Origin of the sequence: Flavobacterium aestivum (genome assembly GCF_026870175.2) — a bacterium.
In the GTDB taxonomy this organism is placed as follows: Bacteria; Bacteroidota; Bacteroidia; order Flavobacteriales; family Flavobacteriaceae; genus Flavobacterium; species Flavobacterium aestivum.
Genome location: NZ_CP113977.2, coordinates 576,226 through 633,896, shown reverse-complemented (window position 1 = coordinate 633,896; position 57,671 = coordinate 576,226). Strand labels below are relative to the sequence as shown.

Genomic DNA, 57,671 nt, shown 5'->3' with positions numbered 1-57,671 from the left:
AACGCTCCTCATCTGATTGAGCGTACATAAATTGAGCGATTCCCTCTAATCCGTTCACTTCAGCCCAACAAGCCATCGATAAATAGGTTTGAGAGGATTCAGCTTCTATACGGATTTGTTTGTTTAACGCAGTTTCAATGTTTTTTGATAGCATAATCTTTAGTTTTCAGTAAAGTTAAAAAAAAATTACTCACGAAAATCTTTTTTTAGGATAAAAGCTATTCTGAAATTATACTACTTTATGAGACATTTGGAGTCATAAAGCTGATTTTGTGTTAAAAAGGAAGATCAAATCCGTCAGTAAATTTGCGCATAATATATTGTTTGGCATAAACATCATAATACCCAAAAATATAGTAGTTTTTGAATCGGATGGTACTTTCTAAATTTATCTCGGAATGCTCGTTTTTAAAACGAGAAATAAAATCTATAGCAAGTGGTTCTTGCTCTTTTTTGGTTTGTTGTAGTTTTTTATCAAATACACTTTCAAAATAAACAGTTGTTGGACCTACATTGTTTAGCAAATCATAGGCAATGTCAGTAAAATTCGCTTCGACTGCAGCACTTATTCTTGTGGAAAGGTCAACATAATTGGTTTGGGGGTCACTTGTGCCTCCTAATGTAATCAAAATGCTTTTAGGCGTCTTATAAACTGTTAATCCTGTATTCAGAAACAATAAACGTTGCAGAAACTTAGCGGTATTTTTTATTTCTTTTGATCTTTGACCATCAATTTGAATTAATAAAGGAGAACTCTTGAAGGAAATAGTATCTGTTTTTGGAACCTGAATGGTTTTGATTATTTCATTCGATTTATAGTCTTTTATTTCAAATAATAACTCATCCTCATTAGTGTTGAATTGGTATATTTTATTTTCATGGTAAAAAGAATTAGCCAATCCTACTGCTCTTTTTGGTGTGGGTTGTGTAAATTTTTTTTCTTGGATTTCAAAGGTGTTTAAGTCAATATCGAATGCCTGAGTTTCATTAAAATTATGATCTAGAGTGAGTAATATGCGATTTCTCAAGACATACATTTTTGTTTTTTGTGTGCCTTTGAATAACGGATTGAACTGATTAGGCTCTATTTTTTCGACAGGACAAACTTCAAGAATTTGAGTTAGAGTTAATGGTTTAGCATTTCTGTTTTGGAATTTAAAAGAAGAGAAATCCAATGTTTTTTCTTCTTTTTTGCCGTTTTTGAAAATATAAAGAACCAGTTTTTGTTCTTCATCTTTTCTTGTTAGTATATAAAAATTATTGCTCTCTTGAAATGTGGTTACAATTGACTCATTTGATAATGGTAAATCGTAATTAAGAGTTGTAGAAATTTTTGTGTTTAAATCATATTGAACGGCTATAATTTTTTTTAAATCTTCGGAAGACCAATAAAGGGTTGGGTTTCCATCGTCATTAAAACTATATCCTACCAACAGCTTGTATGTTAAATCAGGTCGTACTTGTGTATGTTGTGCGGATAGGAATAAGGCACTATTGTATTTTAGAATCGTGAGATTTTCTTTGTCTGTAGCAAATACAAATACATCATGGGTAATGGTATTTTCGGCATTTACAATTTGTCTGTATTCTTTTGATTTTTTTAGTTCTAAAGGATAACTAGTCAATAGCGTTTGGCTTAAGAGTAGGGAACTATGGATTAGAATCAAAAAAGTGATTAATTTTCTCATGATTTTATGCTTATGGACTAAGTAAATTGGGTTATAATGAACCCAAAAATACGATTTCCATTTTATATCAATTGTGTTTATTGATTCATTATTTCCTGAAAATAATCTACCATTTGTCCTACATGCATGGCATCCATCAATCCGTGATGTACATGAATTGACATTGGCATGGTTCTTTTGCCATCTTCGGAAACCATCATCTTACCAAAAGAAATTTTAGGACAACTATCAGGAAAGGTCATATTACGAGCGTGTGAGAGCGAGGTGAAATTTAGCCAGGGAATTGCCGAAAAATGAATGAGGTTATCGTCTTTAAATTCTCTGGTAAATAAACCCGTTGTGTTTTGAATGCGCTCGATTTCGACTATTGCGTTGTGTTCAAAAACAGTATAATCGGGATGGTATTCTATTAATGAAAATCCAAAAGTACCATCGGAACGGCTTATCGTTGCAGATCCGTCAATCTGGTCGTATATGTAAATATGGGTATTCTCTATGCGGTATTTGAAATTTGTAATAGCATTGACCGCTACCAGAGTTTTGTGAAAATAATAAATGAAAAAAGTAGTGCCAAGAGTTTTGGAAGTTTCATACGCTTTGGTGCAATCGATATTAACTGTTACTCCAAAGAAAGGTTCTTGCATTTGTTTGAAGAAAAGGAAATGTTCTTTTCGATTCCAATTGTCTAAGTCTAAAAGCTTTTTCATAGTATTAGTATTTTTTGTCGTCAAAATGCTACTGTAACGGAAACTTTTTTGGTGAAGAGCGCTAAGAATAAAAACCTAGCTAAAATACTAAATAAAAAGCATTTTAGCTAGGTCAGTTTGTTTTTAAAATGGGTTTTTATAGTTACAATAGCGTTAAAATTTCAGTTATTTTTTCAAATGCCCTGAAATTTTTGTGCTCAACTTTATGGTCTATCTTTTCATGTGCCCATGTGGTGTGAAAAGGGATGTGAACGGCATGTCCGCCAATGGCCAAAACGGGTAGTACATCCGATTTTAAGGAATTGCCAATCATAAAAAACTCCTCAGGTTGTATCTCTAAACGTTTGATCAAATCTGAATAATCAACTTCTTGTTTGTCTGACATTACTTCGATATGGTGAAAATAGTGCCCTAAACCTGAATTGTGTAATTTTCTGCGTTGGTCCAGTAAATCTCCTTTGGTGGCAACCACCAATTTATATTTTCCATATAATGATTCCAATGTTTCTTCGACTCCATCTAATAATACGATTGGTTTTTCGAGTAATTCTTTCCCGTATTGAATGATTTTCTCAATAATTTCAACAGGAATCGTATTGTTTGAGATTGTCATCGCCGCTTCTATCATTGAAAGGATATAGCCCTTGATACCATAACCATACAATTTGAGATTGTCTATTTCTACTTTGAAAAGCTCTTGTGAAATTCCTTGATGGGAAAGATAATCTTCCATCAAACCACAGAATTTTTTTTCGGTTTCATCAAAATAGGTTTCGTTGATCCATAAGGTATCATCAGCATCGAAGGCAATTACTTTTAGATTCATAGGGTATTCTTTATTCAATATTAAAAAAAACTAAGGCAATAAAAGCACAAAATATATGAATCATTGAAATAAAAATAATGCTGACCATCATTTTATTGTATTTTGTGTTGTTTAATAATGGGATCTTTAATGAAGTGTTTTTTAGCCAGGAATTAATATCAATTAGCCCTTCTAAATATCCGAAAACAAATGTAGCGGTTAATATAAAAGCTTTTTGATCGAAGGATTTGTGCATTGAGAATGCTATGAATATTATAATCCAGACTTTAAAAACAATTCTAAAAGTAAATTTTATTAAGTCTAATATATGTTCATTTCCAAATAGATTCAATAAAATGAAAAACAAGATTACACTTGAAAAAATGGTATGAATCTCCCATAAGATCTCAGACAATACAGGGTGCGAATTGAAAATTGTTTGCCAGATTGCTAAAGCAAAAAACCAGGATAAAAATGTTATTATAGATAATTTCTTAAACATTTTTATCCCAATTTAAATTAATTTATTGTTTCTCCATTCCCAACGCCATCTGCATCAGGATTTACGAAAACCAATTTTCCTTCGGCATTGGTAGTCATCAAGATCATTCCTTGACTTTCTACACCACGAAGGCTTCTTGGCGCTAGATTTATAAGAACTGTTACTCGTTTTCCAATAATGTCTTCGGGTTTAAAACTCTCAGCAATTCCGGAAACTATGGTACGAACATCAATTCCGGTATCTACTTTCAAAATCAAAAGTTTGTTGGCTTTTGGCATTTTTTCGGCTTCCAGAATAGTTCCTACACGGATATCCATTTTAGCAAAATCTTCAAACTGGATTAAGTCTTTCTGCGGTTCAGCTACTTTATTTTCGGCTTTGTTGGCAGATTTAGTAGCTTCTAGCTTGTCTATTTGTTTTTGAATTTCCTCGTCTTCAATTTTAGCGAAAAGTAATTCTGCTTCTCCGATTTGGTGACCAGCAGGAAGCAAATCAGAATTATCGGTTATAGTTTTCCAATTAATTGGTGTTTCTATCTTTAAGATTCGAGATAATTTTGCAGCTGTAAATGGTAAGAAAGGCTCACAAAGCGAACTTAAAGCAGCAGCAATTTGCAAGGCAACATACATTTGAGTTTGTACACGGTCTGGATCAGTTTTAACCATTTTCCAAGGCTCTTCGTCTGCCAAATATTTGTTTCCAAGTCTGGCTACATTCATCATCTCGCCCAAAGCTTCTCTGAATCGGTATCTTTCTAATGAACTAGAGATTACGGCTGGATACGCTTTTAATTCTGTCAAGGTTTGTTCATCAACTTCAGATAATTCATTTGGTTGAGGTACAATTCCATTGTAGTATTTATTGGTCAACACCACTACACGATTAATGAAGTTTCCATAAATCGCAACCAATTCATTGTTGTTTCTTGCCTGAAAATCTTTCCAGGTAAAATCATTGTCTTTGGTTTCGGGTGCGTTTGATGTTAAGGCATAACGTAAAACATCTTGTTGGTTCGGGAATTCTTCCAAGTATTCGTGCAACCAAACCGCCCAGTTTTTAGAAGTAGATAATTTGTTTCCTTCTAAATTCAAGAACTCATTTGCAGGAACATTATCTGGTAAAATGTAACTTCCTTCGGCTTTTAGCATAGCTGGGAAAATCACACAGTGAAAAACGATATTGTCTTTCCCAATGAAGTGTACCAACTTTGTATCTTGATCTTTCCAGTATGGTTCCCACTCTTTTCCTTCGCGTTGTGCCCACTCTTTGGTAGACGAGATGTAACCAATTGGTGCATCAAACCACACATATAATTTTTTTCCTTCGGCTCCTTCTACCGGAACATCAATTCCCCAATCAAGATCACGGGTTACTGCACGTGGCTCTAGTCCGCCATCGATCCAAGATTTTACTTGTCCGTAAACATTCGGTTTCCAGTCGTTTTTGTGACCAACAAGAATCCATTCATTCAGGAATTCCGAATAACGATCCAAAGGTAAAAACCAGTGTTTAGTTGATTTCAGAACAGGAGTTTCTCCCGTAATGGTCGATTTTGGGTTAATTAAATCGGTTGCATTTAGCGTAGAACCACATTTTTCGCATTGGTCTCCATAAGCTTCTTCATTACCACATTTTGGACAAGTTCCGATTACAAAACGGTCTGCCAAAAATTGATTGGCTTTGGCATCATATAATTGCTCTGTTATTTCTTCAATAAAATCACCTTTGTCGTACAGTTTTCTAAAAAATTCCGAAGCGGTGTCATGATGAATTTTTGCCGAAGTTCTTGAGTAATTGTCAAATGAAATACCAAAATCAGAGAATGATTTACTGATGATTCCATCATATTTGTCAATTACTTCTTGTGGCGTAATGCCTTCTTTTTTGGCTTTCATCGAAATTGCAACGCCATGTTCATCGCTTCCGCAAACAAATAAAACGTCTTTTCCCTGCAAACGCAAATAACGAGAATAAATGTCTGAAGGCACGTAAACCCCCGCCAAATGCCCAATATGTATAGGTCCATTCGTATATGGCAATGCCGCTGTAATGGTATATCTTTTTGGATTCTGTATCATATGTAGATATTAATTTTTTTATTGATTATATATAATTCGCCTAATAAAACTGGATTTGACAACCAAATTTTCGTTAGGCTTATTTTATAATTCAACTTTATTGAGTGCAAAAATAAGCAATAGAATTGAGAGTTTTGTAGTTTTATTAGGAGCTAATCTCGCTATTTGTTACAAATATATTCATGGAACTCCGTTGTCAATTAAAACCAGATGAAGTAATCTTTTGTACGAAAGACTGGCACAAAAAGTTTTCTGTTTTTTATATGGGCTTGAATATTCATTCCATTATGTCATTTCTATAATGGCTTCATATTTATGTTATTAAATTTGTTTTAAAGATAAAGTTCGCCACGCATTGTAATAATAGATGAGCCGCCAACCAAGATGTCATTTTCTCTATTCATAACTTCAATCAGCGAAGGCTGGTTTAATTTTACACCTTGTAGAATTTTATATTCCTTATTTGGTTGTGTATATTTCTTTTTCGTCAAGAAACCAATTAAAGGTCCTGCAGCCGTTCCTGTAGCGGGGTCTTCATTTATACCAATTATTGGGTTGAAAAATCGTGCTTCGGCTATATTTCCTTCATTTTGGTTGGAAATAGTAAAACAATAAAATCCTTCAAATTGATATTCTTTTGAAATTTCAATCAAAAGTTTGTTGTCAGGAACACAATCATTAAGTATTTGGCTGTTTTTAATGGGAACCATAGTGTGAGCAACTTCTGTTTTTACAATCGTAGGGACAAAATCATTACTGTCTAAATCCTCAATTTTTAAACCAAGTGCTACTGCAATTTTATAAGTTGGTATTTCTACTCCTATGGAAGCTGCTTTTTGATGCATCTGAACTATAGGATATTGAGTGGCAGGGTCAAAGCTTACCGTTAATTTTATGGGAGAATGTTTCATTATCACAAAACGATTGTTCTCATCTTGTTCATCAAATATTGGCATTTTTTTTAATAAAGCTCCACAAACTGCTCCTAACAAATTATGTCCCGCACCCTCTATTTCAATACCAGTTGGTGTAAATGAACGTACCATTAATGTTTTTTGGGCTTTGGAGTAATAAACAAAAGAAGTCTCAGAATAGCCAAATTCTTTTGCAATATTTTGATATTCATCTAACCCTAAAATACCATTTGTAAAAACGACTGATAATGGGTTTCCTTTGTAGCTTGTATTCGAGAATACATCTAAAACGTAATATTCTAATGTTATTCTTTTTTCCATTTAGCGTATTTTTTAATGATTTGTTGAGCAGAATAAAGTTAGTACTTGTAAGTGGACCAAAGGTACATAATGTAAATATTATTTTCTTACAGTATTTGTTTTTGTTCAACTCTTAAAATTTATTGCTTTTATCCTTTTGGGATTCAATTTAAATATAAAACTTATGGAATTCGGTAGAAATTGGTTCTAATTCTAAAAGTGCCAATAATCTATTCTTGCTATTTTTTATATTTGCAGCGCAATAAAAGAAGAGTATAAATTATGGCAAAAGGACCTGAAAAAAACACTAAAAATAAGGCTTTACATACCAAATTGCTAAATCGAAAAAAAGCTAAACTTCAAGAAGAGAAAAAAGCACAAGCATTGCGTTTGAAAGCTTTAGTTGCAAAAATGAACGAGAAAAAGAATAATGACGGATTTGATGTCAGATAAATCACTTTTGTGTTTCTTTTGTGCTTTAATTTAGTTGAAATTTGCATCAAAGAATTTAAATATAAAACTTATGGAATTCGGTAGAATAATAGTTTCAGAAACGGCAATGAATAGTGAGAATCTTCAAGATGTGATTCATTCTAATATTTCGGTAATCAATTTAATGCGTGAGGAAGGTGTGAACGACGATTTGATTCATGAAGATGCCTTGATGAGTTATTACTTAGATTATTATTACTCTCAATATGTTACTGGAAATTTTGCGCAATTTGTACATCAATCCGGTTGGGATAAAGAGTTGAATGAATTGATAGAAGAAGGTTTGGCATTAATTGGTGCCGAAAAACATTTGGAATTATTTCAACAACAAAGCAAAAAAGTAAAATTAATGAGCAGTGTAAAGCTCAATAAATTCTTGAAAGGGAAGTTAGAAGGTGTAAATCCCATAAGAGATTTGCTGAATAATGACACTTTCTTTGAAATCGAAGAAAACCTAATTACTTTAAACGCTAATTTTCTGAAATCACATCCTGACTTCGAAGTACTTTCTGTAGACGATATGTTTACTACTTTAGAAGAATTTGTGGGTCACGAGATTAAAAGAGAATAATTAAGGTTATTTCCCGAAGAGGCAAAGCATAAAATTTTTGTGAATCTCTGTGTCTTTTTTGTCTCTTCGTGAAATTAGTTAGTTCTTAACAAACTTAAATTTTTTCTTGCCAGAATTGGTGACAATATTAATAAAGTAAACTCCAGCTGGCAAAGAGGTGATATCCCAAGTAGATACAGAACTCGTTTCTTTTATTTTCTGACCAGCCATATTGTGAAATACTGCTTTTTGGATTACGATTCCGTTTGGTATTTCAAGGGAAAGTGTATTGGTTACAGAATCTTGAGATAATCGGATCGCATTCAAATCAAAGCTTTTTTGTCCCAAAGCAACTGTGCTATTTTTCGAAATAATATTTTTATTAGGATCGAAAGCCAGATTTGTAATGGTAAAAGGAACATTTTCGGTAAAATTTTCTCCATTAACCGTATTGTTTAAAACCAAATCCAATTGTTGTCCGCCTGCACCAAAAACGCGGATCGGTACCGGCATCTCAAAAAAGGAAACCGACGGATCTGATTGCGTTTGATTGATAATAAATTTAACTTTCCCACCTTCTATGTTCTGAGCCGAAATGGTATAAGTAGGGTAGCCTTGGTTGTACACCCAATCATTAAAAAACTCAGTTAGACTACTGCCATAAACGGCCTCCAAATGCGCTTGTAAGTCGGGAGTTTTGGCATATTTATAGGCTAGGTTAGCATCTTTTAAATAATTTTTGACACCCTGAAAAAATAAAGCATCTCCCATTTTGAAACGGAGCATATTCAAGACCATGGCGCCTTTATGATAGGTTAGTCGAGCGTCAAAAATTCTGTTTATATCGGCCAGTTCAGCATCAGTCAGATATATTGCTCCATTAGGTTGAGAGGTGATGTTATTGATCATTCTTGTTTTTTCGTTTACAAAAGCATTTTGACCATTAAAATTCTCTATTACCAAAGCGGAAACATAAGTAGCAAAACCTTCGTTAAGCCAAATGTCTTTCCAGCTGCCACAAGTAATTTTGTCGCCAAACCATTGGTGCGCCATTTCGTGAGCAATTAGACCTCGATCAAAATTATTCATGAAAGATACAGTCGTGTGTTCCATGCCACCACTCCAGCCAAATTGGGCATGACCATACTTTTCGGTATGAAAAGGATAAATTTCAAAAAGGCTTTCATATAAATTTAGAATCAGTGGTGTTTGATCCAGTTGAGTTTGTACAGATGCTAAAGTTTCTGGATAAATGTAATTGATAATTGGGTATTGGTTAGGAGCAGTACCTCCGGTTTGGTTGTACACACTATAATTGGTTACCGCTATGGCAATCAAATAGGCGGGAATGGGATAGCCATGATGAAAATGGGTAGTTTTACTGGCTCCATTAATGACAGGTGCTGCGGGTTCAATACCATTTGCGACACTTACATATTGGGCTGGAGCTGTAATATAAATATCAATGGCGTCTACTTTGTCATTCAAATCTTGTTTGCAAGGCCACCAATCCTTTGCTCCATAAGGTTCAGACAAGGTGTATAAAATGGGTGAACCGTCATGTATAGATGTGGTAAAAGCATCATCTCCATTTGCGGGAGGACCAGAATAAGAGATTACAACGGTTGTAGATGCTCCGGAATTCAGAACGGTTGGTAACGTAATGACCAATTCGTTATTGGCGTTTTGTGTAAATGGCAATGCCAATCCATTTTGAGTGACATAATTCACGGTTAATTGATTGGTTAAATCAAAAGTGACAGTAGAAAGATTAGATAATGCTGTAAAAGTGGTGGTCACAATTCCAGAAATAAAATAATTTGCTGGATTTACCGTAAACTGCAGTTTATGATAAGTGATATCATAGTTCTGGGTATTTGGATTAGTAACCAAATTCTTTTTTTTGGCTGCAATTTTCATCTCGGAGGCAGCAATATTGTGCAATTGTAAATTGCTATTTTGAGCATAACCAGCAATCGTCAAAAATAAAAATACAAGCAGATGTGTTTTTTTCATTGTATATTTTTAAGATATCATATCAAATATAAGGAATGATTTTTCATAAATCGTTGAATAACTGTGAATTTGAATGTTTTTAATAAAATTGATGCGGTTCCAAGATTATTAGATTCCCTAAAGTTTAGTTTATTGGTTATGTTTGATTTTTATTCATTTGTATTTTATTGTGAATCAATATATTAACTTTGTTTTGGGCTAATTTGGACAAAAAAATAAATATCTTTATATACAAGTTAATAAAGGTTTTTATGGGAATTTTTCTCATTTCAAAGGCTAAGAAGTTCGGTTTACTTCGGAGTTGGTTGTCTTTATAAAAGATGATACAGTAAAACTAGCAGTCACTAAATCGCTATGATTGTATAAACACTGATATGATCGAAAAATTGCGATACGATATTAAAATAAAAAATAGTATATCCATATGAAAAAAAATACTCTTCTATTAAGGTTGTCAAGGTTGTTTGTAGTCTTGTTTTTAGGATTTTCTATTCAGTCTTATCAGCTTAATGCAAAAAACAGAATCGCTATAACTAAAGATGTTTCTGAGCACTCGATTCTTATAAAACAATCGAGAAAAGCGGACAAAAATCTAATTAAAGGTCTTTGGGGCAGAACGGAAGGAGTAGGCGAAATAAATATTTCAGAAGTTAGAGATAACGGATTATTAAAAGCTACATTTTGTAATCCTAAATCGATCAATATTGAAAAAGCAGTTTGGACTAATTCTTCGGATGTATTAAGAATCTATATTCTTTTAAGAGAAGATAATTATCCAGGCTCTAGTTTTTCTTTAAATTATATAGCAGAGAAAGATTTACTTTTAGGAGTATACTTTGATGCTTTAACCAATATATCTTATACAGTCTCTTTTAAAAGAGTGAAATAATATTTTAACTATTTGAAAGAAAGAGAGAACTTAATGAAATTTACAATGGTATTGAATAAAAAAAAGCCACCTGATTTTTCAGATGGCTTTTGAAATTTATATTTAATAATGCTAAAGTTTGAAGGTAACTCCAAATTTTGCACCATTTGTTGCTGTACCTGCGCCTAACTCTAGGTTAATACCAAATTTATTGGTAAAGAAATAGCGACCACCTACCTGAAGTCCAAAACCTACAGTATCGTAGTCTGGGTGATAGTCATGGTTGTCATAATTCCAAATATAAGCTGTAAGATTGGAACCTGCATAGAAGTCAAATTTACTTGGAATGTGCATTATCCTATTGAAATGATAATTTCCATTAATACCAATTCCTATCGCAGTGTTATTATTGTAATTAGAGTTGTTATAATAGTACGGATCATCATTTGTTAGAAGAGCGATTTGACCTCCAAGTGTAACATCTTTAGCGATTCCGTAATCAAGACCAAAATAGACAGGAACAATACCCCAGTCTGTAACTCCTACACCTGCGTTTAATTGTACTCCACCTTTTTCAAGCGGACTTTGAGCAAATACACCAGTCGATATAAAGCCTAAAGCGACTAGTAAAATAAGTTTTTTCATTTCTTTTTTATTTATATTACTATACAAACGTACGTTTTTTTAAATAATTGTTTGTTAAGTTTTAAAAGTTTTTAATTGCATGAATATCATTTCTTTGCTTTTTGAAAATAATTTTGGGGTTTTAGAATTAGTGATATATATACTACAAAATCAAAAAAAAGTATACAAAACAAACTTTGTCTAGTTGTTATCAAACATTTCCTTAAATTTGCTTCCATTATTTAGTTATAAAAATCAAACTATGTTACAAATCGCATTTATTAGAGAGAATCAGGAGAAAGTAATCAATGCTTTGGCAAAAAAAAATATGGATGCCAAATCTATTGTTGAAGAAGTGGTACAATTAGACGAAAAACGTCGTGCTACACAAGTAGAGTTAGATACTGTTTTATCCGAATCTAATAAATTATCCAAAGATATTGGTGATTTGATGAAAGCTGGCGAAAAATCAAAAGCTACAATTCTAAAAGAAAAAACAGTTCTGTTAAAAGAAAAAAGTAAAGTTCTTGCCGAAAATGCAGTTGTTTTGGCCAATGAATTAACAGAAAAACTATACATGTTGCCTAATCTTCCTGCAGATATTGTTCCTGTTGGAAAAACGCCTGAGGAAAATCTAAACGTTTTTCAGGAAGGAGATATTCCTGTATTGCACGAAGGAGCACAACCACACTGGGAATTGGTAAAAAAGTACGATATTATTGATTTCGAATTAGGAAATAAAATAACAGGTGCAGGATTTCCTGTTTATAAAGGGAAAGGAGCTAAATTACAAAGAGCGTTAATTTCTTATTTTTTAGATAAAAATACCGATGCGGGGTACAAAGAATACCAAGTGCCTCATTTGGTAAACGAAGCATCAGCATACGGAACTGGACAATTGCCAGATAAAGAAGGACAAATGTACCATGACGCAACAGATAATTTGTATTTGATTCCAACGGCTGAGGTTCCAGTAACTAACATTTTTAGAGATGTTATTTTATCTGAAAACGAATTGCCTGTTTTGTGTACAGGTTACACACCTTGTTTCCGTCGTGAAGCAGGTTCTTATGGAGCGCATGTACGTGGTTTAAATCGTTTGCATCAATTTGATAAAGTAGAAATCGTTCGTGTAGAGCATCCTGATAATTCGTATCAAGCACTAGACGGAATGGTTGAACATGTAAAAAGTATTCTTCAAGAATTGAAATTACCGTATAGAGTTTTACGTCTTTGTGGAGGAGATATGGGTTTTGCTTCGGCTTTAACATATGATTTTGAAGTGTATTCAACAGCTCAAGAGCGTTGGTTGGAAATTTCATCAGTGTCTAATTTTGAGACTTTTCAAGCCAATCGTTTGAAATTGCGTTTCAAAGACAAAGAAGGGAAAAACCAATTGGCACATACTCTTAACGGAAGTTCATTAGCCTTGCCAAGAGTTCTTGCTGGAATTTTAGAAAACTACCAGACTCCGGAAGGAATCGTAATTCCAGAGGTTTTACGCCCTTATTGTGGGTTTGATATCATAGACTAATTTATGAGCAATATCAAAAAAAGGTATCCATTTGGATACCTTTTTTTGATGTTAGAAGATGTAAAATCTATTTCTTATGTGTGTTCAGGTTACCAATGTTAAGAACAGCCTTACCGTTGGTTTTCTCCCAAAGATTTTGATACCCAATAGGAGTAGCACCAGTACGCGTTATATGATCAATTTTGGTTTTGTAATTGTTGATTTCAGTTTCAGATAATTCAGTTGGTGTAAGTACAACCACAAGAGAGTTGAATGATTTTTGAGCATCTAAACCACTAGGGATTCTTATTTTATCAACATAACGGCTGTCATTGTAAATGGCAAGACTTTCAGGATCCTTAATTTGAGAAGCGGGAATAAGTCCCATTAGATAAAGTTCAATATCAGCAAGATTATTGCTAACACTTTTCAAGATACCATTTACGTTATCCCAATGTCCGGAATAAGTTTGTGGGACAACCCAATTGGCCCATCGGTGTGTCATTTCGTGAATAATTGGTCCTTGGTCAATGTTGTTTTTATATAAAAAATAAACACCCTGCAACTTTCCTGCTGAACCATAACTAGCAGTATTGTCAAAGAGTTTAAGACCAATACCTTTTGTATCATTCTTTACATGAACATATTCGCCTGTAGGCATATTGGCAGGATAGTTGGCATTATTCATAACGAATATGACAAAATCAAAATCATCTTTCAAAACAGTATATAATTCTGTTTTACAGAGAGTTTTTATTTTTTCGGTAGTTTCGGCGGTATTGACGCCGTGAGAATTCCAATAATCAAAATCAGTTGCTGATACTTTTATAGAAGCAAAAGTGTTTGTGTTTTCAATAACCAAATTACTAGTAGGTGGTGTTTCAATAGGTTCTTGTTCATCTTCGGTGTCTTTCGAACAGCTGGAAAGAAACAATATGCTGCCGATTGTCATCAATGAAATGGTCTTACGAATAATGGGATTGGTTGTGCGCATAGGTTTTTATTAAATTTAAAAAGGGCGCAATGTAATTAATTTTATACTTGTGGGAACAACAAAATTAAGACCTTTGAAAAAAATTGGTTTTCAAACCTCAAATGAAGTATTTTTGTAAAGAGTAAAGAAAAAAGTAAAGCTGGGTTGATGACTTAAATCTACTGGTAATCTTTAGGTAAAAAAAGGATCGGCTTATAAATGTACCATCATGAAAAAACAACTTCTGTATATAATCTTGCTTTTTTCGACATCAATGTTCGCCCAAAACGATCAGTTGGCTCAGTATTATTATGATAAAGGCGATTTTGATAAAGCATTAGTCAGTTATCAAGAGTTATTAGACGGATTGCCTTCAAATCCTTTTTATTTTCAGCGAAAAATAGATTGCCTCCAACAATTGCAACAGTTTGAACCTGCTGAAAAAGCCATTCAGGAACGATTGGATAAATACAAACAAGCCACGCTTTTGGTTGATTTAGGGTATAATTTTCAGTTACAGAAAAATGATACCAAAGCCAAGAAATATTATGATGAGGCAATTGAGAAAATCAAAAAAAATCCAAACGAGGTTTATGGAGTAGCCAATTCTTTTGAGAAGAAAGTATTGCTTGAATATGCTTTAAAATCCTATCAGGTCGCCGGAGCCTTGGTGCCTACTTTTAATTATCAAATGGCATTGCTCTATGGACAATTGGGTAATACTGATAAGATGGTTGTGACTTTTCTGGATGAAGCTATGGCAAATCCTCAAAACGCAATGTTGATTCAAAGTCAATTGGGTCGGTATATGTCGAATGATGGAGATTCAAAATTCAATGATAGTTTGCGAAAAGAACTGATTCTTCGAGTTCAAAAAAGCCAGGACATTTTTTGGAATCACTTTTTGAGTTGGTTTTATTTACAGCAAAAAGAGTTTGGAAAAGCATTTATTCAAGAAAAAGCCATTTATAAAAGAAATCCGGAATCTCTCTCAAACATTATCAACTTAGGACAAATGGCTATTGAAGAAGATGATTATGAAGAAGCCAAAGCAATTCTTGATTTTGTATTAGAGAATACTACGGATACTCAGCTTATTATACAGGCAAATACCTATTTGATGAAAATGAAAATAGAGAAGGCGCCAGAAAAAGATTTTGTAGCCATCAACACGCAGTTTGATGTTTTGTTAAAACAATATGGTATAACTCCAATTACACTATCTTTGCAGTTGATGCAGGCAGACTTTGTGAGTTTTAAAATGAAAAATTCTGTTGAGGGAAAAGCGATAGTAAAGCGGGCTTTGGAGTTGCAATTAAATGTATACGATCAGGCGAAATGTAAAATGGAATTGGCAGATATTTTGCTTTCGGAAGAAAAATTCAATCAAGCTTTATTGTATTATTCACAAATACAGGAAAACTTAAGTAATGATGTTATTGCACACGAAGCAAGTTTGAAATCAGCAAAAACAAGTTATTTTAAAACTGATTTTGTATGGGCTTTAAAACAGTTCAAAGAGCTTAAATCTGCCAGTACGCAGTTAATTGCTAATGATGCTTTAGAGTATTTTTTGTTAATCAATGACAATACTGTTGCTGATTCGACTCAAACAGCTTTAAAGGAATTTGCTAAGGGAGATTATCTTTTGTATCAAAATAGAAATCAGGAGGCGATAGCCCAATTTCAATCTATACTGAAAAGCTTCAAAGGGCAGGAAATCGAAGCAGTAACCTTGTTGCGTTTGGGGAGAGTGTATGAGAAAATAGGCGATTATACTTTGGCTTTAAGCCAATATCAAGAAATAATTGCTAATCATAGTGATGGAATTTACATAGATGAAGCCTTGTATTTTTCGGCAGACATCTACAACAAGCAATTACAACAGCCTGATAAAGCCAAGGCATTGTATGAGAAAATCATTTTCAGCCATCAGGATAGTATCTATTTTGTAGATGCGAGGAGAAAGTTCAGGGAATTGCGAGGAGATACTAATTTATAAAACAGATTACTGGATTATTTAGATTGTTGGATTTTTCAATAAAGTCTAGCAATCCAGATAATCTAAAAGTCTAACAATCTAAAAAAAATGATTATATACAACGTTACCATAAACATACATGAAAGTGTTCATGACCAGTGGATGATTTGGATGCAACACAAACACATTCCAGAAATGTTAGCTTGCGGAAAATTTACTTCGGCTCGATTAGTGCGGGTTTTGATTGAAGAAGAAATGGGTGGAGTTACTTATTCGGTTCAATATACTACAGACAGTAAGGAAACATTAGAAAAATATTACCAAGAAGATGCTCCTAGATTAAGAGAAGAGGGCGTGAAATTGTTTGGTGACAAAATGCTGGCTTTTAGAACAGAGCTGGAAGTGATAAGTGAACATTAATAGATTATTCGATTTTTAGATGGTTCGGTATTTCGAAAAATCTAACAGTTTAATATTCGGAAAATCTAAAAAGATAAAATGGAAAAAGTAAAAGCAAAAAAACACCTCGGACAGCATTTTTTAAAGGACGAGAGCATTGCAAAGGACATTGCTGATACCTTGAATTTGGTTGGATATGAGGATGTGTTAGAGATAGGTCCGGGTATGGGTGTTTTGACTAAGTATATGTTGGATAAACCCATCAATACTTATGTTATAGAAATTGATGACGAATCGGTAACGTATCTGGATGCGAATTATCCAAAACTTAAAGACAGAATCATCTCAAAGGATTTCTTAAAATACGATATTAATGAGGTTTTTGCTGGGAAGCAATTTGCCATAATTGGTAATTTCCCATACAATATTTCTACACAAATAGTTTTTAAAGCATTGGAATACCGTAATCAAATTCCGGAATTTGCCGGGATGTTCCAAAAAGAGGTGGCAGAACGCATTTGTGAAAAAAAGGGAACCAAGGCTTATGGGATTCTATCAGTTTTAGTACAAGCGTTTTATGATGCTGAGTATTTGTTTACTGTAGACGAAAATGTATTCAATCCGCCACCCAAAGTAAAATCGGGAGTATTGCGTTTGCGCAGGAAAGAAGATTTTAGTTTGCCTTGTGGAGAGAAATTGTTTTTTAACGTTGTGAAAACGGCTTTTCAACAGCGCAGAAAGACTTTGAGGAACAGCTTGAAAAGCTTAAATTTGTCGGATAATTTGAAAGAGGACGAGCTTTTAAATCTTCGTCCAGAACAATTAGACTACACAGAATTTATTGCATTGACCCAAAAAATAGAAGCCGATGGAGTTTAAAATCAGCAAAGAATTAATAAAAGAATTAGAGCAACTCATTCAAAATAAAAACGACCAACAATTGGAAGTTTTATTGAATGATATGCACCATGCTGATATTGCCGAAGTTCTGGATGAATTGGATTTTGATGAAGCTACTTATATATTTAAAGTATTAGATAGCGAAAAAACAGCCGAAATTCTTTTAGAGTTAGAAGATGATTTACGGGAGAATATATTAAACAGGCTTTCGCCAAAAGAGATTGCCGAAGAGCTCGATGAACTTGAGACCAATGATGCTGCGGATATTATCGGGGAACTTTCTAAAGAGAAAAAAGCCGAGGTAATATCAGAGCTTCAGGACGTTGAGCACGCCAAAGATATTGTAGATTTGCTTCGTTATCCTGAGGATACTGCTGGGGGAATCATGCACAAAGAGTTGGTAAAAGTCAATGAGAATTGGAATGTTCTTACTTGTGTAAAAGAAATGCGTATTCAGGCCGAAAATATCTCTAGAGTCCATTCTATTTATGTGGTAGATGATGAAGATAGATTGAAAGGGAGATTATCACTCAAAGACTTATTGACTACATCTACCAGAACCAATATTAGTGATGTATACATTCGAAAGCTGAATTCCGTAACAGTAGACACAGAAGATGTTGAGGTGGCAAGAATCATGCAAAAATATGATCTTGAAGCCATACCAGTAACAGATGAGTTGGGGAGATTGGTAGGTAGAATCACCATTGACGATATTGTGGATGTAATCAAAGAAGAAGCCGAAAAGGATTATCAACTAGCAGCGGGTATTACTAATGATGTTGAGTCTAGCGATACTGTTTTGGAGTTAATGAAGGCAAGATTACCTTGGCTTTTGATTGGTATGATAATTGAAATTATTGCTTCAAAGGTTCTGGAAGGGAATCAAACTTCGGTTCAGCAATATTATACTTTAATGATTTTTGTTCCTTTGCTTTCAGCAACTGCAGGGAATATTGGTGTTCAAGCATCAGCGATTGTGGTGCAAGGTTTGGCAAACGGAACTTTAAAACAATATAGCAGTCAATACTTGACTAAGGAACTTTCGGTTGCATTGATATCTGGAACAATAATATCATTGTTTTTATTTTTGTACCATTCTTTAATGTATCAACAGTATTTGGTTGGATTTGCTATTTCTATTTCTATGCTCGTAGTAATAGTTTTTGCGGCTACATTAGGAACATTGGTTCCGTTGTTTTTGCATAAAAACAAAATAGATCCTGCTATTGCAACAGGTCCTTTCATCACTACTACAAATGATGTTTTTGGAATTATGATTTATTTTGGAATAGCCAGATTAATATTAGGATATTAGCTATCGATAGTTTAGGAATTTAACAATTATCCCGAATTTATTTATATTAAAAAATAATAAATTCGGGATAATTCTTGTACTTTGTAGTCAAAGTTTTTTACAATATCAGGTAAACCATTTTTATTAATCCGGAATGCCTTTTTTTGGGATTAACTTACTTATTAATCGCTCAAAGTATAAAATAAACTAAATGAAAGTACATATTATTGGTGGTGGAAACTTAGGGGTTTCTATCGCTTTGGGAATTGCAAAATTCTCTCCAAACAATCAAGTTACCATAACCAGAAGAAATACAGCGAGTATACTGTATTTAGAAAAATTAGGAGTTACAGTTTCTTCAAATAATACACATCAGATACAAGAAGCCGATGTGATTATTCTAACCATAAAACCCTATCAGGTAGATACCGTTTTGGCTGAAATCCTTCCTGTTATTTCCAATAAAATAATTGCTTCGGCTGTAAGTGGTCTAGCGATTGAAGTTCTTCAGGAAAAGACAAAATTTGAGCACCATGCGGTTCGTATTATGCCTAATATCGCGGCACAGTTTGGAGAATCTGCAACTTGTATCTCTTTTAATGAGAAAGACAAAGAACAAGGGCAGAGCTTAGTCACTCTTTTTCACGATTTAGGAACAGCAGTTGTAATAGACGAAAAATTAATGGATGCCGCTACTGTTCTCGGTGCTTGCGGAACGGCTTATGCATTGCGATATATTCGTGCTTCTATGCAGGCTGGAATCGAGATTGGTTTTGATTCACAGACAGCTTTGGCCATAGCCGCACAAACTGTAAAAGGTGCAGCCCAAATGCTACTCGAAGAGAGAGTACATCCGGAACAACTTATAGATAGAGTAACTACACCACAAGGATGTACCATTGTTGGGCTTAACGAAATGGAACACAATGGTTTTAGTTCTTCGTTAATCAAAGGGATAAAGACTTCTTTGAAGCAAATTAAGGGGTAAAATCATTTATTCTGCCGGTTTTACTAAAGCTCATGTGGGCGTGCCACCATAAAGGAAAGGGGCCAACTCACCTACTGTTGAGTCGGCCCCTTTCCTTTATGCTGTCAGGCTATCCGCGCTACTTCGGTAGCTAGCTGCTATCCTTCACGCAGCATCTCACAAGATCTTTTTGGATAACTAGAAAATTAGTTTTTATAAGAACCAGAGTAAGGAAGGCTATACAATAGTTTTTTGCTTTGTTTTGAAAATGAAGTGTTTAAAAAACACTCACTTCTTTTTTAATTAAAAACAAGATATTGACTACAAACTGTTTGCTGTTTTCAAATTAAATAGCATATTTTTGGCCCTCAATTTAGGATGAAAAATCTGTAACATTTGAATTTGTAAAGAATTTTATGAAAAAAAGTTTTATTCAATCAGTAAAAAAAGTAGCTCTATATGCTGGTAAAATACTACTGCTGTTTGTTGGGTTTATTTTAATCTATTTAGCTGCTAGTTATTGTCTTTCCAGAATAACTGTTGAAAAAGAAGAGGATTCCAAAGAGGAGATTGCTATTTATATCATGACAAATGGGGTGCATACTGATATTGTTATGCCAACCTGCAATGAAGTGGTAGATTGGAGCAAAGAAGTAAAATATACAAATACAATTGCCAAAGATTCTACCTGTCAATATATCGCAATGGGTTGGGGTGATAAGGGGTTTTATTTAGAAACTCCAGATTGGGCTGACTTGAAGGCTTCAGTTGCATTCAACGCAGCATTCGGATTAAGTTCAACTGCAATTCATGCAACTTATTATTCTAAAATTGTCGAAGATGAATCGTGCAAAAAGATTATGGTTAGTAAAAATCAATATTCAAGATTAAAAGAGTATGTTATCAATAGTTTTAAAAAGGATGAAAACGGGCATTTTATAAACATACAAACCAATGCAAATTATGGTAAAAAAGATGCTTTTTATGAAGCAAACGGTAGCTATAGTTTGTTTCACACTTGCAATACTTGGGCAAATAGTGCTTTAAAAACAAGTGGACAAAAATGTTGTCTTTGGACACCATTTGATACAGGTATATTCTTAAAATATAGTAATAAATAAAAATTAAAAATGGTACAAAAAACATCAAATGCATTTATAGCTGCTTCATGGATAGCGCTAGGGACTGGGGTTGTAGGGTATTTAGTAGGTCTAGCAAGAGCTGAAATGTTGTTAAATGAAAAAGGATATTACTTTACAGTTCTAATGTTTGGACTGTTTGCAGTAGTGTCATTGCAAAAAAGTGTAAGGGATCGATTAGAAGGATATCCTGTAACAGATATTTATTATGGTATTTGCTGGTTTGGAACTATTCTTTCTATCGTTTTATTAACAGTAGGACTTGTTAATGCTACTATTCTTCCAAGTGAAAAGGGATATTATGCTTTTGCCTTTTTATTGGGTATTTTTGGCGCAATTGCTGTTCAAAAAAATACTAGAGACAGTCTTAACCAAAATTCATAATTTTAAATTCTCCAAGATTTTTGGATAGGGTTTACAACATATCAAAAACACTAAAAAAACGTTGCTTATACAAGCAACGTTTTTTTTATTATTAAGTCCCATTCTGAAATAATTATATCAAAAACAGCATGTTTAGTGGATAATTGTAATCAGGTTTTCTTTATCCTTGGTTTGTAAATGAGCTTGGAAATAACCTGAATTGTTTTTTTCTGTAAGGTCAACAGATAAAATCCCGAATGATTTTAAAAGCTGTAAACTTTTGTTTTTAGCTATTATAAAGCGCCAATCTTGCGGTTTCAGTTTGTCTAAATGTACCTGTAAATAACCTATTTTGGAAGAGGAAGAAGCCGAAGGAAGCTGCTTCGGAGGATTGGCTTCCAGTACCAAAGCATTATTTCTGATAGAAGTTTTGGTTGGAGCCAAAGGGAAATTTACAAATACTTCATGATTGTCGATTGCTTTTTGTGATTTTAAGTACGAGTAGACTTTTTTGGAGTCCTCTGTCTGCATCGAAAAGTAAAAAGAGGGTTCACGACTAGTATGTACAACAACTTTCTTTATAGGGTTAAAATCATCATCATAATCATAACTGATAGCCGAATCTTTCTTCTCGACTATTTCATTCAACAACAATTCAGTTCTAGTTGGATTGTGAGCTAAAATAGAATCTAAATTAAAACCAATTAATTTATTGATTTGGACTGAATGTTGCTTAAGACTATTTTGATTCCGAATCATTTCAAAATTAAAACCCAAAGACAAAAGAGCATTGGGATTTTGGGAAAATGAAGCAGTTTTTATAGACTTAGGTTTCCATTTGAGTTGCCCTTCAATGCATATTTCCTGATCTTGTAATTTAAGGTTTAGAATGGCATCGTTTTGTAGTAAGCTATTTCTCTTAATCCAAACTGTGGCTGCATTTGGGGTGTCAATCGTATTTTTTATTTCTTTAGAATCTAAAAATTGATGTTTTAGAAATAAATCTTCTGCTACTTGAATAGTTACTTGTTGTTGTTTTGGTATGTTACAACATAAGATTTGATTGGAATACCGAACAATAAAAAGCCCTAATTCATTAGATTGATATCCGGTAAAAGAATCATTAAGTTTTGTTTTGGTAAAATGAGAATCGATTGTTGCTTTCTCAAAATCGGTTTCATTTATAATTTTTGCAACAGCAAACCATTGATTAACGGGTTGGTTCTCGATATGGAAAAAGGCCATGTAATCCGGTACCTCAATCCCAAAATTGGAAAGGCTTAATTTCTTTTTCGTTCCAAAATTTGAAATGCATGATTGCCATTGTGATGGAGTTTTGAGATAGGAAAAAATAAAATAATTTCGAATGTTTTTCACATCCACCATCACTATTCCATCGGCATTTTTTGGAATGGATTTTTCATCATAATTTTTATGATATCCAAACCAATAGAGCATTGTGATGCTTCCTAGGGCAATAAGAAGCAGAATAATTTTAAACAAATAACCTTTTTTGCCCTTCATGAATTACTCTGTAATGGTTGTTTCTTTTTTGCTTTCAGCATATAGTTCATTAAGAACATCAAAGAAATATTGCAAGCTATTGGCATGCTCTCCTTTGATAGTGTACGCAGATTCTGAAACAATATTACCATTTTTGAATTTGCATTCCATTGTAACTTCGCCTGCGTTTTTCAAAGCAATATCATAATAGTTGCCTTTAGAGTCTTTGTCTAATTCTGTTTTAGTTGCTGCGATTATTTTTTGAATATCTACCCAAGCTGCTGAATTGTTTTTTGAAATAGATTTCTTGAAATTAGCTTGTAAAGGCATAACCTTTTGCTGAATCAGGTTTTCTATATTTTCATTAGAAGTTGTTATCATAACAACACCATTTTTTAGCCCAATATATAGGTTTTCAAGGAGATTGTCTTTTTCAAAATGAATGGTGTAATACCCATTGGAGAATTTATAATCGGTAGCTGTAAACTTACTTTTGTTTAAAGGAAGTTGGAGTAGTTTGTTAACAAATGACTCATTTTTGGTATTCAAAAGGAATGTAAAGTCAGGTTGTATTTCATCTTTAGTGCCTTTAACTTCCAATTGCTCATAGTTTTCATTGTAGTCTATAGAAACGTACTCACGTTTTACTTTTTTTAGATCATGAAGCACAAAAAGGGCATTTCCAGGAATTAGATCCGCAATAGCTTTTTCGTCCAAAAGTAGAGCAATACCGTCAATTAAAACATCAGCTTCATTACCAATAGCTTCTTTAGAATAAGATTGATAAACGGAATTTAAAGTGTTTTTTAGAATCTGATATTCGTAGTTCATAATGGCTTGAGTATCCATTGCAATAGAATAATACCCCAAAACATTATTACCTACATAATTCATTAGGTTTTTATTTATTTTTGAATCAAAGATTTCTTGGTAAGATTTTTTAGTTTCCTCATTTTTAGGTGCCATTACTTGACTGAATCTAATTCTATCTTTTTCAAAATAACCATTTAGGTGGTAATTACTATTCAAAACCCCGTTTTTGTAAATTCCCAAAAATGCATTACTAACCCCTGAAAAACTTGAATATAATTGGTTTGTTAATGCATCTAGATCGGCATAAACAAAAAAGTCAGATTTAGGGTCGTTGTCTTTAAAAATGGTAGTATTAACTGCGGTTGTTTCTGTTTTAGAGTCGAAAGTTTCTTTAAAAATCAAATCAACAACGGCATTAATTTTTAACCTTTCGATAGAATCTGTTTTTTTATACTTGAGTTCTTCCAGTTTTCTATTGGTTTCCTCTAATTCAGCATTTGCTTTCTCTTGAGCAGCATAAATTTCATCTTCAGTAGGTTCTATAATTTTAGGCTCTTCTTTTATTTTTTTAATTTTCTTACCTTTTTTGGTTTTACCTTTTTTGGCTTTGCTGCTTTTTTCCGGATTCAATACAGGTTTTGCTACCGGTTCAGCAGCTATGGTATAGTCTGTAGCTACAGAATCTACAAAAACCGAAGTAGTGTCAATACTCGTTAAGTCAGAATATGGTTCTGTATCGTTGTATTTAGAAGGCTTTACGTAAGAGGAATTAATCAAAACAGCAAATTTTTCATTCCATGCTAAATGATGGTTTTTAGAAGTTGTTGCTCTACTATATGTTCCTTGTTTTTTTATCTTAATGCTATCACCGTATTTGCCTTGAATTAATTTTTCGAATAAAGTGGCATTGTTCAAAGGAATCAATATTACATAGTTCATCACCGTGTCTTTGTTGATGTAGTATTGATATTGCTTACTAGTAAGATCAATTCCGGTCTGGCTTAAATCTTTTGGTAAAAATTTTAATTCTTTTTCTAATAGAGTTTGCATCCAAGGGTACTCCTGAATGGTTTTTAGAGCCACTTTATCATTTAGGTTTTTGCCATTAAAACACAGACCAAATGGTGCATTTGCTGGAACTTTGGTTGCTAAATCCTGGGCATATATTGTTGCAGAAAAGCAAATAGCAAGTAATAATAAATAGTTTTTCATTTTATTTTAATTGAGTGTAATTGTATTTTCTATTTTTTCGCTTCCATTAATAACATTAATTACAGAACCGTTTAGTTTGATGGCTTTATTGTTTTTGGATGCAATTGCATTTTTATTAGAAAACGATTTTATAGTCGATTCAAATTTGTAAACCGAAGTGTATTTTGCGTTTTCAAATATTTCTTTATCGGCCTTTTTTAATTTATCATAAAGTGCTTTTACGGGCACTTTTTGGCTACGTACAAATTTCTTGTTGTCGAAGGTGAAATAATCCGTGGTGATAGCGGGGTCTATTTTTTTGCTGTTTTTTAGTTTTAAGAAAACGGCATTGAGATTGGTGATTTTTTGAAAATCCAAATCAACCACAAAAATAAAATTCGTTAAGTCTATATTCGTTTTTACATTCGAAATTCCTGTGGTGCTTTTTGCTAAAGCTTCTAGCCTTGATGCCTCATTTTTAATTTCTTCTTTAGAAGGAATGTCATAACCATTGACTTTATCCATTTTTAAAACCGAGTTAATTTTGGTTTTGCTTTGGCTAAAATTAATGACAAAATTAAAATGACCCGAACCATCATCTTTCATTTTTACTTCTTCGACCACTTCAAAGCAGCTTTGAAAGAGAAAGACAAAACAGAGTAAGGGAATAAAATAAATTTTTTTCATTGTAGGTTTTGCTACAAGATTTTAATAATAATATTTGTAGTCAATTTGCGTCACAAAGGAAAGAATAATTTTTCTTTTTTGGATTTCTTTAGTACGTTTTTTATCTTATTTATTAGCCTTTAATCGTTTTTGTTGGAGCTTTAACGGTAAGCTTTAACCAAAAATAACCCAATATTCCGGAGGTCAAGGAAGCTATTAATATGGCAATTTTAGAATAGGTTATGACTTCTTCCCCGTCTTTACTAAAGGCTAATAAAGTGATGAAAATAGACATGGTAAACCCTATTCCTCCTAGCATTCCTGCACCAAGTATGTTTTTCCATTTTAGATCTTTAGGCAATGAGCAAATTCCTAAACTTACTGCAAAGAATGAAAACAACCAGATTCCTAATGGTTTTCCCACTATGAGTCCAATAAGAATACCTACTGAATTAGCATGACTCAAGCCTTCGTGCCAATTTGCATCTATGGCAATACATGTATTGGCAATAGCAAATAAAGGAAGGATAAAGAAAGCTACGGGTTGGTGTAGAAAATGTTGTAGTCTATAGGATGCAGTTTTTTTTCCGCCATCTCCAAACGGAATAACAAATGCAAGTAGCACACCGGTTATGGTAGCATGCACACCGGAATTCAACATAAAGTACCACATGACGGCACCACCAATTAGGTAAGAAACTAGATTGTGTACTTTGCGTCTGTTTAGGATAAATAAGCATGCCATTATAGCTAAAGCCATTAATAAATTATCAAAAGCAATGGTTTTAGTGTAGAATATGGCTATTACCAGTATAGCGCCCAAATCGTCAATAACGGCCAGAGCAGTCAGGAATATTTTTAGGGACACCGGAACTCTATTGCCTAATAGAGATAAAACTCCAATGGCAAAAGCAATATCGGTAGCCATAGGGATTCCGGCTCCGTTTTGAGTAGTCGTTCCATAATTTAGCGCGAGAAAAAGTCCAGCGGGTAGAATCATTCCGCCCAAAGCTCCAAAAATGGGAAGGATCGCATTTTTGATATTGGCTAACTCACCATGGTATATTTCGCGTTCTAACTCTAAACCGATAAGTAAAAAGAAGATGGTCATTAATCCATCGTTGATCCAATGTGTGATGGAATGATGTCCTATTTGGGTATTCCAAAAAGCAATATATTCTGTTTGAATAAATGAATTAGCTAGTAATAAAGAAATTACTGTTACAAAAAGGAGCAATAGCCCACCTGCTTTTTCGCTTTGAAAAAAAGCAGTAAATGTTTTTGTTAATCTCATTTCTGTGGTTCGATTTTAATTGGAAAATGCTAATTTAAGTATTGTAGGTTAATTATTCTAGGTTAAAACCATAAACCGTGTTTTTTTATTTAATTTTGAGTCTAAAATCAAGAACATTTTTATGGATATCAAGATCCTTCATATTGACAGTAATCATCCCTTACTTTGGCAGCAATTACAACAAGCTGGTTTTATAAATCATGCTGATTTTACATCTTCTAAACAAGAGATTGAAGCAAAAATTCAGGATTATCAAGGAGTGGTTATTCGAAGCCGATTCAAAATTGATAAAGAGTTTTTGGACAAGGCCGTCAATTTACAATTCATAGCTCGAGTAGGTGCAGGTCTTGAAAGTATAGATTGTGAATATGCAACCTCAAAAAATATTGCACTAATAGCCGCACCCGAAGGGAATTGTAATGCAGTCGCAGAGCATACTTTAGGAATGATTCTTTCTCTTTTTAATAAATTGAATATGGCAGATAGCGAAATTCGATCTGGTGAGTGGAACAGAGAAAAAAATCGCGGATATGAACTAGATGGCAAAATCGTTGGGATTATTGGTTATGGAAATATGGGAAAAGCATTTTCCAAAAAACTCCGTGGTTTTGATGTAGAAGTATTGTGTTACGATATAAAAGATAATGTAGGAGATGCAAATGCGAGACAGGTTTCACTTGAAGTACTGCAAAAAAAGACAGATGTCTTGAGCTTACATATTCCGTGGACGCCAGAAACAGACAAAATGGTGGATTCGGATTTTATCAATGCTTTCGCAAAAGACATTTGGATTATCAATACCTCAAGAGGGAAAAACATAGTAACAGCTGATTTGGTTGCCGCCATGGAATCAGGTAAAGTTCTTGGCGCTGGTCTAGATGTTTTAGAATATGAAAAATTATCTTTCGAAACATTATTCAAAGATAAAGGCACCCCAGAAGCTTTTCAATATTTATTAGATGGTAGAAAAGTGATTCTTACTCCTCACATAGCAGGGTGGACTTATGAAAGCCATGAACGCTTGGCCCAAGTGATTGTTGATAAAATCAAAGCATTATACGGGAAAAATTGATTTTGTGAGATTTTAATGGTCTAAAAATAGTGATTTGTATTATTTTTTCTAATTTAGCGACCACTATTAACGAACTAAATTAATTAAAAATTATGGAGAATTCAAAACAAGAAACTTGGAACACACCAAATATGCAAATGCCAAAAGAAAACAAAAAAGTTTTAGCTGGTGTTTTGGCAATCGTATTAGGAGGATTTGGAGTGCACAAATTTATTTTGGGATATACACAAGAAGGAATAATTCAGCTTATTTTAGGAGTGGTTACTTGCGGAATTGGCGGTATAATTGGCCTAATAGAAGGAATTATTTATTTGACTAAAACCGATGAAGATTTTTACCAAACGTATCAGGTAGGAAAGAAAGCTTGGTTTTAAAAAATAGATCAAATAACAATCCCGTCTCGTCTTTTTGGCGAGACGGGATTTTTTATGGCATATTTAATTTTTAAATAAGATGTTTCTATTAATATTTATATATTGACAAAATTATGGAGTATCCGAAAATCCAAAATAGAGTAGGAAATAAATCTTTAACCAAATTATTATAATGGATTCACAAAAAGTTGACATGTTCATGATGATGAACGCTAAGTATTTTGAAGCACATCATTTAGGTACCATTCGAGAAAAATTATTAAGTTTAGACGAAAGCCAATGGCAAAGATTACAGTTAACGCAATTTAAAGATCCAACTACGGCATTGTTAATTTCGATTTTTGCAGGAGCATATGGGATTGATCGTTTTTATATTGGTGATACCGGAATGGGTGTTGGAAAGTTACTTACCTGTGGTGGTTTTATGGTTTGGACAATAGTAGATTGGTTTTTGATTCAAGGAGCTACAAGAGAGAAAAACGCAGCTGCTTTTAATAATGCATTTTTTTAAAATATGTTTAAGAACAAGCTTTATATACTGATTTTATTTGCTTGTTTTTTAGGGTATAGTTGGTTATTCTTTTTGGAATTTGCACCCATAAAAAATTCAGGTTTGGATTTGACGGTGTGTATTTTTAAAAGAGTAACCGGTTTGCCATGTCCATCTTGTGGTACGACCAGAGCAGTTTCTTTTCTGTTTAATGGAGAAATTGTAAAGTCGTTGTTTCTAAATCCTTTTGGAATCCTGGTGGCTGGAATCATGATTGTTTCACCGGTATGGATCATTCGGGATCTTATTACCAAGAAAAAATCTTTTTATGATTTTTATCTTAAAGTCGAAAAGTTAATTCAAAAAATAGAAATTTTCATTCCGTTGATTATATTGGTAATTCTCAACTGGATATGGAATATATACAAACAGCTATGATTGCAACGCAAAAATTTAATTATAAGCCTTACGAAAGTGAGTTGGAAAGAGCGTCCAATAGTTATTTGATGTCGCTCGTGGTAGTTTTATGCGGATTGCCTTTACCCATATTGAATTTATTGGCATCCGTTTTCTTTTATTTGGGAAACAGAAAAAGTACTGTTTTTGTAAAATGGCATTGTACACAGGCTTTGCTGGCTCAATTGGGGATGTTTTTCTTTAATACCGTGGGATTTTGGTGGACTGTGTCTATTATTTTTGATGGTGGAGAGGTGACAAACAGATACATCGCATACATAATTACCATTGTGGGGTTCAATGTAGTTGAATTTTTTTTTACGCTTTACTTGGCCACACAAACCAGAAAAGGAAATCATATAGAAATGTATTTCTTTTCGGATATTACTAATTTAATCTGTAAGACCAATTATGAAAGCACTATTTAAAGGATTATCAATAGTAGTCACTTTTTTTGGGATTTGGTTTTTGTTGTCTCAAATTGATTTTATCACATTTTTTAAAATCGAAAAAGCCAAAAGCGCTACCGAGAAAGGGGTTGGTGATATGATTTGGGACCAAATAAAAACTACCGAAGATATAGTGGTAAATGATTCGATTACGAAATCGTTAGACAAATTATTAAAACCATTGTGTAAAGAAAACGGAATTGAACGCGATAGCTTGAAGATACATATTATCAAGAAAGACGAAGTTAATGCTTTTGCACTGCCTGATGGACATTTGGTAGTGTATTCGGGATTAATCGAGGAGTCGAAGAACGAACAAGCTTTGATAGGGGTTTTAGGGCATGAAATCGCTCATATCGAGAACAATCACGTGATGAAAAAGTTGTCAAAAGAGATTGGGTTTTCCGTATTGATGCAGATAACCACAGGTAATAATAATAATAACGGTGTTATTCGTGAAATTATGCATACGCTATCCTCATCGGCGTATGACCGCACTCTTGAGAAAGAAGCAGATATCGCCAGTGTTGAATATATGCTGAAGGCTAAAGTGGACCCTGCGCCATTAGCCGATTTTCTGTATAATATGTCTTTTGATAATAAATTGGAAAGTGCATTGTCTTGGGTGAATTCTCATCCCGAATCAGAAGAAAGAGCCAAATACATTCTTGAATATATAAAAGGAAAAAAGATAAGTAAGAAGCATTTGTTAACACTAACAGAATGGGATGCTTTTAAGAAGGCGGTAAAAGAATACAAGGATTAAATGTCGTTGTATATGTCTAGTCCTGAAAATTGATACATATTCTAAAAACAAGAAAGAGACCACATAGGTCTCTTTTTTTGTTCTTATATTTTTATAAAAGGTTATTCCCTTTTAGTAATTTCTCTAAATATTCGACTTTGTCTTTCTCGGCTTGAAGAAGTCTTTCATACAATTTTTTATTCTCGTCAACTGACTCCATTAGTTTGTCTAATGGATTAAAAGTACAATGATTTCCAAAATTAACCTGACTATTTTTTGTGTCATTGAAACTATTAAAATAATTTATTACACCTTCTTCAGAGAAATTTTTAATTGCTTCTACAGTTACTCCCAGAGCTTTTGCAATCTCTGCAAGTTTTTCATCATCTATGGTTTCGCTATTCTCCATAGCAGATATTGCCTGTTGATTAGTTCCTAAAGCCTGTGCTAAAGCTTCTTGCTTCATGTCTCGAAGTTCGCGAATACGGCTAATTTTTCGCCCTATATGATTTGGTTTTGTTAGTGTGCTCATAGAGTCAAAGATAATAATTAGGAATAAAAAAAAGCAATATGTAAAAAACATATTTGATTCTGTACGATACATTCAAAAATGATTTTATAAGAAATATCATCTTCTTTACTTGCACGTAGTAAACAAAAATACAATTTTTCGGATAAGTATCAACCAAAAAATCAAATTATGAAAACTACGAACAATACGGCATTATTGTCCAAAAATGCTTTAGTACAAGCAGTAAACTGTTTTTGGAGTAAGAATGTGAGCTATTCAAAACCCATTTCAAGAACCAGCTTCTGTGCAAGAAGTGACAACATTGTTTGTCTAAAGGTTTTACAAGTATAAGATTTTCAGGTTTTTATTTTTTTTAAAATTAAGATTAAAGACTGATGTTGAATAAAAAATACGTATTTTCGTTCTTTTTTAATAAAAAAAGTAGCTTAATACTGTTTATATTGCTAAGAACAATGACAAGAAATAATGAAGAGATTTAATGAATGATTGAATCATTTATAGACTTAATGAAACATGGGACTAACAAAAAACCGATTCAGCCCAGCAAAATGCGAAATGAAAAGGTGAAATAAGTATAAGAATGAGAATTAAAAATGCAATTAAGGCTATTTTTGTTTTTAGTATTGCTATACTGATGGTAAATTGCGAAGCCGAAAAGTTAGAAATGGATGAGCAAGGATATCAGGAAAAAACAATTTCATCAGCCAAAAGATGGTTTAAGGAATATGAATCTAATGGTAGCAATTATGATTTATTTCAAGATTTAGAATATGACTGGAGTGAAGCGAGCATTACAAAATCAGTAGACGGAACACAGACGATTATTGTACCAGTTATTGAATCAAAGAAAAATCCTGATGAAATCTGGTCGCAGGAATTGTATATTTACAAATTAGGAGAACGTAATTATAAAGCTCTTTTGTTTGAAATATATCCAGACAAGAATGCTCCATCCAATAGCCAATCTATCGATGGAGGAAATTTTAACGGATATATGAGTACTTGGGATTTAAAGACGGGATTTATAAAAGCTGCTAAATTTGTAGATAATCAGGTAGTAGAAAATGGAATTGCACAAACCAAAGTTACTGGTAAAGCACCACCTATTCTTCCTTGTCAAGATGGGGATTGCAATACAGATGGCGGTGGCGGAAATCCAATACCGTTAAGACCAGTTGTTATCACCACTCCCGGCACTGGAACTCCGGTAGTCTATATGCCTCGCAATCCAGTAACCGGAGGAACAACTCCAGGGGGTTATACTTCACCCGTTGGAGGCAATGGAGGCGGTGGTTCAGCTCCCACTCCAAAACCAGTTGATCCTTGTAATAAAATGAAAGACATAACAGATGTTACAAAAGCAGGTAATATGAAACCAAGTATAGATTGGTTAAAAGCAAAAGTAATGGCTGCCGTGAATGATAAAGAGTTTGGAGTAGAAGTAAAAAAAACTATGAATCCTGATGAGACTTTTAAATATGAATACATACAGATAGTATCGTCTGACGAATTTTCATTTTCATTATCAACAGGTTCTACTTATATTGGTGGGGCACATTCTCATCCAAAAAAGGGTTACGCCATGTTTTCTTATGGAGATGTAAAACTTCTAAATGATGCCTATAATGAGGCAAGCCCTAGCAGAAAAGAAGATGTTTTTTTAATGGTGATTGCTAAAAATAATGCAGGACAAGTAAATACTTACGCTATTAGAGTGGATGACATTGCTACATTAAGCAGTAAAGTAAATATGGTCTGGAATGATCCTAAATATAATAGTCCGACAGACGATGAGAAAATTAAAAAAATTCATGATGACCAAGCAGCTCTATATGATAAAAGTAATGGAGCACTAGAAGAGAGTTTTCTACAGCAATTTGGCTCTTTTGGGATAACCATTTACAAAGCAGATGACGCCCTTACCAAATGGAATAAACTAGAAATTAATAAAGCGACAAATAAAGCAACCCTTGTACCATGTACATAAACAACAAATAATTATGAAAAACTATATTAATATTGCAGTATTTTTTATTCTTCTAAACAGCTGTATGGCACAAAGTCCAGTGCTTGATATTACGGATATATCAATGTTTAACACTGTTAAGGGGGCTTACTACAAAGACACCAAAAATGTGTTAAGCGGCTATGATGGTACTTATTTATATACCAATGGTACTACTTCATTTAAAATAAAATTGCAAAAAAACATCATGACTTCAAGAAATGGCCAATTCTACGAAGATTTGGTTGCTGGAGAATACCAATTGATCGAAAATGGAGTTGAAAAGGTGAATACATTAAGCCAATTAACTCCAACTAGCAACATAAATCATATAAGTGGAAAAAGGGTTTTAACTGGAACTACGTTGGGGTGTGACGACTGTAGAGCTGATGAAAAACGATTAAGGCTTGGTTTTTCAGATATCACACCCCAGAATGTCGGAGAAATTGATATTAGAAAAACAACCGTAGATGGTAGAGATGCAATCATAGTAAGTATTTGGTATACAGGACCTGTCGCTGTTAAAGAAGGTGCTCCAAAGCCCAAAGGAGGAATTATTAGGGCTGGCACATATACTATGATAAAACTAAAAAAATAAATCAAGCAACAAAAATCCCCAAGTTATAATGATTTGGGGATTTTTTTACCAAAAAGCGAGCTTATAAAAACCATGAAAGAAATACTATTTTTAGGATTTGTGTTTTTGAAGAGAAAAATTGAATACTATATTAATTTTGCAGTATTTTTTATTCTTTTAAATAGCTGTATGGCACAAAGCCCAGTACTTGATATTACGGACATATCAATGTTTAACACTATTAAGGGTGCTTATTACAAAGACACCAAGAATGTGTTAAACGGCTATGATGGTACTTATGTATGTACTAATGACAGTATATCATTTAAAATAAAATTACAAAAAAACATCATGACTTCCAGAAATGGTCAATTCTACGAAGATTTGGTTGCGGGAGAATACCAATGGATCGAAAATGGAGTTGAAAAAGTGAATACATTAAGCCAATTAACTCCAACTAGCAACATAAATCATATAAGTGGAGGACTAGTTTTAACCGGAACTACATTGGGTTGTAGCAGTTGTAGGGCTGATGAAAAACGATTAAGGCTTGGCTTTAGAGATACTACACCCCACAACATAGGAGAAATCGATATTAGAAAAACAACCGTAGATGGAAGAGATGCAATCATAGCAAAAATTTGGTATGCTGGGTGTTTTGCTTTTAGAGAAGGCGATCCAAAGCCTCAAGATGGTATTATTAGGGCTGGCACCTATACTATGATAAAACTAAAAAAATAAATCAAGCAACAAAAATCCCCAAGCTATTATAACTTGGGGATTTTTTATGATTATGGTAATATCTTAATCTTCTTTTTCGTTGAGCTTGCGTTCCAATTCAGCTTGAAATTCTTCCATTACCGGTTTCATCGTGCTTTCAGGGATATCAGCAATTCGGATGTACATTAAACCATCGATGGCATTATTGAATAATGGGTCTACATTGAAAGCAATTACTCTTGCATTTTGCTTGATATATTTTTTAATTAAAACAGGTAAACGCAAGTTTCCAGGTTCTAATTCGTCGATAATTTTGTCGAATTTATTCAAATCAGCTTCGGCTTCATCCAGAATAAAGTCTTTATCGGCGTCTTTAAGTTTTACTTTATATGCTTTTTTCGGATGTACGTATTGTGCAATATACGGATCGTAATAATTGGATTTCATGAATTCAATCATTAACGATTTTGAGAAGTCAGAAAACTGATTACTAATGCTCACTCCACCAATTAAGTATTTATGCTCCGGATAACGCAAAGTGGTATGAATAATCCCTTTCCAAAGCAAGAATAAAGGCATTGGTTTTTGTTGGTACTCTTTAACGATAAAGGCACGTCCCATTTCTATTGAGCTCAGCATCATGTCGTTTAATTCCGGTTCAAATCGAAATAAGTCATTTAGATAAAACCCTTCAAATCCATATTTTGTATAAATTTGAGAACCCAATCCCATACGATAAGCACCAGCTATTTTCTTCGTTTCATCATCCCATAAAAACATGTGATGGTAATATTGGTCATATCTGTCAATATCTATAGACTCATTAGTCCCTTCTCCCACTTCTCTAAAAGTGATTTCTCTCAAACGGCCAATTTCGTGTAAAATATGCGGTATTGATTTGGCATCTGTAAAAAACACTTCGTAATTTTTACTTTGCAGTAAGCGGCAATCTGTTTTACGTAGATTCTTTACTTCGGCTTCAATTTTATTTTGATCGCTTGCAGTAACTATCTCCTTAGGACTTTTAGGTATTTTAAGGGAAGGTGTTTGTAAAAGCTTGGATTCTTTTTCAAACGGATTGGCCAGCATATAGGTCTTTTTTCTTAAGAACTCCGTGTATTCCTCAATAGATTCGTGTTCGTTTTGTTCAGCTACCGAAATTGGTTTCCCAACGCGCACCTTGATAATACGATCTTTTTGAGTTAATAACTCTGATGGTAATTTGGCGGTTCTTAGTGTGTCATTTATTTTAGATAAGAAATAAAACAAGCGACTGTTTTTAGCATGAAAATAAATAGGAACTACAGGAACCTGTGCTTTTCTAATTACTTTTATGGCACCTTCTTCCCAGGCTTTATCAACTACTAATTTTCCGTCTTTATAGGTAGAAACTTCACCAGCAGGGAACATTCCTAATGGTTTTCCGTCTCTAAGATGACGAAGTGTTTCCTTTATCCCTACCACGCTAGACTTGGCGTCTTTGTGGTTTTCAAAAGGATTTACCGGCATAATATAAGGTTTCATCGGGTCTATACGATGCAGTAAAAAATTCGCTATGATTTTAAAATTTGGCTCTTTTTCAAGCATTAATTTCAATAACAGAATCCCGTCAATCCCCCCAAGTGGGTGATTTGAAATAGTAATATAGGCACCGTCTTTTGGTAAACGTTTGAAATCTTCTTCAGGAATCTCAAACTTAATTTGAAATTCGTCTAATATGGCATTTAGGAATGGCAATTCCTTCAAATGTTTATTCCTGTCGTATATTTTGTTTAATGTCGAAATCTTTAAAACTTTCATCAACAACCAACCGGAAAAAGTACCGAAAACGCCATACTTGTCCGTGTTTATTGTCTTTGCAACTTCTTTTGCGGTAACTAAACCCATTTATTTTTATTTTTTGAGCAAGAGACAAAGATAGCAAAATACTCCATTTTTTATGGTTTTTTTTGGATCAATCTTTCTACTTTTTACTACTTTTGGATTCCACAGAAAAAATAATCTTTCGAAGTTTTGATAAAAATAGGATTTTGAGGAATCTAATTGAGGTCAAAATTCACTTCGAATATAATACAAAAACAATATAATGAAAATAATCTCATACAACGTAAACGGAATTCGTGCTGCCATCACAAAAGGATTTATTGAATGGTTACAACATGCCAGTCCAGATGTAATTTGTTTGCAGGAAATCAAAGCAACAGAAGAGCAAATTCCTGTTTCCGACATTACTGCAGCGGGATATCCTTACCAATATTATTATCCTGCAACCAAAAAAGGATATAGTGGTGTTGCAATTCTTTCAAAAATAAAACCAAATAATATAGTATACGGAACTGGAATTGAGCACATGGATTTTGAAGGTAGAAATCTTCGTGCTGATTTTGATGATTGTTCTGTAATGAGTTTGTACTTACCGTCGGGAACCAATGGCGATAGACTAAGCCACAAGTTTATGTATATGGATGATTTTCAAAATTACATAGACGAATTAAAAAAAGACATTCCGAATCTAATTATTTGTGGAGACTATAATATTTGTCACGAGGCCATTGATATTCACGATCCAATTCGAAACAAAAACACGTCGGGCTTTTTGCCGGAAGAAAGAGCATGGTTGGATAAATTCATGAAATCCGGATTTGTAGATAGTTTTCGCCACTTCAACAGTGAGCCACACCAGTATTCGTGGTGGAGTTATCGTGCAGGAGCTCGTGGGAATAACAAAGGTTGGCGTATCGATTACAATTTGGTAAGCGACTCTCTGAAAGATAAACTCAAAAGAGCCGTTATTTTGCCAGATGCGATGCATTCCGATCATTGTCCAGTTTTGGTTGAAATTGAATAGGCCTATATTAATGTCAATTTCAAAAAGAAAATAAAAATAAATTATAGTGGAGTAATCTGAATTATAGTTTTGCTTATTAAAAAATTTAACCCCAAATACCACAATAAATATTAAAACCTATCAAAATGATAAAAAAAATTTCCATCGGACTCTTAATTCTAGCTTTGTCTACATCTTGTGTTTCCAAGAAAATTTACAATGATCTCGAAACTAAATTCGCTGATTTAAAAAAGGAGAACAGAGCCATTTCTGATGAAAACGCTGCTTTGTTGGCGTCTAAAAAACAATTAGAATCAGAAAAAGCCGCTTTGCAAACCAGTTTGGACGATGTTAATGCAAATTTAGCCAAAGTGCAAGCTGACTATGCTGCTGCTAAGGATAAGATGAAAATTATGCAAGATTCGTATGCTGCTTTAGAGAAAAACAGTAATGAATCTTTGGAAGCCAACATGAAAAAGAATCGTGAATTGCTGGCTCAACTGGATGCAAAGGCAAAAGCATTGGCATCAGAACAAGAAAAATTAAATGAAAGTAGCCAACGCTTGAAAGAATTGGAAGATTTGATTGCGGCTAAAGAAGCTAGCATGAAAAAATTAAAAGAAACACTTTCTAAAGCACTAAATGGTTTTGAAGGAAAAGGTTTGACAGTTGAACAAAAGAACGGAAAAGTATATGTTTCTATGGAGAACAAATTACTTTTTAATTCAGGTAGTTGGGCCGTAGGTTCAGAAGGTAAAAAAGCAGTGGTTGAAGTAGGGAAAGTATTGGGAGACAATCCAGATATCTCAGTATTGATAGAAGGACATACTGATAACGATCCGTATGCAGGTTCAGGACCAATTGCTGATAACTGGGACCTTTCGACCAAAAGAGCGACAGCTATAGTTGCTATCTTGGGTGAAAATAAAAAAGTAAACAAACAAAATCTTACGGCTGCGGGAAGAAGCGAGTTCTCACCATTAACCAGCAATGCTACTGCAGAAGGAAAATCTAAAAACCGTCGTATCGAAATTATTTTGACCCCTAGATTGGACGAAATTTCAAAAATGTTAAATGATTTTTAGAAAAAGAAGCTAAAATTCTAAGATACTGAGTGCAGAAAAGGTTCGCGTGTAAACGTCGAACCTTTTTTGTTAAATTAAGTGTTACCAATCTATAATCGATGAACTAATTTTTATCTTTGTTTTCAAAAAAAACTTGAGCTCTTAGAAGCTTAGTCTCTTAGAAATTTAAAAAAATGAAATACACTACTTTACCGAATACTGATATTAAAGTCAGCAAAATATGCCTAGGGACCATGACTTTTGGGCAACAAAATACTGAATCTGAAGGGCACGCTCAAATGGATTATGCATTGGAGAATGGAGTCAATTTTTTTGATACCGCCGAGATGTATTCTATTCCTGGAAAGCAAGAAACTTACGGAAGTACCGAAAGAATAATTGGATCATGGTTTAAGAAAACAGGAAAAAGAGAAGAAGTAGTTTTGGCTTCCAAAATTGCTGGACCAAGTCCTATTTTTGGTTATATGAGAGAGAAATTAGATTTCTCACCAGCCAGTATCCAATATGCTTTGGATAAAAGCTTACAACGCCTCCAAACGGATTATTTGGATCTCTATCAGTTGCATTGGCCTGAACGCAAAACCAATTTTTTTGGACAACGCGGATACAAAGTACAAGAAGATGATGCTTGGGAAGATAATATTCATGCTGTTTTAGAAGCGTTGGATGGTTTTGTAAAAGCGGGAAAAATAAAACATGTTGGGGTTTCTAATGAAAATCCTTGGGGAATGATGCGTTTTCTGGAAGAAAGTAAATACAATAATTTACCAAGAATTAAAACCATTCAAAATCCGTATTCGTTATTAAATCGTCTTTTTGAGAATGCTTCTGCCGAAGTTTGCCTTCGTGAAAATGTGGGTTTATTGGCGTATTCACCAATGGCTTTTGGGGTTTTATCAGGTAAGTTTTTAACGGGAGAGAGCCACCCTAATGCAAGATTAAGCTTGTTTCCTCAATATTCGAGATACAGCAGTGCAAAATGTACAGAGGCAACCAGATTGTATCAAGAAGTCGCTCACAAACACGGATTGACATTGACCCAATTAGCCTTAGCTTTCGTAGAACAACAGCCTTTTGTTACGAGTAGTATTATTGGTGCCACAACGATGGAACAACTCAAAGAGAATATTGACACGATTACTGTATCTCTTTCCGAAGATATATTAAAAGATATAGATGCAGTTCAGGCTATCATTCCTGATCCAGCACCTTAATCATGAAGTAAATTAATAAACCCTGTCAAAATTCAAACTTGACAGGGTTTTTTGTTTTGTAATGGTGTCTGAATGGTTTTATTAAAACTATTCGACAATTAGTCTATAGGTCGAAACATGACCCAGTTCATTTTTGACGGTAACTATATAAAAGCCTTTGGAGTAATTATCCATTTTGATAGTATTTATGTCTTTATTTTCTGTTTTTTTCTTCAATAACATTTTGCCTTCCATATCAAAAAGAGTGACCTCGATAGGGTAATTTTTGTTTGATTTTTGGATAATAATTTCTGATTTAGCTGGATTAGGATAAATTAGAAATTGTGTTTTATCAAAAGAGGTGATGCCCAGAGAAGTGTCGGTAACTTTGTAAATAGTACCATTATTAAGAGCAGCAACGTATAGTTCACCATTGATATCTTCACCAAAGGAAGAAAAACTATTTCCTGTGAAGACTGTAGAGTAGGTAACCGTTCCACTAGACGTCATCATGCCTATTTGTGGATTACAATAATCCGTAAAGAAGTACAATCCCTTGAAATTAGGGTAAGAAGTTCCGTTATATACATATCCGCCAGTAACGGAACACGCACCTGTAGAATGGTTTATTGTTTTTAATGGAAACTTCAAAGAAGCTTGTGGCGGACAGCCAGTAGTATTGTACGCAGTATCACCTTCATAACAACGCCAGCCATAGTTTAATCCTGCTTGTGTAGCTGGTGCCATGTTGATTTCTTCTATATTGTCTTGTCCTACATCTGCAATCCATAGATTACCCAGTTTTTTGTCGAAAGAGAATTTCCAGGGATTCCGAAGACCAATTGCCCAAATTTCATCGGCACCGGCAATTCCTACATACGGATTGTTAGCAGGAATGCCATACGGAGTTCCTGAATTTACATCTATACGGAGCATTTTCCCTAATAATTCATTGATGTTTTGTGCTCTGTTTCCTGGATCTCCAGCGCTACCACCATCACCCATGCCAATATACAAATAGCCATCTGGTCCAAATTTTAGAGATCCTCCATTATGGTTGGCATAAGGTTGTGCAATGGTTAATAGTACAGTTGCACTTGAGGCGTTAGCAAGATTTGGGTTTGTACTATCAACAGAATATCTTGTAATTACTGTATTTCCAGATAAATTAGTGTGATTGGTATAAAAGAATCCATTTGATGCATAATTGGGATGAAAAGCTAAACCTAGCAGACCTTGTTCGCCGCCAGTACTTACCTGACCTGTAATATTAAGGAAAGCATTTGGATTTGTAGTTCCGTCAGGGTTTAATATTTTTATAATGCCATCTTTTTCTACAATAAACAATCTACTGTCTCCAGCATTTGTAATTTCCAGGGGGTTTGAAAAACCTGATGCAAAAGTCTTTAGTCCGATAGTTTGTGAATAGGAAAAATTTAAACAATAGAACATGAGAAATAAGGCTGCTATTTTCATAATCGAATGTTTTTTAAATAGACACAAATTTACGAATAAAACAACGTTGTTGATGTGTAACTTATTGTTTATTAATGGTATATTGCTCGTTTTTGAAGTTGTTTGATTTTATAAAAAAAGGATTCAGCTTTAATTAAAATGCGAATCCTTTTTTAAGTTTGTCCATTTTATATACTTGTATATATGATATGGTTTACAGGTTTTCTATAACTTGATCCTTAGGATAGCGTACTTTGTAACTAATCCTGATTTTCTTGGTTTCATTCGGTTTCATATGCAATTGCCAAGAGAGGATTCCTGTTTCTAGGTTTACTTTTGCATTATCGCTTTGTAATAATTCAACTTCAATGTCTTTATTAGAACTTAGCGGATATTGGTCTTTTAGTAACATTTCGATCGCCTCTTTTTTGTTGTTTCTAATAGAGATATCAAAGGTAAAAGTTTGTTCTTTCTTGGAAGATAAAAACTTGGTACCCGATTGATCCACTACTTTTTCTCGTTTTATAGTCACTTTCTTGTCACGTCCCATACTCAAACTCAAAGTGTCACTGGTTTGACTTGGTTCTATAAATGTTTTGCCTACATACATGCCTTCAAAAATGATATTGGCTTCACCTCTTAGTAAGTTGTATTTGCTGTAATCAGCAATTTCAGCTAGCAAAAATGCATCTTTATCAGCTTTCGGTACTGCATAATATTTATAAGAGGCAGGAAGTTTGATCTCTTTTAGCGAGACACTGTGTACTTTTCCGTTGGATAAAATATCATAAGGAATATCAATATCAAAAGAGATATTTAGTTGATTTTCGGCTACAGTGGTATAGTTTGAAACAGAAGATTCTGCCAACATTATAGGTTTTGGAGCCATTTCTTCATTGTCCATTCTAACACTTCCAGCGACTCCTTGCATTGCTTTTTTCTCACGTCTCATACCATAAGCAGCAGTCACTATTTCATTTTGTCTGTAATTCAAAAACCAAGTATTCAACAAGGGAGCCTGATTGTTTTGATTAGGAATACCACTGGACAAAGTTAGTTTTACTTTTTTCCAATCGACTCCTGTGTTTTGAACTATTTGAGCTTTGTACATCATATTTATTGGTGCGGTTACGCTTTCGGTACGCAAATCGTAGAAAGGTGCCCATGAAGCACTATTTGACAAATAAGTTATGTCTAACGGAACTGCTCCTGCCAAATTATTCATAACCTGTACAATCAATTTTCCTGATGAGGTTTTCTCTTCTTTGCTGGTATCAACTTCGAGTTTGTTGTTTAGTTTTTTAAGAATCTCATTCAGTTTTTGTTCTCTTTCGGTTAACGTATTTATCGTATTGGCAATTTCGGTTTGTTTGGTTTTATAATAATCAACCATTTTCATTAATTCCATCACATTCAAACCAGAATTAACTCCAGAAACTTGTTGGTTTCTGTCCAAAAGTGCCATTGTTTTGACTTCGGAATTTTTAGAATTGCCCACTTTTAGAAGCTCTTTCTGTACCAAAACAATGCTGTCTTTTACTCTTTTTAGTGCCGGTGATTTTAGATCTATTTCATATTCCGAAACATAATCATTGGTGAACTGAACAGAAAGAACGGTTAGTGTTGCTGGTGCACTTATTTGCACCGAATTTTCATTTAGATCAACAGCTACGTTTTTGATCACTATTTCGCTGGTGCCCAATGGCAAATTTACTGTGGAGGTTTGCGAAATCTCGGCAGCATTAAAATATACTGTTGCTGCTTTTACTTTGGCAGTCGTGAAAATTGGTTTTTGTGCCAATGCCAAAGCAGTAACGAATAAAAAGGCGGATAGTATTGTTTTTTTAAACATAAGTAGGTGTTTTAGTTTTAATATGGTAAACATTACAAATAACGAAAATTCCGGTGGGCTTTCAATAGTATATAGTAAGAATGATTTTCTTTTTTGAGTTGTCTATTATTTTTTCAAGTACGCCAAAAAATCTTTCATTAACCATTGGGCATCCATAACTGTTGCAAATTTCGTTTTCTTGTTCTTCAAATGGTATATCAAAATATTTATGCAAAACTATATTTCTATCAAAAGCATTACTGTTAGTCTTGTCTAAACCATATAATTTATATGCTTTTCCAAATATGCCTTTATAGGAATAGCCAATGGAATATTTTCCTAATGAAGTACAAAGTGAGTTCTTAGTATTGCTAAATTTTAGCTTTCCCGGAATTCCGGTTTCTGAACCGGAACCGTGACCCACTAGTCCTTTGTCAAGTAATTTGTTGTTTTTTAAATCATATATAAAAAACCGATTTTTTCCAGATGCAATTTTCATATCTATAAAAAAGCCAATTTCTGCATTGTATTTTGAATTGCCATTTACAAGCTTTTTAACTTCAATGATTTGACTTTCTAGTTTTTCTTTTGAAGTTTTAGGGAATGTTTTATTGTCTTTTTTATTCATGCAATTTAGACTGGAACAAAAAACTCCAATAAAAATCAGAAAGAAGAATGCTTTTCTCATATATGAATGTTTATTTTTCTACGGTATAACCTTTGGCTTTTGCCAAAGCCACGATAGATGTATTTATGGCATTCCCCAAATCGTCTTGTGATTTTGTTTTTTTAGCTTCGGCATCAATATATTGTTGACGTTTTTTGGCCAAATCCCCAATTTCTTTTTGAATCATTTCTCTTTCTTTTGTTTTTTGGGTAACAATCATTTCTACTTCGGCTTCAGATTTGTTTTGAAGCTCAGCTGGTAGTTCTTCTTTTTTAATTTTTGCTATGGCTTTAGGGTCTTCTTTTACTCGATCCACTAAGTCCCAGCTATCATTTTTGTACACCGCTTTAGATTTACTTACAGCACGCTCGGCATAATTAGCAGCAGATACACCCTGTGCATTTTTGTCTTGAGCTTCTTGGTTCATTTTTTTAGAAGAACCTTTTGCTCCATAGCCAATATAGGTGTCATTTATCTTTAGATTGCATTTGGATATTTGATCGTCATATGGCGTTGACACGTATTGCACAGATTGGTTAGAGTCAATGTTAAAGTATTTTCCTTTTCCATAATCGGCACCGTCTTTCCAAAAGGAGTTAATGCCTTCTGAGCTGCTTCCGCAAAAAATAGTATTCACATAAATATCATTTTTCATTGCATCACTTATGGCTTCTTTATAGTTTATTCCGCCTTGGTTGAAAGCCTCGTTTCCTGCAATATAGATGAGTTTCATATTATTGCTTGCTTTTTCCCATTGTAATTTCTTTGTGGCATCTTGAATTACTGCACCACAATATTCATTACCACCATTGGTTCTTAAAGAGAATAATTTTTCGGAAATCAAATCCAAGTCGGTAGTAAGCGGTGTAACTTGTCTAATATAATTGGATTGATGCGCTAATCCGTCATTACCATATTCATACAAAGCAATTTCGATATCGGGAGTTTTACCAGAATATTTAAGCGTAGTCAAAGTGTTTACAATGTTCCAAAGTCTAGATTTGGCTTGATCGATTAATCCATCCATACTATTGGAAGTATCTAATAAAAGCGCGACTTGAATTTTGTTGTTTTCATTTGCTTTAGGATTTTCTATTCTTGTGTTTTTTATAGGTTTCGCATTTGAAGAATTGCAACTTGCAAAAGAGAATGTCGTTGCCAAAAGTGCTGTGATTAATAGAGTCGATTTCATGATTTCTAGTTTTTAAGAGTTGATTATAGACCAAACTTAAAAACTTAAAGAGCACCTTTTTTGAAGAAATGGTGAAACGGGTTTCCCACTTGGTGAAACGAGTTGTAAAAGGAATTAAAAATACTTTACTTTGTTTTATTAAAGTAACTAAGTGGCTGAGTTGCTAAGATTCAAAGTTTTTTTGCTTTTTAATGCCGGCAAAAAAACCTAATTTTTCTCCTTAGCCCCGATTGAAGTGGAAATCCTCTTGTACTGTGGTTCAGTACAAGAGATTGTAACGGAAAGCGGGACCTAATGTTTGCAAGAATGCCAAATGTTTCCGCTTCAAATTATTATTAATCCAACAAGAATCTTAGTAACTTAGATTCTTAGTGCCTTAGAAACTTAAAAAATGCGCTTACTAACAATATATTTCTACTTCCTTCTCTCCTTGTTATTGTTTCCTTTTGGAGCAGTGGCACAGGATACTATATCCAAAAGTAAAGCCATGCCTGCTTCTAAGATGCGTAAGGTGACTAATGATTTGAAAAAATCTTTGGACAATAATGACGAAACTCAGATTGCTCAAAACTATGAGCGATTGGCTAATGAGTTTCTAAATAAGGGAGATAATGCTAAAGCCGAAGAGTATTTTAAAAAAGCAATTACGAGCTACACCAAATTAAAATTGGTAGATGATAAAACCCGTGTAACCAGAAGTCTAGCCAAAGTACAGGAATCCCAAAAAAATTATGAATCGGCGATTAAGAATTATGAAGTGGCAGGTGCTATTGCCGAGGATAAAAGCCTAGAGAAAATAAATGCTAATGATGCCAATAGGTTGCGTTCTGTAGCAAGTCCCATAGCTCAAGCAGGTTATGTTGATTCGAATATAGAGTTGCTCAAAAAGGAAAATAAAAAAGATGAGGTTTCGGATGCATATGTGAAAAAGGCCGAAAACTCGCTTCAGCAAAAAAATAAGGAAGTTGCTATAGAAAGTTACAATCAAGCACTCGCTTATGCAAAAGGAAAGCCGGCAACCATTATTAAAATTAATAACGAAATTGCCAAAGTGTATGCTTCAGATAACCAGTTTGACAAAGCAATTGGTATTAACGAAAAGCTTTTGGCGGAAGCCAAAACCAAACAGGATTTTACTACTCAAATCAAGCAATTACAATCGTTGTCTACTCTTTATTTCAAAAAAGAAGAACCAAACAAAGCCATCACAGCTTTGAAAGAAGCTTTTACTTTGGCACTACAAAAAGGAAATTCAGCCGAAGCCAAAAAGAGCTTGACCTCTTTGACTCAGTATTACAATGAAAAGGGGAATAACAAAGAAAGTTTGGAATTATATAACCAATTTCTTCAAAATTTTGATCAATTAATACAATCTGATACGACTCTGATTGATGCCAAAACATTCCAGGTTAGTGAAGATAAAATTCGTCAATTAGAAAAGGAAAAATTGTTGAAGGATGAGCTAATTACAAAGAAAAACACTTTTAATTATTTTCTTTTGGGTTCAATAGCCTTGCTTTTATTGCTGTTTTCATGGATTGTAAAAACGCTTTTTTCCATTAAAACAAAAAATAAAGAAATAGCATTGCAATCGTTGCGTAGGGAAATGAATCCGCATTTTATTTTCAACAGCCTTAATAGTGTTAACCAGTTTATAGCCGAAAATAAAGAGCGGGAAGCCAATAAATACTTGACTTCCTACTCTAATTTGATGCGAAATACGATGGAGAATTCCAACAAGGATTTCGTTACATTGGATAACGAATTGGAGCAATTGAAAAAGTATTTAGAATTGGAACATTTGCGTTTTCATGATAAGTTTGATTTCAAGATTAGTGTTGATCCAGAATTGGATTCAGAAAGGACTATGGTGCCAAATATGATTATTCAGCCACATTTAGAGAATTCTATCTGGCATGGTTTGCGTTATTTGGAAGCCAAAGGATTATTACAATTGCAAGTTCAATTAACGAATGAGAAAGTGGTGGTCCGTATTGAAGACAACGGAATTGGTTTAGCCAAAAGCCAAGAGCTGAAAACGACTAATCAAAAAGCGCATCAATCGCGGGGAATGAGTAATACGAAAGAGCGTATTAGTTTGCTTAATGAGCTGTACAAAAAGAATATTGTTTTTCAAATTTCGGAGAAAGCTCTTCCAGAAACAGGAACGGTAGTCGAAATTATTTTTCCATTAATTGATAAAATAGGATGAATTTTCAAAAGATAAAAAGTGTTATTGTCGAAGACGAATTGGCGGCTCGTGAAGTACTCAAGAATTATTTGAGCAAGTATTGTCCGCAAGTTGAGGTCATTGGCGAAGCACAAAACATAAAAGAAGCAGTTCCTTTGTTGCATGAATTGCAACCACAGTTGGTTTTCCTGGATGTCGAAATGCCTTTCGGGAATGCTTTTGATGTTTTAGAAGCCTGTAAAGATTTGCATTTTGAGACTATTTTTGTAACGGCTTTTTCGGAATATTCTTTGAGAGCTTTAAATCAGAGTGCAGCGTATTATTTGCTAAAACCCATCAGTATTGAAGAATTAATTGTTGCGGTAAATAAAGTGCACCATCAAATCCTTAATCACGAGATTTTTAATAGGAATAAGATAATTGTTGCCAATTTTCAGGAAGCTAAACCCGAAAAGCAACAGGTGATTTTGCCAACACTTGAAGGTTTTGAAGTTGTAAAAATGGAGGAAATAGTTCGTCTTCGGGGCAATGGTAATTTCACCGACTTGTATCTTCATAACGGAGATAAAAAAATGGTATGCCGCTTTTTGAAACACTTTTCAGAAATCTTACCCTTGCCTTTTATACGCGTTCACAAATCCCATATTATCAATTTGAACTGTGTGAAATCGTATAACAAAGGCGGTATTATCACCTTGAATGACACCACAGAAATTGAGGTTTCTCCAACGTATAAAGAGGATTTCCTGAAGAATTTTAAATAGTTAATTGATAAAAACAGTTTAAAAAACATTTCGAGAAGACGTGCAAAAGCGGCACAGAGATCCACAAAGTTTTTTTAAGTTTTAAAAAAGTTCTTTGTGTGACTTCCTGTTCTTCTTCGTGTGTCTTTGTGTAATATTATTTTAAAAATCAAACTCTTCTTTAACTGCTATAGAATCAATAACAGTTGTATCCTTCACTTTGATGTTCAATAAGGAATGTGCACGTCCTGTAAGCGTTACTGGAGCCGACAGACCTATTGTATCTTCAGGAACTAACAACCCGCGGCGGAACATGAGGTTTCTCAAGAATGCCTGTTGTTTGGTTGCATAAGATTTTTGCAAACCTTCCTGATCAAATTGCCACATGAATTTCTTTGGTTTTGGGATAATTGTTGCTAGATATAAACATTCGCGTACATTTAGATCGGCTGGTTTTTTCTGGAAATAAAATTCCGCAGCTTCACCTATTCCATATACATTTGGACCCCATTCGATAATGTTGAAATAAACCTCCAGCATACGTTGTTTGCTCGTGATTCGGTTGTTTTCTATGATGTATACCAAAAGGATTTCTTCCAGTTTTCTCGATAAGGTTTTTTCTCTGGTAAGGAATACATTTTTGACCAATTGCATACTTATGGTACTCGCTCCGCGAGAAAACTTTTTGGTACGAATGTTTTTAAGAATAGATTGTTTGAAGGCTTCGTTTATAAAACCGTGATGTGACATAAAAGACGGATCTTCTGAGGTCAAAACACATTTTTGTAAATATGGCGAAATTTGATCGAAAGGCGTGTAATACGGATTGCTTGAGCCAACAAATATTGGACGTTGAGGCACGCCATTATCAATTGCTCGATAAGTGAATTCTCCGTTTAGTTTGGCTAGATCAATATTTCCGTATTTGATTATGTTTAGATTTTGTTTGTTTATGTTACTCTTGAAAACAATGGTATTCGGTTTGTTTTTATTGAACATGAAATCCAATTTATAATCAAAACCTCCAGTAGCTTCCATACCTTGAAAATGGGTAAACAATCCATCAGGAAGAGAAGTGATGAAATCTTGAGCTCTCATTTTCGGGATAGCAACTTTGAGTTTATAAACCGTATCTTTTTCGGTGTTATAGGATAAGTAAGGATGTAATTTGATTTTATTGAATTGGATAGTTGAACTACTATCTATAGAAATGAAATCAGACCCCAACAAGAAACGATAATCAAATCTTGCGTTTTTGATGACTACATCTTTATTGGCAATTCGTTTATGGTTCATTTTTAGGTTCGTAATCGAGGTGAAACCATCTAGATGCAATTCTCCATGACTCATGTCGATGTTTTGAACTTTTAATCTAATTGAGTCAAAACTGGCTTTTAGATTATAACGTTCGTCAAAATATGGAACTTTGATGGCACCAGTATCTATATTGAAAAATCGGATGTCACCTTTTTTATTTCTTGGGTCAGCAAAACCATTTATTCTCCATCTTTGTGTAAAAGTATTGGTTTGTACATCTATAGAAGATTCTAATTTGCTTTTAAATAAGGTTAGTTTTTTGATGTTAATAGTTGCCTTTTTTCCATTATCGTCTAGTTTGAAAACTAAATTGTCAAGGGTCATGTCTGTTGGAACCAAATTGAGAATTTTAGTAATGATGCGATAGGCAAATTCCGCATAATCTCTTTTTTTAGTTGTTTTTGGTTCGTTTTTGTCTTTTTTCAAGAAGGCACCAAAATTCTTGACATTACCTTTTTTAGTTAACAGGACATTTCCATTTTTGATTTCTAGAGTCCCGAGTTGAACATCACCAATGAATAAATGCAATAAATTGACGCTTGTTTTTATTTTTTGAATTTTAAAAAGCGTGTCCAAATTTTTTGGTGCTAAGGTTATTTCTTCCAGTTCTATTCCGGAAAGTCCATTAAAAGAAGCTTTTTTTATGACAAAAGAACTGTTGTATTCCAGATTCATGGTAGTCGAAACTTTATCAATGGCTTGATTTAGCAATTCGTTTCTAAACACGAGAAAACCAATAATGAGAAGAATGAAAACTACTCCAATAATTTTGGAAGTTAGGAGGATCTTTTGTTTAGTGGTTCTCATATTTATTGAAATGGAAAATATTTTTTATAATTTTTATCAAGGTATAAGTATGCGTTGAATTTGCCAATTAAATGACATCAATACTAATACCGATTTTTTTATGCAATTTCACAAATTTACAGAAATAAATCTGTGTGAATTTGTGAAATCGATGTTAAACTTAATAACTGGATTTACTACGTATTAGCCTTTTATTCTATCCGAATAATTGACTGGCTACGTCTTCAATTTTGGCAACCAATTGAATCTTTATTCCAGGATTTTTTAAAGCTATCTTGTTGTATTTGGACACAAAAATGGTCGAAAACCCTAATTTTTCAGCTTCTTGAATGCGCTGATCTACTCGGTTTACAGGACGTATTTCGCCCGAAAGACCAACTTCGCCTGCAAAGCAAAAGTCTTTATTGACTGGAATATCTTCATTAGATGATAAAATTGCGGCTACTACTGCCAAATCGATGGCTGGGTCGTCTACAGAGATTCCACCAGTTATATTCAGGAAAACGTCTTTAGCTCCCAATCGGAAACCAGCTCTTTTTTCTAAAACAGCCAAAATCATATTTAGTCTTTTGGCATTGTAACCCGTGGTGCTTCGTTGTGGAGTTCCATAAACAGCAGTACTCACTAGTGATTGTATTTCGATCATCAAGGGGCGCATGCCCTCGAGTGTTGTAGCAATAGCTGTTCCGGACAGTTCTTCGTTTTTGTGTGAAATTAATATTTCGGAAGGATTAGATACTTCTCTTAATCCGCTGCCAAGCATTTCGTAAATTCCAATTTCGGCAGTAGAACCAAAACGGTTCTTCAGTGAACGCAAAATACGATAGACATGATTTCGATCACCTTCAAATTGAAGCACTGTGTCTACCATATGCTCTAGAATTTTTGGACCGGCAATTGTTCCGTCTTTAGTAATATGTCCAATTAAAATTACTGGTATATTGGTTTCCTTGGCAAACTTAATCAGTTCTGCAGTGGTTTCTCGTATTTGAGAAATACTTCCGGAAGTTGATTCTATATAATCAGTATGTAAAGTCTGAATTGAATCGATTATGACAATTTCAGGCTGAATAGTTTCAATTTGTTTGAAAATATTCTGTGTTTTGGTTTCAGTAAGGATGTAGCAATTATCTCCATTGGGAGTGATACGTTCAGCGCGCATCTTGATTTGCTTTTGACTTTCTTCTCCCGAAACGTATAATGTTTTATAAGGTAACTTTAAAGAAATTTGCAATAAAAGGGTACTTTTCCCAATACCAGGTTCACCTCCTAAAAGAGTGAGAGAGCCAGGAACGATTCCACCACCAAGTACTCTGTTGAGTTCCCCGTCGGTAGTATTCAGTCGAATTTCTTCGGTGCTGTCAATTTCGTTTATTCTTAAAGGTTTTGGGGCTTTACCACTAGAAGATGAATCGCTATTCCAGGCAACTTTTTCTTGTTTTTGAATGATTTCCTCGGCAATAGTATTCCATTCTTTGCAAGAATTACACTGACCTTGCCATTTGGCATATTGTGCACCGCAATTCTGGCAAAAAAATGTTGTTTTTACTTTAGCCATTATTATTGCTTTTTTTCTTCTGTTACAGGAGTTTCTGTCGCAGGGGTTTCGGATGCTGGAGTTTCTTCAATAGTTTCTTTTTTAGAATCTGTTTCTTGACCAACTTTTCCTTTTATTTTTGGCTTTTTAGCAAAGGTTTTTTTCAACTCTTCAGCTTTGGCAAACATCATGTCTTTAGTAAGATCCGCGATTTCTTCTTTATTAAATCCTGACATATAATAGCGAACAGCTCTAGGATTATCACCTTTTTGCTCAAACATGGTTGCTAATTCATAGTCTCCCAACATGCTTTTTGGGTAATTTTTATCGGCAAGAATTGCTAATGCATCTAAGTCATTATAGTCTTTGTTATGCATAATTGCAGCTTCAATTGCTTTGAAATCATTGATTCGAATCGTTTTCTTTATTCCAAATGAATTTTCAATAATGTCATACTTTTTTTTCAAGTAATCAGTATAACCCTCTTTTAGCGTAACTATTTTGTTATCGTATTCTAAAGGTGTTATTGGTAGTGTTATTGAGAATATTTGGTATAATGCACTTGGTATAGAATGTAAGACCAAAGAGAAATGCGAAGCGTCTTTAAAATTTTCAAACTTATAATTCAAATCTGGATTTTTGATTTCTTTGATTTTATTATCCAGTTGTTGAATTTTTTCTTGCATATTCTTTTCGTCACCATCTGCTGTAGACAAATAGTAAAAAATAGGTTGTTTTAATGATGATAGTATTTCTGGAATTTGTTGCTCCATACCTTGAGGTAATTCAGGGCTTAATGAGATATAGGCATGAAATAAAGGAACATCTTTATACAAAAAGTAATTTAAAAAAGCTGCGGTTGTGTCGTGCCCTGCAATAATCTTAAAATTTGTGGTTCTATAATCGTGTTGTATATGTGGGAGAAGTTCAAGTGCTATGAAATCATAAAAATCTATACTTTTTCCTTCTGGCATTCCAGAAGTTTCATCAATACTACCACAATCTGCTACTCTTTCATCTTTTTTATTTTGGCTAATTGCTACGATTATCACTTCAGGTAAATCATCCCAATAAGTATCATAGTTCAATGCTGATTTAAAAGGATTTAATAAATAATCACCATCCAATAAAATTAATAAAGGATATTTTTTAGTTGGGTTCTTTTCGTAAGAAGCAGGTAATGAGATAACAATTTCTCTGGATTCCTTTAATTTATTCGAATTAAAATTTTCGGTTTTAGTTTGAGAAAAAGAAGAAATTGAAATAAGACTCAGTAATGCTATAAAGAGATGTTTCATAAGTTTTGGGGCTAAAATTTATTTTAAAAAGCAGGTAAGCAATATAGTCAATTATTTAATTGATTTTGTTATTGTAAGTAATTCTGTCGGGTTGTTTGTTTTAAAGTGTTGAGCCTAAAAGGGGGTAGGTTCATAACAATGAAAAACTAAATGATGTCTTATGTTTTATTTATTTCATGTAGGTATGAAATTGCCAAAACGGAATCAGACACAAATAACGTGGGCAGATTTTGAATATTGTGTTGTTATTCTTGGAACCGGAAAGGTTCTTTTATTTCTAGTTTTTTTAGGTCAATGAATTGTCGTTTTCATTTGGGAAAATAATCCATGGTTTGAAAGTTTTGGCTTCTTCAAATTCAAGTAAAGCATAAGATATTATGATGATTATATCATCTTTTTGTACTTTACGGGCAGCAGGACCATTTAAAGTGATGATTCCTGAGTTTTTTTCTCCTACAATGGCGTAAGTATCAAAACGTTCTCCGTTATTAATGTTAACAATAGAAACTTTTTCTCCTTCAATAATGTTGGAGGCTTCTAGTAATGCTTCATCGATTGTGATACTCCCGATATAATTTAAATCGGCTCCAGTAACTTTTACACGATGTATTTTTGATTTTACTACTTGAATGTGCATGGCATTTTAATTTAATGAAATAGTGTCGATTAATCGAATGTTGTTTACAAATACCGCAATAAAAGCACGGTATTTTTTATTTTTATTTTTTCTAATACATGTCGAAAGCGTGGCTTCGTCAGCAATTTCAAAGTATTCTAAGGTAAAGGAATTATTTTTTTCAAATTCTTTTTTTACCCAAGCAGTAATCTTTGTGGCACTTTCGCTATTGAATTTTGTTTTAGCAGCTTCTAATGTTTTGTAAATGATTGAAGCTTCTTCTCGCTCTTGCAAAGTTAAGCGTTCATTTCTAGAACTCATAGCAAGTTGGTTGGTTTCTCTAAAAATTGGGCAACCAATAATATTAACTTTCAGATTGTTCTTTTCTGTCATTTTTTTAACAATCTGTAACTGCTGAAAATCTTTCTCGCCAAAATAAGCATTTGTAGGATTTACAATCTCAAATAAGCGTTTTACGATGGTACCAACACCGTCAAAATGCCCAGGCCTAAATTTTCCTTCCATCTTTTCTTCCAGCCCGTCAAAACTAAATGATTGAGCTAAGGTTTTTCCTTCGTAGATGTCATCAACAGATGGAGCATAAATTATAATTTCTGAATTTACACTAAAAATTTTAGTTATATCTGACTCTAAATTGCGAGGGTATTTTGCTAAGTCTTCAGGATTGTTAAATTGTGTTGGATTTACAAAGATACTAACAACAGTTCTGTCATTTTCTTTAGTAGATTGGCGCATTAACGACTGATGCCCTTCGTGTAAAGCACCCATTGTAGGAACAAAACCTATAGTAGAATTTGTAGTCTTAATTGAAGATAAATAGTCGATTAAAGCTACTTTTTCATAGAAAACAGGCATGGTAGTTTTGTTTAAATTAGATGCAAACATAATATTTTAGTCTATAACTGCATAAATTTTTGTAATTTTGCGTGGTTTTTATTGCCAATTAATTAATTGATTCATACTATGAAAGATAAGAGGATATTATACGTATCATCTGAAGTTGTACCTTATCTAGCTGAAAATGAGGTTTCATTAATGTCTTATGACGTGCCAAAAATGATTAATGATCAAGGAGGTCAAATTCGAATTTTTATGCCAAGGTATGGAAATATTAACGAAAGAAGACACCAATTGCATGAAGTGATTCGTCTTTCTGGGATGAATTTGGTCGTGAATGATTTAGACATGCCACTAATTATCAAAGTAGCTTCAATTCCTAAAGAAAGAATACAAGTATATTTTATCGATAATGATGAGTATTTTAAAAGAAAAGCAACTTTTGCAGATGAGGAAGGGGTAATGTATCCTGATAATGATGAGCGTGCTATATTCTTTGCAAAAGGAGTAGTTGAAACCGTTAAAAAATTGAACTGGGTTCCAGATATTATACATGTTCATGGTTGGATGGCAGCGATGTTGCCCGTATATATGAAACATTTTTATAAAAATGAAGCTTTGTTTTCCGATACTAAAATAGTTACATCGGTATATGCTCAGTCTTTTGATGGGACTTTAGATATCGGTATGATTAATAAAGTGAAATTTGATGGGGTACCTGCAGAAGCTATTTCAGACTTAGAAGTGCCAGATTTCGAAAACATCATGAAAACTACAGTTTTGAATTCGGATGCAGTAATAATTGCTTCAGATGGGCTGTCTTCAAGTTTAACAAAATTTATAGAATCTTCAGGAAAACCTTTTTTACCTTTGGTTTCGAAAGATAGTTTCTCCGCTGCATACACGGAATTCTATAAAAATATGCTCCTATAAATCAAAATTTTACGTAGAAACATGCTCAAAAAATCTTTTTTTAAAACGATTCCATTTCTTTTATTTATTGTCCTTTTTAATTCATGTGATAAAGAATATAATGTAATAGGCGCAGACTTGATTGGAGATAGTTCATTCGATCTCCTTAAATCCGAATCAGCAGTTATTGCTTACAATCAAAAAATCGGTCCAATTCAATCCGATGATCTTCCAGTAAATGCTTTGGGATCCTATTATAATCCTTCGTTTGGAACCACAACGGCTAATTTTGTTACACAAGTAAATTTAAGTGCTCCTGGTACTGCTATAGATGCGTCAGCCAAAATTAAAAGTGTAGTTTTGACTATTCCTTATTTTTATGATAAAACTAAGACAGTTACTAACGAAGACGGAAGTCATGTTTATGTCTTAGATTCTATATATGGACCTGATAGGGCTAGGATGAAACTAAGTGTTTATGAATCGGGTTATTATATGAGAAATTTAGATCCTGAAGAACAATTTTTAAAGCCTCAAAAATATTATACGGATCAAAATTCTGGGTTTGAGCAAGTAAAAGTTGGTGCGCGTTTAAATGATGATCCGAATTCAGAACAAAATGATCAATTCTTTTTCTCTGATGCAGAGTATACTACAACAACAACGGATCCAAAAACTCAGGTTGTTACTACGACAAAAAATCCTCCTGCAATGCGTTTGAATTTGAATGAAGCTTTTTTTGAGAGTAAGATATTGAAGGCGCCAGCTGCATCTTTGTCAACAAATGATTTGTTTGAAGACTATTTTAGAGGATTGTATTTTAATATTGAAGATTCTGGGAGCAATTCTGGAAATCTTAATATGATTAATTTTAAAGGCGGTAATATTACTATAACATACGAAGAGACTGTAGTAACAAATGGTGTGGGTGCACAAGTTGAAAAAACTTTAGTTTTAAATATGTCTGGGACTACTGCTGAACCTTTAAGATCGGTTAGTTTGTTGACTCAGAGTAATACTAATGCGGATTATACAAATGCTACTAACCCAGCTAATATAGATAAAGTTGTTGGAGATAATAATCTATATTTAAAGGGAGGTGAAGGGTCAATGGCTATTCTGAATTTGTTCGGTCCTGATAATTATGGTTCTGATGGTGTTGCTGGAGCTCCAAATGGTGTTGCAGATGAAATAGATCTAATGAGAGCCAATAAGTATTTAATTAATGAGGCTAATTTGGTTTTTCATGTTAATGCGGCAGCTATGGGTACTAGTCTTATGTCGCAAAGAATTTATTTGTATGATTTTACAAACAATAAGGTGTTAATTGATTACGGGGATAATAGTGTTGTAAGTTCTAATTCTAAAAATTCTAAATATGTTTTTGGAGGTATCCTTGCTAAAGATGCAGGAGGATATTATTATAAATTTAGAATTACAAATCATGTAAGGAATCTAATTAAAAATTTAGATTCTAAGAATGTGCAAATAGGACTTGTGGTAACTGAAGATATTAATAATTCTAACTTCGGTTATTTAAAAGGTACAAATCCGTTTCCTACACAAGCTCCAAAGGCTTCTGTGATGAATCCGTTGGGTTCAATAGTGTATGGAGGAACTTCAGCTGTTCCAGCGGATAAAAGATTAAAATTGGAAATTTATTATACTAAAGCTAATTAAGGGAATATTATGTGTGGAATCGTTGGTTACATTGGTTATAGAGAGGCTTATCCTATTGTAATAAAAGGATTGAAGAGGTTAGAGTACAGAGGGTATGATAGTGCGGGTGTGATGTTGTTTGATGACAAAACAATAAAGTTGTCTAAAACAAAAGGAAAAGTTACTGATCTAGAAGAAAGAGTTTCTAAAGAAATAACTACGAGTGGTGCTATTGGGATAGGTCATACGAGATGGGCTACTCATGGAGTGCCAAATGATGTGAATTCGCATCCTCATCTTTCCAATTCTGGAGATTTAGCTATAGTTCACAATGGAATTATAGAAAATTATGCTCCATTGAAAGTGGAATTAATAAAACGTGGATACACTTTTCATTCAGATACCGATTCAGAAGTTTTAATAAACTTGATTGAAGAAGTTCAAAAAAATGAAAATCTAAAACTAGGAAAGGCAGTTCAGATTGCTTTGAACCAGGTAGTGGGTGCTTATGCAATTGCTGTTTTTGATAAAAAGAATCCTAATGAAATTGTGGCTGCTCGTTTAGGTAGCCCATTAGCTATTGGTGTAGGAGAAGGTGAATATTTTGTTGCTTCAGATGCTTCGCCTTTTATTGAGTATACCTCAAATGCTATTTATCTGGAAGATGGAGAAATGGCAAATATCAGATTGCATAAACCGATGAAAATCCGTAAAATTAAGGATGATTCGATAGTTGATCCTTATATTCAGGAGCTTCAAATGAATTTGGAGCAAATAGAAAAAGGAGGTTATGATCACTTTATGCTAAAAGAAATTTATGAGCAACCTAGTGTTATAAAAGATACTTACAGAGGTAGACTTCATGCTAATGAGGGTCTTATTCAAATGGCAGGTGTTGAAGACAACTTGGAGAGATTGTTGAATGCTGATCGAATTTTAATTGTAGCGTGTGGTACTTCTTGGCACGCTGGTTTGGTAGCTGAATATATAATTGAAGAGTTTACTCGAATTCCGGTAGAGGTAGAGTACGCTTCTGAATTTAGATACAGAAATCCAATTATTAATAGTAAGGATGTTGTTATTGCGATATCTCAATCAGGAGAAACCGCAGATACCATGGCAGCTATAAAATTAGCAAAAGAACACGGAGCATTTGTTTTTGGAGTTTGTAATGTAGTTGGGTCTTCTATTTCTAGAGAAACTCATGCAGGAGCTTACACACATGCTGGTCCTGAAATTGGAGTTGCTTCGACAAAAGCGTTTACAACTCAAATTACAGTGCTAACAATGATTGCGTTGCGTTTGGCTAAGGCTAAAGGGACATTGTCACATTCTGATTTCCAGATGTACTTGCAAGAATTAGAAATAATTCCTGAAAAAGTAAAAGAAGCTTTAGAGACAAATGAAAAGGCAAAAGAGATTGCTGCAGTATTTAAAGATGCGCCTAATTGCTTGTATTTAGGACGTGGTTATAATTTCCCAGTAGCATTAGAAGGAGCTTTGAAGCTAAAAGAGATATC

53 protein-coding genes (2 of these 53 only partly in view) are annotated in these 57,671 nt (G+C 33.8%); 29 read left to right on the top strand and 24 right to left on the bottom strand.

Annotated features, from left to right (window positions below):
• From OZP08_RS02860 to OZP08_RS02835, 6 genes are all read right to left on the bottom strand, one after another.
• Positions 1-154, bottom strand: the 5' end (the start) of a protein-coding gene (locus tag OZP08_RS02860; RefSeq protein WP_268848252.1) for a ferritin. It extends 362 nt beyond the left edge of the window; only the first 154 of its 516 coding nucleotides appear in the window; the start codon lies at positions 152-154; the stop codon falls past the left edge of the window.
• 121 nt (positions 155-275) lie between these two features.
• The gene (locus tag OZP08_RS02855) at positions 276-1,688 is read right to left on the bottom strand and encodes a hypothetical protein (protein WP_281322935.1); all 1,413 of its coding nucleotides are present in this window, start codon (positions 1,686-1,688) and stop codon (positions 276-278) included.
• Between the two features lie 77 nt (positions 1,689-1,765).
• Positions 1,766-2,395, bottom strand: a complete 630-nt coding sequence (locus OZP08_RS02850) for a chloramphenicol acetyltransferase (RefSeq protein ID WP_268848250.1) — start codon at positions 2,393-2,395, stop codon at positions 1,766-1,768.
• A 142-nt stretch (positions 2,396-2,537) separates the two neighbouring features.
• On the bottom strand, positions 2,538-3,221 hold the full coding sequence (locus OZP08_RS02845) for an HAD family hydrolase (protein WP_281322934.1): 684 nt from the start codon (positions 3,219-3,221) through the stop codon (positions 2,538-2,540).
• 498 nt (positions 3,222-3,719) lie between these two features.
• A complete protein-coding gene (gene metG, locus OZP08_RS02840) occupies positions 3,720-5,780 on the bottom strand; it encodes a methionine--tRNA ligase (protein WP_281322933.1) in 2,061 nt (686 codons plus the stop codon).
• Between the two features lie 332 nt (positions 5,781-6,112).
• Positions 6,113-7,015 (bottom strand): PhzF family phenazine biosynthesis protein, encoded by a 903-nt coding sequence (locus OZP08_RS02835; protein WP_268848249.1) that lies wholly within the window; start codon positions 7,013-7,015, stop codon positions 6,113-6,115.
• A gap of 261 nt (positions 7,016-7,276) precedes the next feature.
• Between OZP08_RS02835 and OZP08_RS02830 the strand changes: the two genes are divergently transcribed.
• Together OZP08_RS02830 and OZP08_RS02825 are read left to right on the top strand one after the other, a co-directional pair.
• Positions 7,277-7,447 (top strand): hypothetical protein, encoded by a 171-nt coding sequence (locus OZP08_RS02830; protein WP_268848248.1) that lies wholly within the window; start codon positions 7,277-7,279, stop codon positions 7,445-7,447.
• Positions 7,448-7,517: 70 nt separating this feature from the next.
• A complete protein-coding gene (locus OZP08_RS02825) occupies positions 7,518-8,057 on the top strand; it encodes a DMP19 family protein (RefSeq protein WP_268848247.1) in 540 nt (179 codons plus the stop codon).
• A 78-nt stretch (positions 8,058-8,135) separates the two neighbouring features.
• On the opposite strand, the gene OZP08_RS02820 is transcribed toward OZP08_RS02825, so the two are convergent.
• Complete coding sequence (locus tag OZP08_RS02820) at positions 8,136-10,052, bottom strand: M1 family metallopeptidase (RefSeq protein WP_281322932.1); 1,917 nt, start codon at positions 10,050-10,052, stop codon at positions 8,136-8,138.
• A 424-nt stretch (positions 10,053-10,476) separates the two neighbouring features.
• On the opposite strand from OZP08_RS02820, the gene OZP08_RS02815 reads away from it, so the two are divergent.
• Positions 10,477-10,941: a hypothetical protein gene (locus OZP08_RS02815; RefSeq protein WP_281322931.1), complete on the top strand. Its 465-nt coding sequence runs from the start codon at positions 10,477-10,479 to the stop codon at positions 10,939-10,941.
• Positions 10,942-11,052: 111 nt separating this feature from the next.
• Here OZP08_RS02815 and OZP08_RS02810 read toward each other — a convergent pair whose 3' ends face one another.
• Positions 11,053-11,565, bottom strand: coding sequence for a hypothetical protein (locus OZP08_RS02810; protein ID WP_268848244.1), 513 nt, complete (start codon positions 11,563-11,565; stop codon positions 11,053-11,055).
• A 241-nt stretch (positions 11,566-11,806) separates the two neighbouring features.
• Between OZP08_RS02810 and serS the strand changes: the two genes are divergently transcribed.
• Entirely contained in the window at positions 11,807-13,078 is a 1,272-nt protein-coding gene (serS, locus tag OZP08_RS02805; protein WP_281322930.1) for a serine--tRNA ligase, read from the top strand.
• A gap of 67 nt (positions 13,079-13,145) precedes the next feature.
• Here the strand turns inward: serS and OZP08_RS02800 are convergent, their stop codons facing one another.
• The gene (locus OZP08_RS02800; RefSeq protein ID WP_268848243.1) at positions 13,146-14,051 is read right to left on the bottom strand and encodes a hypothetical protein; all 906 of its coding nucleotides are present in this window, start codon (positions 14,049-14,051) and stop codon (positions 13,146-13,148) included.
• Between the two features lie 208 nt (positions 14,052-14,259).
• Between OZP08_RS02800 and OZP08_RS02795 the strand changes: the two genes are divergently transcribed.
• From OZP08_RS02795 to yiaA, 7 genes are all read left to right on the top strand, one after another.
• Positions 14,260-16,032, top strand: a complete 1,773-nt coding sequence (locus OZP08_RS02795) for a tetratricopeptide repeat protein (protein ID WP_281322929.1) — start codon at positions 14,260-14,262, stop codon at positions 16,030-16,032.
• 87 nt (positions 16,033-16,119) lie between these two features.
• Positions 16,120-16,431, top strand: a complete 312-nt coding sequence (locus OZP08_RS02790) for a DUF4286 family protein (RefSeq protein WP_268848240.1) — start codon at positions 16,120-16,122, stop codon at positions 16,429-16,431.
• A gap of 78 nt (positions 16,432-16,509) precedes the next feature.
• Complete coding sequence (gene rsmA, locus OZP08_RS02785) at positions 16,510-17,289, top strand: 16S rRNA (adenine(1518)-N(6)/adenine(1519)-N(6))-dimethyltransferase RsmA (RefSeq protein ID WP_281322928.1); 780 nt, start codon at positions 16,510-16,512, stop codon at positions 17,287-17,289.
• On the top strand, positions 17,279-18,628 hold the full coding sequence (gene mgtE, locus OZP08_RS02780; RefSeq protein WP_281322927.1) for a magnesium transporter: 1,350 nt from the start codon (positions 17,279-17,281) through the stop codon (positions 18,626-18,628). The genes rsmA and mgtE overlap by 11 nt, the downstream gene beginning before the upstream one ends.
• A 190-nt stretch (positions 18,629-18,818) precedes the next feature.
• Positions 18,819-19,595 carry a pyrroline-5-carboxylate reductase gene (gene proC / locus OZP08_RS02775; protein ID WP_281322926.1) on the top strand — a complete coding sequence of 259 codons (777 nt, stop codon included), beginning with the start codon at positions 18,819-18,821 and terminating at the stop codon, positions 19,593-19,595.
• Positions 19,596-19,990: 395 nt separating this feature from the next.
• The gene (locus OZP08_RS02770; RefSeq protein WP_268848239.1) at positions 19,991-20,695 is read left to right on the top strand and encodes a TIGR02117 family protein; all 705 of its coding nucleotides are present in this window, start codon (positions 19,991-19,993) and stop codon (positions 20,693-20,695) included.
• Between the two features lie 9 nt (positions 20,696-20,704).
• Positions 20,705-21,097, top strand: a complete 393-nt coding sequence (gene yiaA / locus OZP08_RS02765) for an inner membrane protein YiaA (protein ID WP_281322925.1) — start codon at positions 20,705-20,707, stop codon at positions 21,095-21,097.
• Positions 21,098-21,229: 132 nt separating this feature from the next.
• On the opposite strand, the gene OZP08_RS02760 is transcribed toward yiaA, so the two are convergent.
• The 4 genes from OZP08_RS02760 to nhaA all read right to left on the bottom strand — a co-directional run bounded on the left by OZP08_RS02760 (position 21,230) and on the right by nhaA (position 26,543).
• Positions 21,230-22,600 carry a hypothetical protein gene (locus OZP08_RS02760; protein WP_268848237.1) on the bottom strand — a complete coding sequence of 457 codons (1,371 nt, stop codon included), beginning with the start codon at positions 22,598-22,600 and terminating at the stop codon, positions 21,230-21,232.
• A gap of 3 nt (positions 22,601-22,603) precedes the next feature.
• A complete protein-coding gene (locus OZP08_RS02755; protein ID WP_268848236.1) occupies positions 22,604-24,604 on the bottom strand; it encodes a hypothetical protein in 2,001 nt (666 codons plus the stop codon).
• Between the two features lie 6 nt (positions 24,605-24,610).
• Entirely contained in the window at positions 24,611-25,207 is a 597-nt protein-coding gene (locus OZP08_RS02750; RefSeq protein ID WP_268848235.1) for a hypothetical protein, read from the bottom strand.
• A gap of 175 nt (positions 25,208-25,382) precedes the next feature.
• Positions 25,383-26,543 (bottom strand): Na+/H+ antiporter NhaA, encoded by a 1,161-nt coding sequence (gene nhaA, locus OZP08_RS02745; protein ID WP_281322924.1) that lies wholly within the window; start codon positions 26,541-26,543, stop codon positions 25,383-25,385.
• A gap of 121 nt (positions 26,544-26,664) precedes the next feature.
• Between nhaA and OZP08_RS02740 the strand changes: the two genes are divergently transcribed.
• The 6 genes from OZP08_RS02740 to OZP08_RS02715 all read left to right on the top strand — a co-directional run bounded on the left by OZP08_RS02740 (position 26,665) and on the right by OZP08_RS02715 (position 30,150).
• On the top strand, positions 26,665-27,615 hold the full coding sequence (locus tag OZP08_RS02740) for a 2-hydroxyacid dehydrogenase (RefSeq protein WP_268848234.1): 951 nt from the start codon (positions 26,665-26,667) through the stop codon (positions 27,613-27,615).
• A 92-nt stretch (positions 27,616-27,707) separates the two neighbouring features.
• A complete protein-coding gene (locus OZP08_RS02735) occupies positions 27,708-27,989 on the top strand; it encodes a TM2 domain-containing protein (protein WP_281322923.1) in 282 nt (93 codons plus the stop codon).
• 172 nt (positions 27,990-28,161) lie between these two features.
• Entirely contained in the window at positions 28,162-28,500 is a 339-nt protein-coding gene (locus tag OZP08_RS02730; RefSeq protein ID WP_268848232.1) for a TM2 domain-containing protein, read from the top strand.
• A gap of 3 nt (positions 28,501-28,503) precedes the next feature.
• Positions 28,504-28,917 (top strand): DUF2752 domain-containing protein, encoded by a 414-nt coding sequence (locus tag OZP08_RS02725; protein WP_281322922.1) that lies wholly within the window; start codon positions 28,504-28,506, stop codon positions 28,915-28,917.
• Positions 28,893-29,363: a magnetosome magnetite crystal formation protein family gene (locus tag OZP08_RS02720; RefSeq protein WP_281322921.1), complete on the top strand. Its 471-nt coding sequence runs from the start codon at positions 28,893-28,895 to the stop codon at positions 29,361-29,363. Before OZP08_RS02725 ends, OZP08_RS02720 begins: the two co-directional genes overlap by 25 nt.
• Entirely contained in the window at positions 29,347-30,150 is an 804-nt protein-coding gene (locus OZP08_RS02715; RefSeq protein ID WP_281322920.1) for a M48 family metallopeptidase, read from the top strand. Before OZP08_RS02720 ends, OZP08_RS02715 begins: the two co-directional genes overlap by 17 nt.
• 91 nt (positions 30,151-30,241) lie before the next feature.
• On the opposite strand, the gene OZP08_RS02710 is transcribed toward OZP08_RS02715, so the two are convergent.
• Positions 30,242-30,661, bottom strand: coding sequence for a helix-turn-helix domain-containing protein (locus OZP08_RS02710; protein ID WP_268848228.1), 420 nt, complete (start codon positions 30,659-30,661; stop codon positions 30,242-30,244).
• A gap of 168 nt (positions 30,662-30,829) precedes the next feature.
• Between OZP08_RS02710 and OZP08_RS02705 the strand changes: the two genes are divergently transcribed.
• From OZP08_RS02705 to OZP08_RS02690, 4 genes are all read left to right on the top strand, one after another.
• A complete protein-coding gene (locus OZP08_RS02705) occupies positions 30,830-30,991 on the top strand; it encodes a hypothetical protein (RefSeq protein WP_268848227.1) in 162 nt (53 codons plus the stop codon).
• Positions 30,992-31,241: 250 nt separating this feature from the next.
• The gene (locus OZP08_RS02700; protein ID WP_281322919.1) at positions 31,242-32,648 is read left to right on the top strand and encodes a hypothetical protein; all 1,407 of its coding nucleotides are present in this window, start codon (positions 31,242-31,244) and stop codon (positions 32,646-32,648) included.
• 13 nt (positions 32,649-32,661) lie between these two features.
• The gene (locus OZP08_RS02695; protein WP_281322918.1) at positions 32,662-33,264 is read left to right on the top strand and encodes a DUF6705 family protein; all 603 of its coding nucleotides are present in this window, start codon (positions 32,662-32,664) and stop codon (positions 33,262-33,264) included.
• 72 nt (positions 33,265-33,336) lie between these two features.
• Entirely contained in the window at positions 33,337-33,984 is a 648-nt protein-coding gene (locus tag OZP08_RS02690) for a DUF6705 family protein (protein ID WP_268848222.1), read from the top strand.
• A 63-nt stretch (positions 33,985-34,047) separates the two neighbouring features.
• Here OZP08_RS02690 and OZP08_RS02685 read toward each other — a convergent pair whose 3' ends face one another.
• Positions 34,048-35,850, bottom strand: coding sequence for a lysophospholipid acyltransferase family protein (locus OZP08_RS02685; RefSeq protein ID WP_268848221.1), 1,803 nt, complete (start codon positions 35,848-35,850; stop codon positions 34,048-34,050).
• 199 nt (positions 35,851-36,049) lie between these two features.
• Between OZP08_RS02685 and OZP08_RS02680 the strand changes: the two genes are divergently transcribed.
• The 3 genes from OZP08_RS02680 (at position 36,050) to OZP08_RS02670 (ending at position 39,089) form a co-directional block, all read left to right on the top strand.
• Positions 36,050-36,811: an exodeoxyribonuclease III gene (locus OZP08_RS02680; RefSeq protein ID WP_268848220.1), complete on the top strand. Its 762-nt coding sequence runs from the start codon at positions 36,050-36,052 to the stop codon at positions 36,809-36,811.
• Between the two features lie 125 nt (positions 36,812-36,936).
• Positions 36,937-37,875, top strand: coding sequence for an OmpA family protein (locus tag OZP08_RS02675; RefSeq protein ID WP_268848219.1), 939 nt, complete (start codon positions 36,937-36,939; stop codon positions 37,873-37,875).
• Positions 37,876-38,048: 173 nt separating this feature from the next.
• Positions 38,049-39,089: an aldo/keto reductase gene (locus OZP08_RS02670; protein ID WP_281322917.1), complete on the top strand. Its 1,041-nt coding sequence runs from the start codon at positions 38,049-38,051 to the stop codon at positions 39,087-39,089.
• Positions 39,090-39,176: 87 nt separating this feature from the next.
• Here the strand turns inward: OZP08_RS02670 and OZP08_RS02665 are convergent, their stop codons facing one another.
• From OZP08_RS02665 to OZP08_RS02650, 4 genes are all read right to left on the bottom strand, one after another.
• Positions 39,177-40,544, bottom strand: a complete 1,368-nt coding sequence (locus OZP08_RS02665) for a PQQ-dependent sugar dehydrogenase (RefSeq protein WP_281322916.1) — start codon at positions 40,542-40,544, stop codon at positions 39,177-39,179.
• A gap of 193 nt (positions 40,545-40,737) precedes the next feature.
• Positions 40,738-42,375: a DUF4139 domain-containing protein gene (locus OZP08_RS02660; RefSeq protein ID WP_281322915.1), complete on the bottom strand. Its 1,638-nt coding sequence runs from the start codon at positions 42,373-42,375 to the stop codon at positions 40,738-40,740.
• Between the two features lie 61 nt (positions 42,376-42,436).
• Complete coding sequence (locus OZP08_RS02655; protein WP_281322914.1) at positions 42,437-43,042, bottom strand: murein L,D-transpeptidase catalytic domain-containing protein; 606 nt, start codon at positions 43,040-43,042, stop codon at positions 42,437-42,439.
• A gap of 10 nt (positions 43,043-43,052) precedes the next feature.
• Positions 43,053-44,213: a vWA domain-containing protein gene (locus tag OZP08_RS02650; RefSeq protein WP_281322913.1), complete on the bottom strand. Its 1,161-nt coding sequence runs from the start codon at positions 44,211-44,213 to the stop codon at positions 43,053-43,055.
• A gap of 391 nt (positions 44,214-44,604) precedes the next feature.
• On the opposite strand from OZP08_RS02650, the gene OZP08_RS02645 reads away from it, so the two are divergent.
• Complete coding sequence (locus tag OZP08_RS02645) at positions 44,605-46,425, top strand: tetratricopeptide repeat-containing sensor histidine kinase (RefSeq protein ID WP_281322912.1); 1,821 nt, start codon at positions 44,605-44,607, stop codon at positions 46,423-46,425.
• Positions 46,422-47,168 (top strand): LytR/AlgR family response regulator transcription factor, encoded by a 747-nt coding sequence (locus OZP08_RS02640; RefSeq protein ID WP_268848212.1) that lies wholly within the window; start codon positions 46,422-46,424, stop codon positions 47,166-47,168. The genes OZP08_RS02645 and OZP08_RS02640 overlap by 4 nt, the downstream gene beginning before the upstream one ends.
• Before the next feature lie 141 nt (positions 47,169-47,309).
• Here OZP08_RS02640 and OZP08_RS02635 read toward each other — a convergent pair whose 3' ends face one another.
• From OZP08_RS02635 to panC, 5 genes are all read right to left on the bottom strand, one after another.
• Positions 47,310-49,271, bottom strand: a complete 1,962-nt coding sequence (locus tag OZP08_RS02635) for a transglycosylase domain-containing protein (protein ID WP_281322911.1) — start codon at positions 49,269-49,271, stop codon at positions 47,310-47,312.
• Between the two features lie 196 nt (positions 49,272-49,467).
• A complete protein-coding gene (gene radA, locus OZP08_RS02630; protein ID WP_268848210.1) occupies positions 49,468-50,829 on the bottom strand; it encodes a DNA repair protein RadA in 1,362 nt (453 codons plus the stop codon).
• 2 nt (positions 50,830-50,831) lie between these two features.
• Positions 50,832-52,106: an alpha/beta hydrolase gene (locus tag OZP08_RS02625; RefSeq protein WP_281322910.1), complete on the bottom strand. Its 1,275-nt coding sequence runs from the start codon at positions 52,104-52,106 to the stop codon at positions 50,832-50,834.
• A gap of 286 nt (positions 52,107-52,392) precedes the next feature.
• Positions 52,393-52,743 (bottom strand): aspartate 1-decarboxylase, encoded by a 351-nt coding sequence (panD, locus tag OZP08_RS02620; RefSeq protein WP_268848207.1) that lies wholly within the window; start codon positions 52,741-52,743, stop codon positions 52,393-52,395.
• A 6-nt stretch (positions 52,744-52,749) separates the two neighbouring features.
• On the bottom strand, positions 52,750-53,628 hold the full coding sequence (gene panC / locus OZP08_RS02615; protein WP_281322909.1) for a pantoate--beta-alanine ligase: 879 nt from the start codon (positions 53,626-53,628) through the stop codon (positions 52,750-52,752).
• Positions 53,629-53,706: 78 nt separating this feature from the next.
• Here panC and OZP08_RS02610 point away from each other — a divergent pair, with 78 nt between their 5' ends.
• The 3 genes in view from OZP08_RS02610 to glmS are tightly spaced (at most 21 nt apart) and all read left to right on the top strand, a layout consistent with a single transcriptional unit that may run on beyond the window.
• Entirely contained in the window at positions 53,707-54,513 is an 807-nt protein-coding gene (locus OZP08_RS02610) for a glycogen/starch synthase (protein ID WP_268848206.1), read from the top strand.
• Between the two features lie 21 nt (positions 54,514-54,534).
• Entirely contained in the window at positions 54,535-56,172 is a 1,638-nt protein-coding gene (bamH, locus tag OZP08_RS02605) for a BamH family beta-barrel-assembly machinery protein (protein WP_268848205.1), read from the top strand.
• Positions 56,173-56,181: 9 nt separating this feature from the next.
• Positions 56,182-57,671, top strand: partial view of a glutamine--fructose-6-phosphate transaminase (isomerizing) gene (gene glmS, locus OZP08_RS02600; RefSeq protein WP_268848204.1) — the 5' portion only. It continues 358 nt past the right edge of the window; only the first 1,490 of its 1,848 coding nucleotides appear in the window; the start codon lies at positions 56,182-56,184; the stop codon falls past the right edge of the window.

Coding starts and splice junctions, on each gene's coding strand:
- OZP08_RS02710 (WP_268848228.1), bottom strand. CDS start 30,661: ATGAGCACACTAACAAAACCAAATCATATAGGGCGAAAAATTAGCCGT.
- OZP08_RS02685 (WP_268848221.1), bottom strand. CDS start 35,850: ATGGGTTTAGTTACCGCAAAAGAAGTTGCAAAGACAATAAACACGGAC.
- OZP08_RS02760 (WP_268848237.1), bottom strand. CDS start 22,600: ATGAAGGGCAAAAAAGGTTATTTGTTTAAAATTATTCTGCTTCTTATT.
- metG (WP_281322933.1), bottom strand. CDS start 5,780: ATGATACAGAATCCAAAAAGATATACCATTACAGCGGCATTGCCATAT.
- OZP08_RS02830 (WP_268848248.1), top strand. CDS start 7,277: ATGGCAAAAGGACCTGAAAAAAACACTAAAAATAAGGCTTTACATACC.
- OZP08_RS02730 (WP_268848232.1), top strand. CDS start 28,162: ATGGATTCACAAAAAGTTGACATGTTCATGATGATGAACGCTAAGTAT.
- OZP08_RS02700 (WP_281322919.1), top strand. CDS start 31,242: ATGAGAATTAAAAATGCAATTAAGGCTATTTTTGTTTTTAGTATTGCT.
- OZP08_RS02655 (WP_281322914.1), bottom strand. CDS start 43,042: ATGAGAAAAGCATTCTTCTTTCTGATTTTTATTGGAGTTTTTTGTTCC.
- OZP08_RS02850 (WP_268848250.1), bottom strand. CDS start 2,395: ATGAAAAAGCTTTTAGACTTAGACAATTGGAATCGAAAAGAACATTTC.
- OZP08_RS02675 (WP_268848219.1), top strand. CDS start 36,937: ATGATAAAAAAAATTTCCATCGGACTCTTAATTCTAGCTTTGTCTACA.
- panC (WP_281322909.1), bottom strand. CDS start 53,628: ATGTTTGCATCTAATTTAAACAAAACTACCATGCCTGTTTTCTATGAA.
- panD (WP_268848207.1), bottom strand. CDS start 52,743: ATGCACATTCAAGTAGTAAAATCAAAAATACATCGTGTAAAAGTTACT.
- OZP08_RS02650 (WP_281322913.1), bottom strand. CDS start 44,213: ATGAAATCGACTCTATTAATCACAGCACTTTTGGCAACGACATTCTCT.
- OZP08_RS02625 (WP_281322910.1), bottom strand. CDS start 52,106: ATGAAACATCTCTTTATAGCATTACTGAGTCTTATTTCAATTTCTTCT.
- serS (WP_281322930.1), top strand. CDS start 11,807: ATGTTACAAATCGCATTTATTAGAGAGAATCAGGAGAAAGTAATCAAT.
- OZP08_RS02640 (WP_268848212.1), top strand. CDS start 46,422: ATGAATTTTCAAAAGATAAAAAGTGTTATTGTCGAAGACGAATTGGCG.
- OZP08_RS02800 (WP_268848243.1), bottom strand. CDS start 14,051: ATGCGCACAACCAATCCCATTATTCGTAAGACCATTTCATTGATGACA.
- OZP08_RS02810 (WP_268848244.1), bottom strand. CDS start 11,565: ATGAAAAAACTTATTTTACTAGTCGCTTTAGGCTTTATATCGACTGGT.
- OZP08_RS02645 (WP_281322912.1), top strand. CDS start 44,605: ATGCGCTTACTAACAATATATTTCTACTTCCTTCTCTCCTTGTTATTG.
- OZP08_RS02820 (WP_281322932.1), bottom strand. CDS start 10,052: ATGAAAAAAACACATCTGCTTGTATTTTTATTTTTGACGATTGCTGGT.
- OZP08_RS02740 (WP_268848234.1), top strand. CDS start 26,665: ATGGATATCAAGATCCTTCATATTGACAGTAATCATCCCTTACTTTGG.
- OZP08_RS02695 (WP_281322918.1), top strand. CDS start 32,662: ATGAAAAACTATATTAATATTGCAGTATTTTTTATTCTTCTAAACAGC.
- OZP08_RS02720 (WP_281322921.1), top strand. CDS start 28,893: ATGGAATATATACAAACAGCTATGATTGCAACGCAAAAATTTAATTAT.
- OZP08_RS02855 (WP_281322935.1), bottom strand. CDS start 1,688: ATGAGAAAATTAATCACTTTTTTGATTCTAATCCATAGTTCCCTACTC.
- OZP08_RS02725 (WP_281322922.1), top strand. CDS start 28,504: ATGTTTAAGAACAAGCTTTATATACTGATTTTATTTGCTTGTTTTTTA.
- OZP08_RS02845 (WP_281322934.1), bottom strand. CDS start 3,221: ATGAATCTAAAAGTAATTGCCTTCGATGCTGATGATACCTTATGGATC.
- OZP08_RS02795 (WP_281322929.1), top strand. CDS start 14,260: ATGAAAAAACAACTTCTGTATATAATCTTGCTTTTTTCGACATCAATG.
- nhaA (WP_281322924.1), bottom strand. CDS start 26,543: ATGAGATTAACAAAAACATTTACTGCTTTTTTTCAAAGCGAAAAAGCA.
- OZP08_RS02680 (WP_268848220.1), top strand. CDS start 36,050: ATGAAAATAATCTCATACAACGTAAACGGAATTCGTGCTGCCATCACA.
- OZP08_RS02690 (WP_268848222.1), top strand. CDS start 33,337: ATGAAAGAAATACTATTTTTAGGATTTGTGTTTTTGAAGAGAAAAATT.
- OZP08_RS02665 (WP_281322916.1), bottom strand. CDS start 40,544: ATGAAAATAGCAGCCTTATTTCTCATGTTCTATTGTTTAAATTTTTCC.
- rsmA (WP_281322928.1), top strand. CDS start 16,510: ATGGAAAAAGTAAAAGCAAAAAAACACCTCGGACAGCATTTTTTAAAG.
- yiaA (WP_281322925.1), top strand. CDS start 20,705: ATGGTACAAAAAACATCAAATGCATTTATAGCTGCTTCATGGATAGCG.
- radA (WP_268848210.1), bottom strand. CDS start 50,829: ATGGCTAAAGTAAAAACAACATTTTTTTGCCAGAATTGCGGTGCACAA.
- OZP08_RS02790 (WP_268848240.1), top strand. CDS start 16,120: ATGATTATATACAACGTTACCATAAACATACATGAAAGTGTTCATGAC.
- OZP08_RS02825 (WP_268848247.1), top strand. CDS start 7,518: ATGGAATTCGGTAGAATAATAGTTTCAGAAACGGCAATGAATAGTGAG.
- OZP08_RS02755 (WP_268848236.1), bottom strand. CDS start 24,604: ATGAAAAACTATTTATTATTACTTGCTATTTGCTTTTCTGCAACAATA.
- OZP08_RS02715 (WP_281322920.1), top strand. CDS start 29,347: ATGAAAGCACTATTTAAAGGATTATCAATAGTAGTCACTTTTTTTGGG.
- OZP08_RS02815 (WP_281322931.1), top strand. CDS start 10,477: ATGAAAAAAAATACTCTTCTATTAAGGTTGTCAAGGTTGTTTGTAGTC.
- bamH (WP_268848205.1), top strand. CDS start 54,535: ATGCTCAAAAAATCTTTTTTTAAAACGATTCCATTTCTTTTATTTATT.
- OZP08_RS02705 (WP_268848227.1), top strand. CDS start 30,830: ATGAAAACTACGAACAATACGGCATTATTGTCCAAAAATGCTTTAGTA.
- OZP08_RS02735 (WP_281322923.1), top strand. CDS start 27,708: ATGGAGAATTCAAAACAAGAAACTTGGAACACACCAAATATGCAAATG.
- OZP08_RS02770 (WP_268848239.1), top strand. CDS start 19,991: ATGAAAAAAAGTTTTATTCAATCAGTAAAAAAAGTAGCTCTATATGCT.
- OZP08_RS02660 (WP_281322915.1), bottom strand. CDS start 42,375: ATGTTTAAAAAAACAATACTATCCGCCTTTTTATTCGTTACTGCTTTG.
- OZP08_RS02635 (WP_281322911.1), bottom strand. CDS start 49,271: ATGAGAACCACTAAACAAAAGATCCTCCTAACTTCCAAAATTATTGGA.
- OZP08_RS02670 (WP_281322917.1), top strand. CDS start 38,049: ATGAAATACACTACTTTACCGAATACTGATATTAAAGTCAGCAAAATA.
- mgtE (WP_281322927.1), top strand. CDS start 17,279: ATGGAGTTTAAAATCAGCAAAGAATTAATAAAAGAATTAGAGCAACTC.
- OZP08_RS02610 (WP_268848206.1), top strand. CDS start 53,707: ATGAAAGATAAGAGGATATTATACGTATCATCTGAAGTTGTACCTTAT.
- proC (WP_281322926.1), top strand. CDS start 18,819: ATGAAAGTACATATTATTGGTGGTGGAAACTTAGGGGTTTCTATCGCT.
- OZP08_RS02835 (WP_268848249.1), bottom strand. CDS start 7,015: ATGGAAAAAAGAATAACATTAGAATATTACGTTTTAGATGTATTCTCG.